This window comes from Pseudoalteromonas sp. H103 (genome assembly GCF_001469205.1).
In the GTDB taxonomy this organism is placed as follows: Bacteria; Pseudomonadota; Gammaproteobacteria; order Enterobacterales; family Alteromonadaceae; genus Pseudoalteromonas; species Pseudoalteromonas carrageenovora.
The window spans coordinates 346,029-403,699 of sequence record NZ_LOFG01000016.1 but is presented as its reverse complement, the minus strand read 5'-3'; the positions used below and the strand labels follow the sequence as shown (position 1 = coordinate 403,699).

Annotated in this window: 51 protein-coding genes (2 of these 51 cut by a window edge); 27 read left to right on the top strand and 24 right to left on the bottom strand. The window is 39.5% G+C overall.

Translation table 11 applies throughout. The features are described from left to right. From recQ to ATS74_RS13975, 4 genes are all read left to right on the top strand, one after another. Window positions 1-1,464 carry the 3' portion of a DNA helicase RecQ gene (gene recQ / locus ATS74_RS13990; protein ID WP_058549491.1) on the top strand. 360 nt of this gene lie to the left of the window's left edge, so only the last 1,464 of its 1,824 coding nucleotides appear in the window; the start codon falls outside the window, past its left edge; its stop codon occupies window positions 1,462-1,464. Window positions 1,465-1,471: 7 nt separating this feature from the next. Further along, complete coding sequence (locus ATS74_RS13985) at window positions 1,472-1,756, top strand: DUF3630 family protein (protein ID WP_058549490.1); 285 nt, start codon at window positions 1,472-1,474, stop codon at window positions 1,754-1,756. A 138-nt stretch (window positions 1,757-1,894) separates the two neighbouring features. Then, window positions 1,895-3,604, top strand: a complete 1,710-nt coding sequence (locus ATS74_RS13980) for a ShlB/FhaC/HecB family hemolysin secretion/activation protein (protein WP_058549489.1) — start codon at window positions 1,895-1,897, stop codon at window positions 3,602-3,604. 64 nt (window positions 3,605-3,668) lie between these two features. After that, on the top strand, window positions 3,669-4,241 hold the full coding sequence (locus ATS74_RS13975) for a mechanosensitive ion channel domain-containing protein (RefSeq protein WP_058549488.1): 573 nt from the start codon (window positions 3,669-3,671) through the stop codon (window positions 4,239-4,241). An 84-nt stretch (window positions 4,242-4,325) separates the two neighbouring features. Here the strand turns inward: ATS74_RS13975 and ATS74_RS13970 are convergent, their stop codons facing one another. The 3 genes from ATS74_RS13970 to ATS74_RS13960 are packed head-to-tail and all read right to left on the bottom strand — an operon-like array spanning window position 4,326 to window position 6,715. Further along, on the bottom strand, window positions 4,326-5,384 hold the full coding sequence (locus tag ATS74_RS13970; RefSeq protein ID WP_058549487.1) for a succinylglutamate desuccinylase/aspartoacylase family protein: 1,059 nt from the start codon (window positions 5,382-5,384) through the stop codon (window positions 4,326-4,328). Continuing rightward, window positions 5,371-6,276 carry a 30S ribosomal protein S6--L-glutamate ligase gene (rimK, locus tag ATS74_RS13965; protein WP_058549486.1) on the bottom strand — a complete coding sequence of 302 codons (906 nt, stop codon included), beginning with the start codon at window positions 6,274-6,276 and terminating at the stop codon, window positions 5,371-5,373. The genes ATS74_RS13970 and rimK overlap by 14 nt, the downstream gene beginning before the upstream one ends. Window positions 6,277-6,286: 10 nt before the next feature. Next, complete coding sequence (locus ATS74_RS13960) at window positions 6,287-6,715, bottom strand: ATP-dependent zinc protease family protein (RefSeq protein ID WP_058549485.1); 429 nt, start codon at window positions 6,713-6,715, stop codon at window positions 6,287-6,289. Window positions 6,716-7,002: 287 nt separating this feature from the next. Here ATS74_RS13960 and ATS74_RS13955 point away from each other — a divergent pair, with 287 nt between their 5' ends. Beyond that, window positions 7,003-7,974, top strand: coding sequence for a zinc transporter ZntB (locus ATS74_RS13955; protein WP_058549484.1), 972 nt, complete (start codon window positions 7,003-7,005; stop codon window positions 7,972-7,974). 55 nt (window positions 7,975-8,029) lie between these two features. Here ATS74_RS13955 and ATS74_RS13950 read toward each other — a convergent pair whose 3' ends face one another. The 10 genes from ATS74_RS13950 to ATS74_RS13905 all read right to left on the bottom strand — a co-directional run bounded on the left by ATS74_RS13950 (window position 8,030) and on the right by ATS74_RS13905 (window position 19,070). Beyond that, on the bottom strand, window positions 8,030-9,211 hold the full coding sequence (locus ATS74_RS13950; protein ID WP_058549483.1) for a polysaccharide lyase family 7 protein: 1,182 nt from the start codon (window positions 9,209-9,211) through the stop codon (window positions 8,030-8,032). 802 nt (window positions 9,212-10,013) lie between these two features. Then, window positions 10,014-10,349 (bottom strand): ribonuclease E inhibitor RraB, encoded by a 336-nt coding sequence (rraB, locus tag ATS74_RS13945; RefSeq protein WP_006793171.1) that lies wholly within the window; start codon window positions 10,347-10,349, stop codon window positions 10,014-10,016. Then, window positions 10,349-11,062, bottom strand: a complete 714-nt coding sequence (locus tag ATS74_RS13940; protein ID WP_058549558.1) for a 1-acylglycerol-3-phosphate O-acyltransferase — start codon at window positions 11,060-11,062, stop codon at window positions 10,349-10,351. Before ATS74_RS13940 ends, rraB begins: the two co-directional genes overlap by 1 nt. A gap of 170 nt (window positions 11,063-11,232) precedes the next feature. Next, the gene (gene parC, locus ATS74_RS13935) at window positions 11,233-13,521 is read right to left on the bottom strand and encodes a DNA topoisomerase IV subunit A (protein ID WP_058549482.1); all 2,289 of its coding nucleotides are present in this window, start codon (window positions 13,519-13,521) and stop codon (window positions 11,233-11,235) included. Window positions 13,522-13,531: 10 nt separating this feature from the next. Further along, window positions 13,532-14,626 (bottom strand): PQQ-dependent sugar dehydrogenase, encoded by a 1,095-nt coding sequence (locus ATS74_RS13930; protein ID WP_058549481.1) that lies wholly within the window; start codon window positions 14,624-14,626, stop codon window positions 13,532-13,534. A gap of 29 nt (window positions 14,627-14,655) precedes the next feature. Then, window positions 14,656-16,545 (bottom strand): DNA topoisomerase IV subunit B, encoded by a 1,890-nt coding sequence (gene parE, locus ATS74_RS13925; protein ID WP_058549480.1) that lies wholly within the window; start codon window positions 16,543-16,545, stop codon window positions 14,656-14,658. 77 nt (window positions 16,546-16,622) lie between these two features. Then, entirely contained in the window at window positions 16,623-17,183 is a 561-nt protein-coding gene (locus ATS74_RS13920) for a YqiA/YcfP family alpha/beta fold hydrolase (RefSeq protein WP_058549479.1), read from the bottom strand. Further along, window positions 17,168-17,953: a metallophosphoesterase gene (locus ATS74_RS13915; protein ID WP_058549478.1), complete on the bottom strand. Its 786-nt coding sequence runs from the start codon at window positions 17,951-17,953 to the stop codon at window positions 17,168-17,170. The genes ATS74_RS13920 and ATS74_RS13915 overlap by 16 nt, the downstream gene beginning before the upstream one ends. Beyond that, window positions 17,940-18,398, bottom strand: a complete 459-nt coding sequence (locus ATS74_RS13910; RefSeq protein ID WP_058549477.1) for a DUF1249 domain-containing protein — start codon at window positions 18,396-18,398, stop codon at window positions 17,940-17,942. The genes ATS74_RS13915 and ATS74_RS13910 overlap by 14 nt, the downstream gene beginning before the upstream one ends. A gap of 45 nt (window positions 18,399-18,443) precedes the next feature. Continuing rightward, window positions 18,444-19,070, bottom strand: a complete 627-nt coding sequence (locus tag ATS74_RS13905) for an NUDIX domain-containing protein (protein WP_058549476.1) — start codon at window positions 19,068-19,070, stop codon at window positions 18,444-18,446. Window positions 19,071-19,221: 151 nt separating this feature from the next. Between ATS74_RS13905 and tolC the strand changes: the two genes are divergently transcribed. The 3 genes from tolC (at window position 19,222) to ATS74_RS13890 (ending at window position 22,276) form a co-directional block, all read left to right on the top strand. Beyond that, window positions 19,222-20,577, top strand: a complete 1,356-nt coding sequence (gene tolC / locus ATS74_RS13900) for an outer membrane channel protein TolC (protein ID WP_058549475.1) — start codon at window positions 19,222-19,224, stop codon at window positions 20,575-20,577. A 108-nt stretch (window positions 20,578-20,685) separates the two neighbouring features. After that, on the top strand, window positions 20,686-21,615 hold the full coding sequence (lpxL, locus tag ATS74_RS13895) for an LpxL/LpxP family Kdo(2)-lipid IV(A) lauroyl/palmitoleoyl acyltransferase (protein WP_058549474.1): 930 nt from the start codon (window positions 20,686-20,688) through the stop codon (window positions 21,613-21,615). An 88-nt stretch (window positions 21,616-21,703) separates the two neighbouring features. Beyond that, window positions 21,704-22,276 (top strand): toxin co-regulated pilus biosynthesis Q family protein, encoded by a 573-nt coding sequence (locus ATS74_RS13890; protein ID WP_058549473.1) that lies wholly within the window; start codon window positions 21,704-21,706, stop codon window positions 22,274-22,276. A 32-nt stretch (window positions 22,277-22,308) separates the two neighbouring features. Here ATS74_RS13890 and glnE read toward each other — a convergent pair whose 3' ends face one another. Further along, a complete protein-coding gene (glnE, locus tag ATS74_RS13885) occupies window positions 22,309-25,104 on the bottom strand; it encodes a bifunctional [glutamate--ammonia ligase]-adenylyl-L-tyrosine phosphorylase/[glutamate--ammonia-ligase] adenylyltransferase (RefSeq protein WP_058549472.1) in 2,796 nt (931 codons plus the stop codon). A gap of 77 nt (window positions 25,105-25,181) precedes the next feature. On the opposite strand from glnE, the gene ATS74_RS13880 reads away from it, so the two are divergent. The 6 genes from ATS74_RS13880 to ruvX all read left to right on the top strand — a co-directional run bounded on the left by ATS74_RS13880 (window position 25,182) and on the right by ruvX (window position 29,811). Next, window positions 25,182-26,075, top strand: a complete 894-nt coding sequence (locus ATS74_RS13880; protein ID WP_058549471.1) for a DUF350 domain-containing protein — start codon at window positions 25,182-25,184, stop codon at window positions 26,073-26,075. Window positions 26,076-26,146: 71 nt separating this feature from the next. Continuing rightward, a complete protein-coding gene (locus ATS74_RS13875; RefSeq protein ID WP_058549470.1) occupies window positions 26,147-26,626 on the top strand; it encodes a hypothetical protein in 480 nt (159 codons plus the stop codon). A gap of 68 nt (window positions 26,627-26,694) precedes the next feature. After that, complete coding sequence (gene rsmE, locus ATS74_RS13870; protein ID WP_058549469.1) at window positions 26,695-27,429, top strand: 16S rRNA (uracil(1498)-N(3))-methyltransferase; 735 nt, start codon at window positions 26,695-26,697, stop codon at window positions 27,427-27,429. A gap of 54 nt (window positions 27,430-27,483) precedes the next feature. Then, the gene (gene gshB, locus ATS74_RS13865; protein ID WP_058549468.1) at window positions 27,484-28,434 is read left to right on the top strand and encodes a glutathione synthase; all 951 of its coding nucleotides are present in this window, start codon (window positions 27,484-27,486) and stop codon (window positions 28,432-28,434) included. Window positions 28,435-28,557: 123 nt separating this feature from the next. Continuing rightward, entirely contained in the window at window positions 28,558-29,115 is a 558-nt protein-coding gene (locus tag ATS74_RS13860) for a YqgE/AlgH family protein (protein ID WP_058549467.1), read from the top strand. A gap of 246 nt (window positions 29,116-29,361) precedes the next feature. Next, window positions 29,362-29,811 carry a Holliday junction resolvase RuvX gene (ruvX, locus tag ATS74_RS13855; RefSeq protein WP_058549466.1) on the top strand — a complete coding sequence of 150 codons (450 nt, stop codon included), beginning with the start codon at window positions 29,362-29,364 and terminating at the stop codon, window positions 29,809-29,811. A gap of 87 nt (window positions 29,812-29,898) precedes the next feature. Here ruvX and ATS74_RS13850 read toward each other — a convergent pair whose 3' ends face one another. Both ATS74_RS13850 and ATS74_RS13845 read right to left on the bottom strand, forming a co-directional pair. Next, the gene (locus ATS74_RS13850) at window positions 29,899-31,032 is read right to left on the bottom strand and encodes a PilT/PilU family type 4a pilus ATPase (protein WP_058549465.1); all 1,134 of its coding nucleotides are present in this window, start codon (window positions 31,030-31,032) and stop codon (window positions 29,899-29,901) included. A gap of 9 nt (window positions 31,033-31,041) precedes the next feature. Continuing rightward, window positions 31,042-32,082, bottom strand: a complete 1,041-nt coding sequence (locus ATS74_RS13845) for a type IV pilus twitching motility protein PilT (protein ID WP_058549464.1) — start codon at window positions 32,080-32,082, stop codon at window positions 31,042-31,044. Between the two features lie 2 nt (window positions 32,083-32,084). Between ATS74_RS13845 and ATS74_RS13840 the strand changes: the two genes are divergently transcribed. The 8 genes from ATS74_RS13840 (at window position 32,085) to ATS74_RS13805 (ending at window position 39,121) form a co-directional block, all read left to right on the top strand. Next, window positions 32,085-32,798, top strand: coding sequence for a YggS family pyridoxal phosphate-dependent enzyme (locus tag ATS74_RS13840; protein ID WP_058549463.1), 714 nt, complete (start codon window positions 32,085-32,087; stop codon window positions 32,796-32,798). Window positions 32,799-32,815: 17 nt separating this feature from the next. Further along, complete coding sequence (gene proC, locus ATS74_RS13835) at window positions 32,816-33,637, top strand: pyrroline-5-carboxylate reductase (protein ID WP_058549462.1); 822 nt, start codon at window positions 32,816-32,818, stop codon at window positions 33,635-33,637. A gap of 26 nt (window positions 33,638-33,663) precedes the next feature. Next, window positions 33,664-34,197: a YggT family protein gene (locus ATS74_RS13830; RefSeq protein WP_058549461.1), complete on the top strand. Its 534-nt coding sequence runs from the start codon at window positions 33,664-33,666 to the stop codon at window positions 34,195-34,197. 57 nt (window positions 34,198-34,254) lie between these two features. Further along, a complete protein-coding gene (locus tag ATS74_RS13825) occupies window positions 34,255-34,698 on the top strand; it encodes a DUF4426 domain-containing protein (protein ID WP_058549460.1) in 444 nt (147 codons plus the stop codon). A 4-nt stretch (window positions 34,699-34,702) separates the two neighbouring features. Then, window positions 34,703-35,302, top strand: coding sequence for an XTP/dITP diphosphatase (locus ATS74_RS13820; RefSeq protein WP_058549459.1), 600 nt, complete (start codon window positions 34,703-34,705; stop codon window positions 35,300-35,302). After that, the gene (gene hemW, locus ATS74_RS13815) at window positions 35,299-36,435 is read left to right on the top strand and encodes a radical SAM family heme chaperone HemW (protein WP_058549458.1); all 1,137 of its coding nucleotides are present in this window, start codon (window positions 35,299-35,301) and stop codon (window positions 36,433-36,435) included. The genes ATS74_RS13820 and hemW overlap by 4 nt, the downstream gene beginning before the upstream one ends. 87 nt (window positions 36,436-36,522) lie before the next feature. Further along, window positions 36,523-38,358 (top strand): DUF885 domain-containing protein, encoded by a 1,836-nt coding sequence (locus ATS74_RS13810; RefSeq protein ID WP_058549457.1) that lies wholly within the window; start codon window positions 36,523-36,525, stop codon window positions 38,356-38,358. 94 nt (window positions 38,359-38,452) lie between these two features. Next, the gene (locus tag ATS74_RS13805) at window positions 38,453-39,121 is read left to right on the top strand and encodes a hypothetical protein (protein WP_058549456.1); all 669 of its coding nucleotides are present in this window, start codon (window positions 38,453-38,455) and stop codon (window positions 39,119-39,121) included. On the opposite strand, the gene ATS74_RS13800 is transcribed toward ATS74_RS13805, so the two are convergent. Further along, window positions 39,118-39,834 carry an SIMPL domain-containing protein gene (locus tag ATS74_RS13800; protein ID WP_058549455.1) on the bottom strand — a complete coding sequence of 239 codons (717 nt, stop codon included), beginning with the start codon at window positions 39,832-39,834 and terminating at the stop codon, window positions 39,118-39,120. The genes ATS74_RS13805 and ATS74_RS13800 overlap by 4 nt on opposite strands. A 114-nt stretch (window positions 39,835-39,948) precedes the next feature. On the opposite strand from ATS74_RS13800, the gene ATS74_RS13795 reads away from it, so the two are divergent. Both ATS74_RS13795 and ATS74_RS13790 read left to right on the top strand, forming a co-directional pair. Continuing rightward, window positions 39,949-42,618 (top strand): bifunctional acetate--CoA ligase family protein/GNAT family N-acetyltransferase, encoded by a 2,670-nt coding sequence (locus tag ATS74_RS13795; protein WP_058549454.1) that lies wholly within the window; start codon window positions 39,949-39,951, stop codon window positions 42,616-42,618. Next, window positions 42,618-43,571: an ion transporter gene (locus ATS74_RS13790; protein WP_058549453.1), complete on the top strand. Its 954-nt coding sequence runs from the start codon at window positions 42,618-42,620 to the stop codon at window positions 43,569-43,571. The genes ATS74_RS13795 and ATS74_RS13790 overlap by 1 nt, the downstream gene beginning before the upstream one ends. A 24-nt stretch (window positions 43,572-43,595) precedes the next feature. On the opposite strand, the gene ATS74_RS13785 is transcribed toward ATS74_RS13790, so the two are convergent. The 3 genes from ATS74_RS13785 to ATS74_RS13775 form a co-directional block, all read right to left on the bottom strand. Next, entirely contained in the window at window positions 43,596-48,104 is a 4,509-nt protein-coding gene (locus ATS74_RS13785; RefSeq protein WP_058549452.1) for an EAL domain-containing protein, read from the bottom strand. A gap of 26 nt (window positions 48,105-48,130) precedes the next feature. Beyond that, a complete protein-coding gene (locus ATS74_RS13780; RefSeq protein ID WP_058549451.1) occupies window positions 48,131-48,532 on the bottom strand; it encodes a GNAT family N-acetyltransferase in 402 nt (133 codons plus the stop codon). 62 nt (window positions 48,533-48,594) lie between these two features. Next, entirely contained in the window at window positions 48,595-48,798 is a 204-nt protein-coding gene (locus ATS74_RS13775; protein ID WP_002962585.1) for a DUF3283 family protein, read from the bottom strand. 118 nt (window positions 48,799-48,916) lie between these two features. Here ATS74_RS13775 and ATS74_RS13770 point away from each other — a divergent pair, with 118 nt between their 5' ends. Then, window positions 48,917-49,615, top strand: a complete 699-nt coding sequence (locus tag ATS74_RS13770) for a transporter substrate-binding domain-containing protein (RefSeq protein WP_058549450.1) — start codon at window positions 48,917-48,919, stop codon at window positions 49,613-49,615. Here ATS74_RS13770 and ATS74_RS13765 read toward each other — a convergent pair. Together ATS74_RS13765 and ATS74_RS13760 are read right to left on the bottom strand one after the other, a co-directional pair. Further along, window positions 49,612-49,857, bottom strand: a complete 246-nt coding sequence (locus ATS74_RS13765) for a DUF1289 domain-containing protein (protein ID WP_058549449.1) — start codon at window positions 49,855-49,857, stop codon at window positions 49,612-49,614. The genes ATS74_RS13770 and ATS74_RS13765 overlap by 4 nt on opposite strands. A 132-nt stretch (window positions 49,858-49,989) precedes the next feature. Then, a complete protein-coding gene (locus tag ATS74_RS13760) occupies window positions 49,990-51,123 on the bottom strand; it encodes a 1-acyl-sn-glycerol-3-phosphate acyltransferase (protein ID WP_058549557.1) in 1,134 nt (377 codons plus the stop codon). Window positions 51,124-51,621: 498 nt separating this feature from the next. Here ATS74_RS13760 and ATS74_RS13755 point away from each other — a divergent pair, with 498 nt between their 5' ends. Beyond that, window positions 51,622-52,566: a D-2-hydroxyacid dehydrogenase gene (locus ATS74_RS13755; RefSeq protein ID WP_058549448.1), complete on the top strand. Its 945-nt coding sequence runs from the start codon at window positions 51,622-51,624 to the stop codon at window positions 52,564-52,566. A gap of 183 nt (window positions 52,567-52,749) precedes the next feature. Beyond that, a complete protein-coding gene (locus tag ATS74_RS13750) occupies window positions 52,750-53,130 on the top strand; it encodes a DUF3192 domain-containing protein (protein WP_058549447.1) in 381 nt (126 codons plus the stop codon). 85 nt (window positions 53,131-53,215) lie between these two features. Here the strand turns inward: ATS74_RS13750 and ATS74_RS13745 are convergent, their stop codons facing one another. Both ATS74_RS13745 and ATS74_RS13740 read right to left on the bottom strand, forming a co-directional pair. Beyond that, complete coding sequence (locus ATS74_RS13745) at window positions 53,216-54,115, bottom strand: diguanylate cyclase (RefSeq protein ID WP_058549446.1); 900 nt, start codon at window positions 54,113-54,115, stop codon at window positions 53,216-53,218. Continuing rightward, a protein-coding gene (locus tag ATS74_RS13740; protein ID WP_058549445.1) for an ATP-binding protein crosses the window boundary here: on the bottom strand, window positions 54,099-57,671 show its 3' portion. It continues 222 nt past the right edge of the window; the window shows 3,573 of its 3,795 coding nt (coding positions 223-3,795); its start codon lies off the right edge, out of view; the stop codon is at window positions 54,099-54,101. Before ATS74_RS13740 ends, ATS74_RS13745 begins: the two co-directional genes overlap by 17 nt.

Sequence of the window (57,671 nt, the reverse complement as noted above, 5' to 3'; positions counted from 1 at the left end):
TTATATGTTGCCCCTGAAAAAGTATTGCAACGTGACTTTTTAGAGCGTTTATCGCACCTAAATGTAAGCCTCTTTGCCATAGACGAAGCGCACTGCGTATCTCATTGGGGGCACGACTTTAGGCCCCATTACTTTAGATTAAACGAGCTAAAACAACGTTTTTCTCACGTGCCTATGATGGCGCTTACTGCCACGGCCGATAAAGCCACTCGCTTTGATATAGTTGAACAATTAAAACTACAACACCCCTATATTCATACCGGCAGCTTCGACAGACCTAATATTCGTTACACAATAGAAGAAAAATTTAAGCCTATGGCGCAACTACTGCGCTATTTAAAAGAACAAAAAAATCAAAGTGGTATTATTTATTGCACTAGCCGTAAACGTGTAGACGACATTGCCGAAAAACTTGCAGATGCAGGCCTTAATGCAGCCGCTTACCATGCGGGTATGAGTAACGAGCAACGCCAATTTGTACAAACGGGATTTGCCCGTGACGACATTCAAATAGTGGTCGCGACTGTGGCATTTGGTATGGGAATAAATAAACCTAACGTGCGCTTTGTATTGCATTACGATATTCCTAAAAGCATAGAAGCTTATTATCAAGAAACCGGGCGTGCTGGTCGTGACGGCTTAGCCGCAGAAGCCATAATGTATTTTGATCCGGCTGATATTGGCCGCGTTAGGCGCTTTTTTGAAGATATAGATGATGAGCAACGCCGCCGCGTAGAAGAACAACGCTTTAACGCCATGGCAAGTTTTGCAGAGGCACAAACCTGCAGACGTCAAATCCTCCTTAATTACTTTAGTGAATACAAACGCGAACAATGCGGTAACTGCGATATTTGCATAAATCCGCCAAAAAGTTTTGATGGTACTTTAGTTGCCCAACAAGCGCTTTCGTGTGTATACAGAGCTGGGCAGCGTTTTGGTTTAGGTTATATTGTTGAGTTATTACGCGGGGCTAATACAAGCCGCATACGCGATAACAACCACCATGAACTAAGTACTTACGGCATAGGTAAAGATAAGAGCAGTGAATTTTGGCTTAGTATTTTGCGCCAACTTATTCATCAGGGCTTACTAAGCCAAGATATAACGCAAGGTGCGTCACTGCGTTTAACCGAGGCAGCACGAGCAATTTTAAAAAGTGAATACGCTTTGCAATTGGCAGAGCCTCGCTTACAAGCTAAACACGTATACCAAGACAAACTTGCCCAATTTAATTACGATAAAAAACTATTTGCCCGCTTACGTGCTCTGCGTAAAGAACTCGCTGATGCCGACGACGTACCGCCTTATGTTGTATTTAACGATAAAACGTTAGCCGAAATGGCGCAGTTAATGCCTACAAACGACAGCGAATTTTTAAAAGTGTCGGGAGTGGGCTTTACCAAACTAAACAAATATGGCGGCGAATTTTTAACTGCAATTCGCAATTACCTAGCGACCAATTAAGAACCCTATGACCCAAATAGAATACGACCACGCCCATAAATGCATTGTAGTTAGCCCTGTAGAGCCACCACACGATGAAGACTTTGAGCTGTGGAGCACTTTATTTTTACATTCAGATGAAATAACAATTAACGAATACTCTGGTGGCGCAGATCGTCATCAGCTGCGTTTTAGCTACCAACAACATACCTTTAATTTAAACTTTGAACACTATAGCGAAAGTATTTGGATTAACGGTGAAGGCCTAGAGGCCGAGCACTTATTAGCAGCCCTTGCCTTTTATTTAAGCTAAAACTGCACTCATTAACAAAGGTGCATAGCGGTAACAATTAATTAGTTTCAAAATCCATACCTTTTACTTACATTGTAATAACAATGATGTAAGCTGATATTATGATCGGCAGTTGCTACTAAGTAGTAAAGAGGTTTAATGGTGAATAAGAAATGGATTGCACAATGTTGTATTGGCTTAAGTGTTTTAAGCTTTTTCGTGCCTAGCGTTATTGCTCAGCAAGCGCCTGATAAAACCGACACTTGCCCACTCACTCAAGCCCATTTAGAAAAAAATAAAAACCTGCGCCGAGAAATAGAGGACAAAACCACACTGGTTAATAGCCGAAGTGATGCGCAAATAGCCTCTATTAAACTTACCCAGCTCAATGTATTTAATACAGAGCTTGAAGAAGAAAATAACGCACTTTTTCGCTTTGCTAACCGCGCCCATATTCAAACCGAGCCAGATGTTATCAGTAATATTTTACTGTTTAAGCAAGGTGATAAATACAACGCTAAAAAGCTGGCTGAGTCAGAGCGATTATTACGCCGTCAAAATTATTTATATGATGCGCAAATAAGCGCCACAGAAAACTGCGACGGCAACGTAGATGTAACCGTAGTAACCCGCGATTTATGGACTTTATTACCTGAAATCAGCTTTAGCCGTAGCGGTGGCGAAAATAAATCGAGTATTGGCTTTCGAGAGTCTAATTTATTTGGTTGGGGGAAACGTTTATCGTTTGCACGTACAACCGACAGCGATCGTAATGGTTACTTGTTTGTGTATGACGATCCTAATATTTTTTCAACTCGCTACCGCGGCCGCTTAGAATATGCCGACAACAGCGATGGTAAACGCCACTTATTAGAGCTTACCTACCCGTTTTATGCCATAGATACACCTTATAGTTATGGTATTAAAAGTTTTTCTGAGCAAAGAGAAGAATCGCTGTATCGCCGTGGTGATGAATACAGTGAGTTTGATCAAACGACAGATCTATTTAGTGCTTTTTTAGGCCATTCAAAAGCACTCAGTGATAGTTGGACGCAGCGTCTAACGCTTGGCTACGTAAACCAAGAAGACAGCTTTGAAGAGATTGACACTACCTTTGCCCCGCTTGCTCAAAACCGAAAGCTGAGTTATCCATATGTTAGCGGGCACTGGTTTGAAGACAGCTACATAAAAGTGCGTAACTTTGACAGTATTTCTCGCACTGAAGATCTTAATTTAGGCTGGAACATAAAAGCACTATTAGGCTATTCAGACGAGTCATTAAGTAACGACGACACCCGTGCCATTTACTCTTTTAAAGCTAAAAAAGCACATTTCACTACCGACAGAACACTATGGCGTTTTAGCACTGAGCTTGATGGCTATTGGAATAAAGAACAAAAACAGCTAGAAAACTTTTTAGCCACCAGCCAAATACAATACTACTTAAACACCAGTGTTGATCAGTCTTGGTATATTAAAGCTCGCGCGCAGTACGCTAAAAATTTAACCGCTGATAAACAGCTTACATTAGGCGGCGAAACAGGTTTGCGCGGCTACCCGATGGATTACCAACATGGCGATCGTAGCTTTTTAGTTAGTTTAGAAAAGCGCTATTACTGGGAGTATGATTTACTGCAACTATTTAAAGTGGGTGCGGCAGGTTTTTTAGATGTTGGCCGCGCTTGGTTTAATAATGAAGATAACGGCGAGAACGACCATGTTTTAAAAAATGTCGGTATTGGGCTGCGCTTAGCGCCAAGCAGAGCAAACTCTGGCACCATGATCCATATTGATATTGCAGCGCCTCTTGATAGCTACGACGATGTTGATTCGGTGCAGTGGTTAGTTAGCGTCAAAAACACCTTTTAAATAGCGAGTTTAAAGCGCTAAACTAGCACTTTAAACTCGCTTAAAAATAGTACGGGATCACACTTTGGAATTGTTCGAGCTTTTAGAGCTAATGGGTACGCAATATAAATTAATTGTCACCCTTATTGCCATTTTACTTTTTCCTCTTTTATTAAAAATAACTAAAAAGCTGCTCGAAAAAGCCATAAAAGGCAAAGTAGATATTCATCGTAAATTTAGAGCTGAGCTGTTATTAAAAATAATACTCGCGTTTGTAGTACTTTGCTTAGTGCTCATATTTTGGGGTATAGAGCTGCGCGGATTATTAGTTTTAGGCTCATCTTTGTTTGCTATGTTAGGGGTCGCTTTATTTGCAGCTTGGTCGTTACTAAGTAACCTTACCGCCTTTTTATTAATGTTTATTCAAAACGACTTCCATGTTGGCTACTGGGTACGTATCGTTGATGGCGCAAACCATATAGAAGGACGTATTGTTGAATTAGGCTTAATGAACGTCGTGCTTGAGCATGTAGATGGGCACAGAGTTGTATACCCAAATAACCTCTTTGTTACTCGCCCTGTAATGGTATTAAAAAAAGAGCCTAAGCCCACTAAAGCGCCGGTAATTAAGCGTATTATAGGCCCTAAAAAGACATAGTTTAAAAAGTCATATTCACAAAAAAGCCGCAGTAGGTAAATTACCTACTGCGGCTTTTTAATACTTAACTAACCACAATTAAGACTAGTTATTTAGCTCAGCTGTTTTTAGTTCATCATCTAAATCATTTATTTCGTCAATAAAGTGCTCTAGTTGCTGCTCTACTAAGCTGTTGTCATTTGCAAAATAAGCAAGGTGGAATACCGCATCCCCTTCGTTTACTAATGGCATAGTTTGCTGACCAATTACAATACCGCCTTTAGGTGCTAAAAGCTCAAGCTCAGAGTCACCTAAAGGGCTACTTATATACGCCAGCACTTGGCCTTTTTCTACATGCTCACCAAGCGATACTTGCGCACGTACAATGCCATCCACTTCAGCACGTATCCAACTTGTAGAGCCTGCAATAATAGGATCTGGAAGTTTTTTAGGACGTTTGCCACGGATCATTTTTAAATGACGCATCACATAATCCACCCCCTGCACACCTGCTGCTATGGCAATAGGATCAAAGCGTAGTGCTTCACCGGCTTCGTAAGTAATAACGGGTATACCTAAGTTAGCGGCTTCACTTCTTAATGAGCCATTACGAAGGGATGCATTTATAACCGCTGGTGTGCCAAATGCTTTAGCCATATCCGCTGTTGCTTCATCTTCTAAATTAGCGCGTATTTGCGGTAAGTTAGTACGATGAATGGCACCCGTATGTAAATCAATAATGTGAGTACAATGTACCGCCACCTGTTTAAAAAACATATGTGCCATACGCCCAGCTAGCGATCCGCGCTCAGAGCCCGGAAAACTGCGGTTCATATCACGTCTATCGGGTAAATAACGCGATTTATGAATAAAGCCAAACACATTAACAATAGGCACAGCAATTATGGTTCCGCGCAGTTGGTTTGCATCTATTTTAGAGAGCAGCTGACGCACAACTTCTACACCATTTAGCTCATCACCATGAATAGCTGCACATACCATAAGCACAGGGCCTTCCATCACACCGTTAACCACCTCAATAGGAATATTGAGCGGTGAATGGGTGTAGAGTTTTGCAGCCTCTAAGGCAAGGGTTTTACGCTCACCTACGCCTACGCTTTCACCTAATAAGGTAAAAGGACGGTTAATTTTAACCTTTGCCACGAGTTGCTGTTCCTTTAATAGCAGCATTTTTCTCGATGAAGTCGATTACCATGCCCGCAATATCTTTACCTGTTGCTACTTCAATACCCTCAAGGCCTGGTGAAGAGTTGACTTCCATTACCAGTGGTCCACGAGATGAGCGAAGTAAGTCAACACCCGCTACATTTAAGCCCATTGCTTTTGCTGCAGCTACAGCCGTTTTACGCTCCTCTGGTGTAATGCGTACAAGTGTAGCGCTACCACCACGGTGAAGGTTTGAACGGAACTCCCCCTCTTGAGCTTGGCGCTTCATGGCTGCTATTACTTTATCACCTAATACAAAACAGCGAATGTCGGCACCGCCGGCTTCTTTAATATATTCTTGAACCATAATATTGGCTTTTAAGCCCATAAACGCTTCAATAACACTTTCAGCCGCTTTACGCGTTTCGGCAAGTACAACACCAATACCTTGTGTGCCTTCAAGTAACTTAATTACTACTGGTGCGCCGCCTACCATTTCAAGTAAGTCTTTAACGTCATCGGGTTTGCTTGCAAAACCGGTTACCGGCATACCTACGCCTTTACGCGAAAGTAACTGTAGCGAACGTAATTTATCGCGAGAACGTGAAATAGCCACCGATTCGTTAACAGGGTAAACACCCATCATTTCAAACTGACGTAATACAGAACAGCCATAAAATGTAACTGATGCACCAATACGCGGGACGATTGCGTCAAATTCTTTTAAGTTTTCACCGCGGTAGTGAATTTCTGGCTGCTCTGAGTTTATATTCATGTAACAACGAAGTGCATCAATCACTTTAACTTCGTGACCACGCGCTTCCGCCGCCTCAATTAAGCGGCGAGTTGAATATAAATTTCTGTTGCGAGATAAAATACCAATTTTCATAGTTAAAACCTTAACTATCTAATAAATGAGATAAAGCCGGATCAACGACTATACGATTTTCCATGGCTGTACGCCCTAGTAACATTCTAAACTTCATTGTTGCTCTACTCGTTAAAGTGACTTCTATTGGCCAGCTGTGCTGCCCTGCATGCAATGTTGTTTCTATAAAGTACCGTAACTCTTTTTGCCCACTAGAGCTGGTTACGGCCTTAATTTTTTTAACCTTTGCTTTGCAAGTAATGCGTGTTTGCTCATCGTCTTGCAAAGGCTGGGCTATAAATTTTACCCACTTTTCACCGTCTTCTTCGTACTCTTCAATGTTAATTGCATGAATACATGAAGTGCGGGCGCCAGTATCAACTTTTGCTTTAATCTTCTCGATGCCAAGCTCGGGTAAACTTAACCACTCACGCCAACCAACTGTGATCTTTGCTGTCATAAATGTGCCCTTAATAAAAAAGTGACTTATACGCTACGGGTGAAAAAACACCAACGAAATAAATTTATCTAGTCGATGAGTAAATTAAATTGATCTTTTTAGGTAACTCATCACACAATGCGCGCCTTGCTGATTAGTGCTATTAGCCGTTTTATTCAGCACAGAGGCTCTGCATATGTTTTTACAAAATAAACTTAACTTATTAAAAATAAAGGTAAGTTTGTAAGCGACTAAGTAGATACACTATAGTTAACAGTATTAAAAATATACTATTTTGAGAATTAATTATGATTAATGGTTTACTACATGCCCTTGTGCTTGATGAACAAGGCGGCGCACGCCCAATAGAAAGCACGAGTGAGTTAAATAACTGGCAACCAGGCCAAGGTAAACTTTGGGTTCATATGGACTATAGCCAAAGCGAAGCTGTACAGTGGCTAAAATCACAATCTCATTTAACCGATTACGAACTCGATTCTTTAATTGCAGATGAAACTCGCCCACGAATTACTGCTACAACAAATGGCCATATGCTATTTTTACGCGGTGTAAATTTAAACCCTGCGCAAAGCCCAGAGGACATGGTTTCAATTCGCTTATTCATTAGCGAAAATATCCTAATTACCACACGCAAACGTCGGTTGCTGTCTGTACAAGATATTATTGCCTCATTAAAAGCAAATAGCGGCCCTTGTAATATTTCAGAACTTGTATGCTCTATAACGCAAAAATTAACATCGCGCATGCAAAGCGTTATTGATTCACTCGATGAAACACTAGACGAGTTTGAAGAAGAAATTGACGAGCCAAGCAAAAAGTTTGATAACCAAGGTTTATCGCAATTACGCCGTCAAACTATTGCTCTAAAGCGTTATTTAAAACCGCAAAAAGAAGCACTTAGCTCAATGGTAAATAACCACTACCCGTGGCTATTAGATGACGATAAAGCAAAGCTAAACGAAACCACTAACTTACTTATTCGCTATTTAGAAGAGCTAGACAGTTCAATAGAACGTGCACAAATCATTCAACAAACCATTACCAACCAAGTGTCTGAACAATTAAATCAGCGCATGTATGTAATGTCGGTTGTGGCTGCATTATTTTTACCACTAGGCTTTTTAACTGGCCTGTTAGGTGTAAATGTAGGCGGTATACCAGGTACCGAAAACCCCTATGCATTTAGTGCATTTGTTATATTTTTGATTGTGCTTACAGGTGGTATTGGCGTTTACTTTAAAAATAAAAATTGGTTATAAATTACAGACACTTAAATATAGCCACTCAATTGAGTGGCCATAATTAAGCGGCTACTTAGTTTGTCTGACGGGTATAACTAACATTCGTCATTGTTACTTTAGACTCTGTAATCCCTAAATCTTCAAAGCACTCTTTGAAAGAATCCGAATTACCAGATTCCCCGCACTCATCTAATGTATTAGGGTCTTGTGATTGCAGGTAATTACCAAATTTAAAGTATGATTCTGAGTCATCTTCTACAGGTATACCAAATGAGCGACCTAGTGCGCTAACATCAACATCGCCATAGTTATTTTCAACACGAAGAGTAAACGAGCCACCACTAGTGATAGTACCAAGGGCAAATTTTTCTTCATTACCGCTGGTGTTACGCAGACGAACATAAACGTCAAAAACGCCATTTCCAGCTACGCTGTCATCAAACCCAGATTCATCGGTATCTGAAACATACACTTTAGAGATTGTTCCAGTATCGCTAGCATGATGCTGCGAAATAATTGTTTTTCCGCCATCAGACATTTCAACTTTGACAGTGGCTTCAAAAACTTCATAGGTCTCAGTCATTGCAACGCGTGCACTTTCTTTAACTTTATATTCATGACGCCAGCCATTTCCATTTGGAGTAATATGGCGAGCCTCCAAAGGAACAAACTCTAGAGTTTCACTATTTACTAATGGGTTAGGGTTATCCCCTTCGAGATCAAAAATACTGCCATCAGTAATATTACTTGCTATACCGGTACCGCTGCCATTATCCGTCCCGCCACCAGTGTCAGTGCCACCACCGTTATCAGTACTACCTTGCACTAAAGAAAATGAATCAAATCGAACATCATCAGAACTATTATTATGCTTAGCAAATACTTGAAGCGCACTTTTACTTGCTGTAGTAAAAGTTTTAGTTACTTTGGTCCAAGAAGACGTATCAAATTTAGTATTTTTAAATAAGCCATCTAAATCATTGATACCAATTTGACCATTACCCAGCACATACGCACTCAATGTGTACTCTGTATTTGGCTCAACATCCACAGTTTGATAAACACGGGCTGGGCTACCTTGAATTTTTAAAGACTTTGAACCTTGGTATGCATCTGAAGATAGCGCAGCAGGCTCTGTTTCATTCCAATTACTCCAGCCATCTTCAAAACCTGAATTTTCAATCGTTGCAGCGTGCGCAAAAGAAGTGCTTGCAGCAACTGCAGAGCAAATAAGTAACTTTTTAAATTTAACCATTATTTTTATTCCTTTAAATCTGAATAATAGACAACCTTACAGCTTAGCTTGGCGATAAATACCAAACTTAGATCGCACGATGTAAACAGACCTTTAAACTCAACAAAAATTGGTAATAACAAAGTGAAGTATAAAAAATAAAAAAACACAAATTGGTATTACCAAAAACCCACCTAATCGGCAAAACAAGGCTATATTTTTTGTTACCAATATGTCAACAAGTTAATTGTTACTTAAAAAACTATAGAACCATTGAAGAAATAGAATTAAAAAACAAAAAATCAATTAAAAAACAATCACATATAATAACAATGATTTCTATTTATACTTTGTAATAATTTTGAAATTTAAGAAAATAGTAGTACCTCAAACAAAAAGCCTTATTACCAATATTAAGCGTGCAACTTAATACTTTATGAATAAACACAATTATTTGCTGATAAAATTGTTATCAAGACAAGCTGGTCATACCAATATAAATTAATGCAAGAGTAGTTATAAAGATAAACTTGAATGACTAAAATTTAAAAATATACACTTATATAATTTAAAAATTCAAAATATTAGATCAAATAAATAATTCAAAAGTAAATTTTATATAAGAGGTTAACTTTTCAAATTAATAGGCTCTATTGAAATTAAAACGCTAAACAGGCACTTTTTTTGACTGCTAAACCCGACTCTAGATTCAACAAGTTTTTATCATATTAGATCAACACTCCCTGATTTAAGACACAAAAAAAGCGAGTATTTTTACAATACTCGCTTTTTAATTAATAAATCTAAACTTTAGTTAGCTGTATCACTCTTGAAAGTAAGTGCCCCAACCGTCGTACTCAACGTCGCACTCAACAGCAAGTGCTGCTAGTTTATCAACGTCTTCCATAATTACGTCTACGTCTAGCTCAGCTTCTACTACTATGTCGAAGCTCCATATTTTGCTGCCGTCTTCAAGCTCAAGCTCTGCAGGCTCTTCAACATCGTAACCTAGTTTAAAAGCAGCCAATGCAGCTTGCTCTAGCTTAGGGAAGTCTTCACACACAAAATGGTGCTCTACTTCATAAAGTATTTCAGGATCTGATCCATCTTCAAGTAATGAACTTACGATGTCTTCACTTATTTCGCGCCAGTTTTCCATTATTTATCTCTCACTTGAGCATCTAATTCAGTTATTTTAGCAGCCATAATGCTATGCACGCTTTTAGCGTGCTCACGCGCGCTAATATTTTTATCAAGCGATACGGGCGCTAACATGTCAATGTAAATTGTACCATTATCCCATCGATTTAGCTTAATGGTTTTGTGTGTTGTGTTCATACATACCGGAATAACGGGTACTTCTGCGCTCATTGCGGTGTGAAATGCCCCCGTTTTAAATGGTAGTAGCCCTCTTCCGTAACTTCTCGTCCCTTCGGGAAACATCCACACAGATAAGCCATTACTTTTAATTTTTTCGGCTGCTTTAGAAATGGTCCCTGCCGCTTTCGAGCGATTCGATCTATCAATTAAAATATTACCCGACAACCAATAAAGCTGACCAAAAAATGGGATCCACTTTAAGCTTTTTTTACCTAGGCTGACGCAATTTTTTGGCACCATGGCAGGAATCGTAAATAAGTCATAGTTGTTTTGGTGATTTGCTAAGTATACAGCGGGGCCTGCTTTTACCGCCTCTGGATGGCGTGTAAGCACAAGTTTTACACCCAACATTTTTGCCATTGAGCCAAACCAAGTCGCTATAACATGTACATTATTAGCGTGAAATGGTCTTACAATCGAAAGTAATAAACCAAAAACACAGCTTAATAATATAAACAGCAGCATAATAAAAATACGTATAACAGCTAACAAACTATCTCTCCAAAATGTGTGTGCAGTGCGCCAAATGCTGCGCACATTTTAGTATTATAACGCTATTTTGTTACACACACGAGACATAGCGTACACTTGTGCGCTGAAATTACGTGCACAAACAAAAACGGCCTGCAAATGCAGGCCGTTTGGTAGATTAATGTTTGTTACTATTCAATGACTGTCTCACCGGCCTCATCAGCAGGAGTAAACTCAACAACGGCTTCATCAACTCGTTGCAAACCACGCGGAAGTTTATTACCTCTACGGCCTCGCTCGCCATGATAATGCTCTAAATCAGTTGGCTTAAGTGTTAGCTTACGCTTACCAGCATGAAGCGTTACACTGCTCCCTTGTGGCACAACAGCCAGTACTTTTACAAACTCTTCTCGTGCTTGTACCTTTGCTCCAGGTATAGAAATAATCTTATTCCCTTTACCCTTACCAAGTTTTGGTAAATCACGTAGTGGGAATAAAAGCATGCGTCCTTCGTTAGAAATAGCCATACAATAATCACTAGCTACATCGTTAACCCTAATTGGCGAAAGCAATATGCCACCTTTAGGAACACTGACCAGCGCTTTACCGTTTTTGTTTTTACTCACTAAATCTTTAAAGTCGGTTATAAAGCCATAACCCGCATCCGATGCCATGAGTAATACTTGATTGTCATCAGCCATTACCACGTGCTCAAAATTAGCCCCTGTGGTTAGGTTAAATCGGCCTGTCATCGGTTCGCCTTGGCTTCGGGCTGAAGGCAGACTATGTGCATCCGTTGCAAAGGCACGCCCTGCTGAATCTAAAAATACAGCGGGTTGATTACTCTTACCCCGAGCAGAGGCTCTGTAATTATCACCTGAGCGATAATTGAGCCCTTCTACATCTAGGTCATGACCTTTACCAACGCGTGCCCACCCTTTATCAGAGAGCACAACCGTCACTGACTCTGATGGGATTAAATCTTTTTCGTTAAGCGCTTTAGCTTCTGAGCGCTCAATAACCGGCGATCGGCGATCATCACCATACATTTCGGCAGCTTCTTGAATCTCTTTTTTAAGAAGCGTTGACATACGACGGTCTGAACCCAGTGTTAGCTCTAGTTTGTCACGTTCTTTAGCTAACTCGTCTTGCTCACCACGAATTTTAAACTCTTCTAGTTTTGCTAAGTGACGAAGTTTTAATTCTAAAATTGCTTCCGCTTGAATATCAGTTAAATCAAAGCGCTCCATAAGCACAGGTTTTGGTTTGTCTTCGGTGCGGATGATTTCGATTACTTCATCAATATTTAAAAATGCGGCGAGTAAACCTTCTAAAATATGTAATCGAGCCAATACTTTATCTAAACGATACTGTAAACGCCTGCGAACTGTTTCACGTCTAAACGTAAGCCACTCAGATAAAATGCTGCGTAAGTCTTTTACTTGCGGGCGACCATCTAGGCCTAGCATATTTAAATTTACGCGGTAATTTTTTTCAAGATCGGTAGTAGCAAACAAGTGCGCCATCAATGGCTCAGCTTTAATGCGGTTAGAGCGCGGAATAATTACAATACGCGTTGGATTTTCATGATCTGACTCATCACGTAAATCGGCAATCATAGGCAGCTTTTTAGCGTTCATTTGCGCTGCTATTTGCTCAAGTACTTTACCACCAGAACATTGATGCGGAAGTGCTGTAATTACAATGTCGCCATGCTCTTCGGTATAAACCGCACGCATTTTGATAGAGCCTCGACCCGTTTTATATATTTTATGAATATCGGCTTTTGGGGTAATTATTTCAGCATCAGTTGGGTAATCTGGCGCATGTACTAACTCAAGAATTTCCTCAAGTTCAGTTTTTGGCTTATCAAGTAATAAGCAACACGCACTGGCTAACTCACGCACGTTATGTGGCGGAATATCAGTTGCCATACCTACGGCAATACCCGTTACGCCGTTTAGTAAAATATGCGGTAAACGCGATGGCAATACTAAAGGCTCGTTCATGGTGCCATCAAAGTTTGGCGTCCAATCAACGGTGCCTTGCCCAAGCTCTTTTAGTAATACTTCAGAAAACTTAGATAAACGAGCTTCGGTATAACGCATTGCCGCAAACGATTTAGGATCATCTGCCGCACCCCAGTTACCTTGACCGTCAACCAGCGGATAACGATAAGAAAACGGCTGTGCCATGAGTACCATCGCTTCGTAACACGCACTATCGCCGTGTGGATGGTATTTACCTAGTACGTCACCCACGGTACGAGCCGATTTTTTATATTTAGCAGCAGCCGATAATCCCAGCTCGCTCATAGCATAAATAATACGACGCTGAACCGGTTTTAAACCATCACCAACATGTGGCAATGCTCGGTCCATAATTACGTACATGGAGTAGTTTAAATAGGCGTCTTCGGTAAAGCGCCCCATTGTTTGTTGCTCAATTCCTTGCATTAGCAAGGTATCTGTATCACTCATTAAAGCTTACCTAGTTTTTCTTATAGCTTACACGGTAGATCACATTGGCGTAATCATCGCTTACCAACAGACTGCCGTCACCTAATTCTGCAAATGCAACAGGGCGTCCAAATGTGGCTTCGTCTTTCATAAAGCCTGTAATAAACGGCGTATATTTTGTGACTCGACCTTGCTCAATGGTAGCTAACGCTACTTTATAACCTGATTTTTTAGAACGGTTCCACGAACCATGCTCTGCAACAAATAACTGCTGCTTATAATTCGCGGGAAATTGTTTACCGTTATAAAAATGAATGCCTAAAGGTGCAACATGTGCAGCAAGCGCAAGTGCCGGAGAGGTATAATCTGCAATGTTTTTACCTTTACCAAACTCAGGGTCAATAATTGCGCCGGCGTGAACATAAGGAAAACCAAAGTGCTCACCTTCTTTACTTACACGGTTTATTTCATCTGGTGGGATGTCATCGCCCATCATGTCACGACCATTATCACTAAACCACAAAGCCTGTGTGCTTGGGTGAAAATCAAAACCAACGGTATTTCGCACGCCCTGCGCAATTGTTTTAATTTGCTTGGTTTCTACATTAAGTGAAAAAATACGACCGTAGCGCTCGTCTTCGGCGCAAATATTACACGGCACACCTACAGGAATAAGTAATTCGCCTGTTGGTGTAAAACGTAAAAACTTCCAGCCGTGGTGGCGCTCTGATGGTAATGCGTTGTAGATCACATCAAATTTAGGATCTTTTAATTGAGTGTCTATATTTTTAAAGCGAATAATACGATGCACTTCGCCTACGTATAAATCGCCATCTTTAATAGCCAGCCCTGAGGGCATATTTAAACCCTCAGCAATAACAATTTTTTTATCCGCTACGCCATCACTATTATGATCGATAAGCGCATATACTTTACCTGCTTTACGCGAGCCTGCGTAAACAATGCCTTTTTTTGATACCGCAATTTGGCGAGCATTTTCAACATCATCTGCAAATAAGCTTACTTCAAACCCTGGTGCAACGGTGAGTTTATCAAGTATGTTTTTCGCCATTGCAGGGGCGCTTGTTATCCCCAATAACAGCAAACTTCCTAGTAATTTATTCATTTGCTTCTCCTAGTGTTATACAAAGCACTTTATACCTGTGCTTTGTTACCATGATCTTCTAACCATTGACGACGATCTGGCGATCGTTTTTTAGCAAGTAGCATATCCATCATTTCCATGGTTTGCTCTTCTTCATCTAAAGTTAGCTGTACTAAACGGCGCGTATTTGGATCCATCGTCGTTTCACGAAGTTGCAGTGGGTTCATTTCACCCAATCCTTTAAATCGCTGTACATTTACTTTGCCGCGTTTTTTCTCGGCTTCTATGCGTGCCAAAATACCGGTTTTTTCATCTTCATCGAGGGCATAATATACTTCTTTGCCAATATCGATTCTAAATAGCGGCGGCATAGCAACATACACATGCCCTGTTTTAACCAGCTGTGGAAAATGGCGAACAAATAAAGCGCATAGCAATGTCGCAATGTGTAATCCATCCGAGTCAGCATCGGCTAGTATACAAATTTTGTTGTAGCGAAGCCCTGATAAGTCGCTTGAATCTGGGTCTATGCCTAGTGCTACTGAAATATCGTGCACTTCTTGAGACGCAAGAATTTGCCCAGACTCAACTTCCCACGTATTTAAAATTTTACCACGCAGCGGCATAATGGCCTGAAACTCACGATCGCGAGCTTGCTTTGCAGAACCACCTGCAGAGTCACCCTCTACTAAAAACAGCTCTGTTCTGTCGTTATCTGCAGCGCTACAATCGGTTAATTTGCCAGGTAAAGCGGGGCCTGCAGTAACACGCTTACGAACAACTTTTTTAGCCGCACGTAATCTGCGCTGTGCATTAGAAATACATAATTCAGATAATAGCTCTGCGGTGTCAGTATGCTCGTTTAACCACAAGCTAAACGAATCTTTTACTACACCCGACACAAACGCTGCACATGAGCGCGATGAAAGCTTTTCTTTAGTTTGGCCTGCAAATTGTGGATCTTGCATTTTTACCGATAAAACATAACTACAGCGCTCCCAAATATCATCTGGGGTAAGTTTTACGCCTCGCGGTAATAAGTTTCTAAATTCACAAAACTCACGCATGGCTTCCAGCAAGCCTTGGCGTAAACCATTTACATGTGTACCACCTTGCGCGGTAGGAATTAAGTTTACGTAACTCTCGGCAATCGACTCGCCACCTTCAGGAAGCCAAACAACAGCCCAATCCGCGCCTTCAATAGAACTTGAAAACTCACCGACAAATGGGTCTTGTGGTAATATTTCGTAGCCTTTAACAGCTTCTATTAAGTAATCTTTTAAACCGGTTTCGTAGTACCACTCTTGGCTTTCTTTGGTTTGTTTGTTTGTAAACTTAATACGCAGGCCTGGGCACAAAACCGCTTTGGCTTTTAATAAGTGATTAAGCTTTGAAATAGAAAAGTTTGCTGAGTCAAAATAGCTGGCATCGGGCCAAAAACGAACGGTAGTACCTGTATTGCGTTTACCAACAGTACCAATTACGTTGAGGTTTTCTACTTTGTCGCCATTTTCAAACGCCATTTTATATTGCTGGGCGTCACGCCTTACAATGACTTCGACACGGGTAGAAAGCGCATTTACAACAGAAATACCTACCCCGTGTAAACCACCTGAAAATTGATAGTTTTTATTTGAAAACTTACCACCAGCGTGCAGTTTAGTAAAAATAAGCTCAACCCCAGGAATACCTTCTTCTGGGTGAATATCAATAGGCATACCACGGCCATCATCACTTACTTCAAGTGAGTTATCTTCATGTAAAATCACGTCAATTTTAGTGGCATGGCCAGCCATGGCTTCATCGACACTGTTATCGATGACCTCTTGGCCTAAATGATTTGGGCGTACGGTGTCGGTGTACATCCCTGGGCGTCTTTTTACCGGGTCTAATCCATTGAGGACTTCAATGGCTTCGGCGTTATAGTTTTGCTCGCTCATAGTTTTTATCTTTATATCCGCTAAGGCTTTAATTTGTTTTACTAGTTTTATTTTTATGTGCGCTAAGTTAACTAGTTTTACGTGATTTTTAGAAAATCTACAATACTTGCAAAGGTGCGTTCAAACTCAACGTAGCTATGATCGCCACCAAATTCTATCCATTGCTTGCATTGCGAATAATATTTTACTGCGTGTTGATAGTTCAACACTTCATCGCCTGTTTGCTGTAACAAATACAGTAGTTCAGGGTGCGTTAGCTTATCTACAGTCAGTAGTTTTAGCGCCTCTATATGGCTGTTATTTAGCTCATAATGATAATCTTGATACGGATTATAGTTAGGCCCAAGTAACGACTGCAATAAATTATAGGGTGCGACCGCGGGATTAATAACCACTGCAGGAATTTGATAACGCTGCGATAAATACGTGGCAAAAAAACCACCTAACGAGCTACCTAATAAAACGGTATTAGGCGTTAGTAATTGCTCAAGCTCAATGATGGCTCGTAAGGGCTCGTGGTTTAAGCACGGCACACAATAATCAACGTCATAGTTTGCCATAAGCTCGCCAAACCTCACAGCTTTATATGATTTTTGTGAGCTATTAAAACCGTGAATATAGATTACTCGCTTAGCCATACCACGTCCGTTTTAACATTTAACTCACCTTGAACGCTGCTAATGTTTAACATTCTGTATGCGGGCCCTGTATTTTTTTGCTGCCAATTTGCTGTGTTTTTTACAAACTGCACAGAGCTTGCTGGCGTTGCATATACCGCTAATTCCCTAAAACTTTGCGTATACTCGTTGTGTACATGGCCATGAAAAAGAGCAGCGACGTTATTACTATTAACTAAAATATTTAATAGCTGGGGGCCATTTTCTAACATGTGTTTATCAAGGTAGCCATTAATAGGTAACGGATTATGATGGCAAAACATGACATTGCTTTTACTAGAGCTCACTAAACATTGTGTTATTTCATCTAAATGATTACTTGTAACCCAACCAGCAGGCGTTGGACCTTTAGAGTTTATAAGTAATAAATCAAACCCATTGGCTGTAATGCGTTTAGCTGCACTTATTTGAGCGCCACTAATACGATTTAGCATTGCCAACTCGTCATGATTACCCGGTACCCAAAATACTGGGCAAGTAAGCACGCTTTGATTTATAAGATTGCTAAATAATAAGTACGATTCAAAGCTATGATCTTGTGTTAAATCCCCCCCAAAAATAACACAGTCGGGCTTATGCTTTGCTATGTGCGCTAGTGACTTTTCAAAGTGTTTTGCTGTATTTACATTAAAATACTCACCACTTTTATCTGCAAATAGGTGACTGTCGGTAATATGAGCTATGTTTAAAGATGATTTATCAAAACTATATGCCTCATCAAACCAAGCCATTATTTACATCCCAGTTTAAAGTTGCTTGCCCGCGTTCAACACAGGCTACTAACCAGTCATATAAAAAAGCATTAAGCTGATATTTTTCATCTTTTTGATGCATTTTAGGGTTAGGGTAACCGTAAGAAGGTTTTATACGCTGATGGTAATCGTGATGAATAATTTCAGCCACTTTAGCATCCTGATACAACCTTAGCGTTAAATAAAGTGGAGCAATGCCTTTAACCATCCCTGTTAGCTGTTTGATTGAAATATCCGTAGTGTACTTTGCGCTATCGTCTACTTTAATAACAAACTCGCTGTTACCTAATTTAATTTCGCGGGTGCTTCCAATATCCCGCTCGCTTGGTAACAACTTTAATAGTCGCAGGTAGTTATGCTCGCAAAGTGTTAAATACTTTGGGAGGCTTTGAATATATCGCTTTGTTGCTAATAGTGCTGTCAAAGTACCGCCATTATGTTGTTAACCCTATATCAGGTTAAATTAAAGTTATGCCCACTTTTTGGCCATTTTATCGCGATTAAGCGCAAGCCACTGCATACATATAACTGTTGCAGCATTGTCCATCTCACCATTATTGAGGCGCGTAAGCGCATCATCAACACTTAAAACGTGAGTTTTGATATCTTCGCCTTCGCTTTCAAGGCCATAGACACCTGTTTGCACTTGGCTTAAATCGGCACGTGCTAAATACAAATGTAAGCGCTCTGTAGTACCACCTGGGCTAGATAAGTACGACAACATAAACTCAAGTTCGTTTAACTCAAGCCCCGCTTCTTCAAATGCTTCTTTTTTTACTACCGACTCGTAATCCGTGCTGCCATCGGTCATGCCAGCTATACATTCTAGCAGCCACGGTGAGTGTTTGCTCTTAATTGCACCTATACGTATTTGCTCAATTAAAAGCACAGTATCTGATACCGGATCGTACGGAAGTACTGCAATGGCATCGCCACGTTCTAATATTTCGCGGCTAATAACGTTAGATGTTCCACCTGCAAATAGCGCATGCTCAAATTGGTATAAATCGACCTGAAAAAAACCCTTATAAAGGCTTTTAACTGGCTTAACACTAACGTCTTTATGAGTGAATTTTACCAAGTTTTTACTCGTCATGCTTTTACTTCCTGCTTATCTAAACGGTTAAAATGCGTTAATATATTCTGTTACACTTGAACATACTGTTTTACTAATTTTTTTTTTAGTTATGAAGTAAAACAGGTTAACATGCTTTTAGTACAAAAATTGTCTAAGGACTGAACCTAACATGAAAAAGAACATCCTTGCGGCGCTGGTTAGTTTATCATGCGCATTAGGCGCTACAGCAGCCAACGCGGAAGATTTACTACAAGTTTTTGAGATTGCTACAGCAAACGATCCTACTGTTTTAAAAGCAAAAGCCCAAGCCGATGCACAATCTTATCAAAGCGACTTGGCAATGAGTGCATTGCTACCTCAAATTGGTTTAACTGCGAGCTATACAAAAAGTGACTCAACGTCTTTTCAAAGTATTGGCGACTTATCTAATCAAGTTAAAGTTGAGTCTGAAACAGATGATTTCAGCCGAGGCGTTAGCTTAAGCCAAACTCTGTTTGATTTAGGTGCATGGAACACGTTAGACATTGCAGAAAAACAAGCACTTCAAGCAAATGGTCAGTACGATGCAGCTAAGCAAAACTTAATTGTACGCGTTGCTGAAGGCTATTTTAACGTATTAAGCGCAATTGATAACCTTGAATTTGTTCAAGCAGAAAAACGCGCCATTGAACGTCAGCTTGAACAGACCAAGCAACGTTACGCGGTAGGTTTAACAGCAATTACCGATGTACATGAAGCGCAAGCACAGTTTGATAACTCAGTAGCGCAAGAGATCATTGCAAGTAATGCTGTAGAGACCGCACGTGAAGAGCTTCGTGAAATCACTGGTAAATACCATGCTAAGTTAGATTTTTTAAACACTGAAACGTTTTCAACGACTAAGCCAGCTAAACAATCTAGTGATTTTGTAAAAATAGCTGAAGAAAATAATATTAACTTACAAGTGGCTAAAGTCACAGTTGATATAGCAAAAGATCAAATTGTACTTGCTAAAGCGGGTCATTATCCAAAGTTAACACTTAGTGCAAGCTACGGTGATTCACTCACTGATACTGAAGTAAATGGGGCTAACTTTGACGAGCAACCTCGATCAGATTCAAGCTCTGTAGCACTTAACTTTAGCGTGCCTTTATATTCAGGTGGCGCAACGGTTGCAGCAACTAAACAAGCCCGTGCTTTTTATGTAGGTGCAAGCCAAGATTACGAAACAAACTACCGTGCAGTTACACGTACTGTCATTACTTCTTACAACCAAGTTGTTTCAGATATTGCAACATACAAAGCACTTGAACAAGCTGTTGTATCGGCACAAAGTGCACTTAAAGCAACTGAAGCTGGTTTTGAAGTAGGTACTCGTACTATTGTTGACGTACTTGTTAGCACACAAAACTTATACGATGCTAAACGTAACCTAGCTGATGTGCGTTACCGCTACGTACTTTCTACTCTGCGTTTAAAACAAGCAGCAGGTACGCTTACAAGTGAAGATTTAGTCGCCATAAACCAAGGTTTAAAATCGGTTTAATTTAGTACTTAATCTTACTTAATTCGTTACAAAGCCAGCACCTGCTGGCTTTTTGTATTTTATTACGCTTAGCGTTAAACTAGCGTTTTTATTTTTAGAGATTTTTTTGTGGTCACCTCATCTCCTTTTAAAATATCATTTTTAGGCCCTCGCTATTGGCTAACATGGATAGGCGTTTTATTTTTATACGTGATCTCTTGGTTACCACAAAAACTTCAACTCGGATTAGGTAAATTACTAGGGCGCTTAGTCCATAAATTTATGAAGCGTCGCCGCCATATAGCGGAGGTAAACATTAAGCTTTGCTTTCCTGATATGAGTGAAGCCGAACAAAAAAAATTAGTGTTAAAAAATATGGAAAACACCGGTATCGCCATGGTAGAAACAGGCATGGCATGGTGGTGGCCGCAGTGGCGTGTAAAAAATGTCTATGGCTCAATTAAAGGGCTTGAACATTTTGAGCGCGTACAAGCTTCTGGCAAAGGTGTTTTATTGCTTGTTCCTCACTTTTTACACCTTGAAATGACCAGTCGCGTGATGGGGTTAAAGTGCCAAGGGCTTGGCTTTTATCGCCCGCATAACAACCCTCTAATGGAATATTTTACAACTAATGGCCGTCTTCGCTCTAACGAATACCTGATTGGCCGAAAAGACGTTAAAGGCTTGTTGAAATCTTTAAAAAACAAAAAAGTATGTTATTACTTACCAGATCAAGACTACGGCCGTAACCGCTGCGAGTTTGTGCCTTTTTACGCCGTACCCGACACAGCAACCACCACCGGGACGCTGATGTTTGCTGGTAGCAAAAATTGCGAAACAATGAGCTTAATAAGCCACAGAGATGATAATGGAAAATACCATTTAGAGATTATTCCTGAGCTTGAAAACTTCCCAAGCGGTGATGATAAAGCTGATGTAACACGCGTTAACCAGCGCGTAGAGCAAGCTATTAATACTGCACCAGCTCAGTACATGTGGCTTCATCGACGTTTTAAAACAAGGCCTGATAAAAATACCCCTTCATTTTATAAAAAGTAGTGGTATAACAATATAGGTAACCTGAACTTTGAAAAGTAAGCCTCTACATTAGAGCGTGATAAAGTCATAAATAAAGTGAGTAGTTATAATGTGGTTTTGGATTAAACATTTATCATTTGCTGTGGTACTAGTTGCACTTGCGGGGTATTTTTTACTCGGCGATGGCCCGGTACTTGATATAAAACAATCTAAAAATGCTGCTGCCGAAGGGTTATCTCGCTTTTATTCATCTATTCGCAATCAAGTAAAAAGTAATAAAGAGCGTGATCAGTTTGTTTTACAGCTTAAAACCCCTCAACAAAGCCTTGATAGAGTACTTGCTGAGCGTGCACGTATTGTTGATCCTATGCCGGCTAGTTGGTCTGGAAAGGTTGAACCAAGGCGTTTTGAAAATGGCTCAACACTTAAAGATGTACTTAAAGAATATGCAAAAACTGAAGGGGTTGAACTGTATTGGTACTTAAGTAAAGATTACGTGGTAAAGGATCACTTTAGGGTAGATAGTAACTTCACATCGGCGCTGTACCAAGTAGGCAGAGCAATTAATGATGATTTTGAATACGAGGTTTATACTTACTTTTGCTACAAGCAAAGAGCTGCGGTTATTACCGAGCTCCCTTCTGAATTTGTCCGAAGTAACTGCTTAAAACTAAAAGTTTAACTGCCTGTATTATAAAACTTTAGCAATTTACTTTAACCTAGCTCAAATACGCTATTCCAAATTTGCGTAATATTAATAATATCTTGCTCAAACTGCTCCCTCAAAACTAAACGCCCCTGCTGATCTAAACTCAACACATGGTAGCGTGAGCGATAATCAATATAGGCTTGAATTAGCTGCTGCTTTTGCTCTTTGCTAATACAGCCAAGCTTAGCGGCATCACTTAAAATTCTAACGTTGTCTGAGTAAACTGTTAGATTCTCAAATTCATTAGCGTGTTTAAGTACTAAATATTGGGTTATAAACTCAATATCTGCCATACCACCAACATCTTGTTTTAAATCAAACTGCTGTGTGTTTCCTTTCGCTAAGTGTTCACGCATTTTTTCGCGCATTTTAATTACATCAGCTTTAAGTGTGTCGGCATCTCGTGGTTGGCATAATATTTCTTTACGTATTTGTGCAAAACGTTCAACTAACTCATCTTGACCTAATATTAGCCGAGCGCGGACGAGTGCTTGATGCTCCCACGTCCATGCTTGCGTTTGCTGATAATGATTAAAGCTTTCTAAATTAATAGCTAATAAACCAGATGCGCCCTCTGGGCGTAGACGCGTATCTAGCTCATATAAAATACCCGATGCAGTACGAGTATTAAATAAATGCATTAGGCGCTGTGCGAGCTTTAAATAAAATTGGCGAGAGGCTATTGGCTTATCGCCATTCGTTTGGCTTGAGCCGTCATGGTTGTGTACAAACACCAAATCAAGGTCTGAGTCATATCCAACTTCAAAACCGCCTGTTTTTCCGTAGGCTATAACAGCAAAGCCTTTATGCTCGTCATCAGTACCGGGGGGCATACCAAAGCGCCTAACAGTATTGTGCCACGCAATATTTACTGATTGATCGACGATCGCCTCAGCAAGTGCTGTAAGGTGATCGCTAACCTTCATCACATCAATAACGCCGGTTGCATCGGCAGCTGCAATACGTAGCTGATGAGTTTGCTTAAACTGCCTAAGCGATTCCATTTGTAGCTCTAGGTCGTCATGCTCAATACGTAAAAAATATTGTCTTATCTCGTCTTTATATGCACTCAGAGGCGTTGGTTTATAAAGTACTGCGGGATCGATTAATTCATCTAGCAAAATAGGATATCGAGAAATATGCTCACCTATCCATTTACTATGGCAGCACAATAATACCAGTTGCTTTAACGCGCCTTGGTTTTCGTAAAGCAGTTCTAGGTAGGCTGTACGCGATATTATTTTATTTAATATTTGGCAAACCATTGTAAATGCAGCTGCGCTGGCATTAAAATCATTGAGTTGATTTAGCAGTACAGGCATCAACTTATCAAGAATTTCGCGACCTCGATTACCAATATTTACTTTTGAAAGTCTTAATTTAAAGTCATTCAGGGGCGTTTGCCACTCTTCTCTTTCGTCTTTTAAAAAGCTCACATCACCATGATCCCACGCACTAATAAAAGCGCCTTCACAGGTATCTAGTGGTACGGTTTCCTCGCCAATTACTAGCGAAAATTCGCTATTAACTTGCTTCATAACTTTTTCAATCGTGCTTAATGTAGCGCTGAAGTTTTCTTGTTCTAATAATAAATTTAAGCGCTGCTGATTTAGCTCATCATCTGGTAAGGTTTGTGTTTGTTGGTCGTCAAATATTTGCAGGTACTGCTCAACTTTACGTAAATAAAGGTAATTGCTTTTAAGCTCTAAAGCTTCTTGCTCGTCAATAACTTGGCTAAGTGATAGCTCATTTAATGCTTTGAGTAGAGATTGCGTTTGTAAATTAGCTTCTCGCCCACCTCTAACCATTTGCAGTGCTTGCACAATAAATTCAACTTCTCGAATACCGCCGGCACCTAGTTTAATATTATTAGTAAGGCCTTTACGGCGTACCTCTTGAGCAATCATTAACTTCATTTTACGCAGTGATTCGATCACCGAAAAATCAATATAGCGACGATAAACAAACGGCTTTAACAGCTTAATAAACTCATCCCAGTATTTATTAGGTGTGCCAATTAAGCGCCCTTTTAACATGGCGTAGCGTTCCCAATCGCGCCCTTGCTCTTGGTAGTAATCCTCAATAGCGTTAAAGCTCATAACTAAAGGGCCGCTTTCACCAAATGGACGTAATCGCATATCAACTCTAAATACTTGCCCATCACCTGTTACTTGGTTAAGCGCTGCAATAAGCTTTTGCGCCACTTTTGTATAAAACACTTGAGCTTCTAGGCTTCGTCGTCCCCCTTGTGTTTTTGTACTGCGAGGGTAAGCAAAAATTAAATCTATATCTGATGAGTAATTTAGCTCTTTACCACCAAGCTTTCCCATTCCTAATACCATTAATGGCATTGAATAGTTTTGCTCATCAAGGGGTTCGCCATTTACTTTTGCAACCTGTGCATGCGCCCATTGGTTAGCACTATTTATTAGCATATCGGCCAATTGGCTAATGTAGTTTATGCTATCTGCAATTGGGTTAGCGCAACAAAGATCGAGGTATGCAACTTTAAGCCAGTACTTTTCGCGGTACTTTCGTAAAATTTGATTGCACTTTGCTTCATCTATATTAGTAAGCTCTAGGCCATCAAAGGGAGATGTGACATGTCTATTTTGTATTTCGTCTTTGCACAAAAGCCAATCTTTTAAATCGGGCTGAGACTCTAAAGAGCGCCAAGCAAAGTCGCTCAATGCGAGTAATCGTACAACTTCACTTTCATCGCTTTGCTGCGGATATAGCTGTTCGAAGCGCTCTAAGCCAAGTTTTTGTAATTGAATAGGAAGTTGCTTAAGATTACTCATCGATCCTCTCTTTTATATCATCAATAACCGTACTAGAATGACTAAAACCTAGAAAGGTTAACTTAATTAGGATCACCATGTCATATTTGTCTTTATCTAACACTAGTTTTATTGCGATTGCCATTAGTTTTGCGGTTATTTGCATAACTATTTTTGGTTTACGAACGGTAACTCAACTTAAGGCAAAACAAGCGCTTAAAGAAGAGTTAGCACAGCACGATAACTTTGCCATGGGAATTAGTTTTGCATCAGAAATATCAGTAGTTATAGCAACTATGGCCTTTTTATTTGACGAAATAAGCGTAAGTACCGCACAGTCAAACCCATTAAAAGTAGTTATTTTAATTGTTTTATTATTTACATTTATTAAGGTTGGTCATTTAATCCACAGAAAATGGATATTGCACAGATTTAATGAAGAAGCAGCTATATTAAAACAAAATGTATGCGCCGCTTTAGTTGATTCAGGCATGTTAATAGCTAACTGTATCATTGCGCTTGGCTTATATACATGGACTCACACTCAAGGGTTTAGTAACTTACTCATTGCTTTTGTTAGCTTTTTCACTCTACAAGGGATGTTTGCCCTTGATAGCAAAATACGTGAGCGTCGCTTTGCTAAAGCTAACCAAGGTGCCTCATTACAAAGTAACTTTAATCTAGAAAACACCTCAATAGGTATAAGATACGCTGGTAAATCAATTGGTTTAGCACTTGCAGTTTATGCTGGTTTATCAAGCGCAGCATTCCAAAATGGCAAAATGGTAGAAAATATATTTACACTGGTAATGCATTGCGGTGTAATGTGGTTGTTACTTTATTGTTTAACTTATGTAATAAAAGTTATATCTTTACCAAATATTGATACCGCTCTTGAAGTTGATCACCAAGATAACATTGGGATTGCATGTATAGAGTTTGCTGTTTTTTGTGCTATAGGCTATTTACTTATAAGCATGTTTTCTATTTAACGCCCTCCTTTACTAGCACTTATGCATTTAAGTAAAGGTGGTAATCACTTTGCTTAAATGCAACGAGGCCCCTGCCAGTGCAAGTAACAAACTATTTGCTAATCGACATAGATAACGAATTTAGTCGTGCGTTTGCACAGTACAACAAAAACAATAATAAAAGCACCACACCTTGTGAACTTATAGCTGTGGGCAGTAATACACGCCAGCTAGTAAAAATGATGTTTGATGAGCAAATTAAAGATTATTGTTATTGCGACCTTGAAAACGAGATAAGCGTTGCTGAACTTAGCCATTATTTAGCGGATCATCACAGTATTCATGGCGTTCTTTTTAATAGCGCCGATTACTTACTGGCAAGTGATCAACAGCGCTCAATTTATAATTCATTAAACGAAAACCGATTTTTAATAAATCTCGATGATACAGAATACACATTGAGCCGAATTACCGATGACACGCTAACCGAGCCTTTAATTGCAGATCACGATATAGCTCACAGTACACAAGAGCTTATCTGCCAAGCTGAACTACATAATAAAAATAAATAATTGCACCTAGCTTCGTGCTTACTTACCATAGCGGTATATATTTTTCGCTAATAAGTAAGTAACACACCATGCGAGTTCCTCATATTTATCAGGCATCGGATATTGCCTTAAACACCCCTGTAACTTTAGATGATGACGCTGCTGGGCACATTGGCCGTGTACTGCGTATGAAAGTAGGCGAGCATGTGTCTATTTTTAATGGCGAAGGTGGCGAGTACCTTAGTGAAATAATTGAGGTAACTAAAAAAACAGTGATTGTAATGCCACTTGAGCTAAATCCTCATGACGTAGAATCACCTCTTAAAATTCATTTAGGGCAATGTGTATCCCGTGGCGATAAGATGGATTTTACCATTCAAAAATCTGTAGAGCTTGGCATAACTGAAATCACCCCCCTTTTTAGCCAACGCTGCGGCGTTAAACTCAGTGGCGATCGCTTAGAGAAAAAACATCAGCAATGGCAAAAAATTGCAATTGCTGCAGCCGAACAATCTGGGCGTAACTTTGTACCGGTTGTTCACCCTCCCGTTGATTTAAAACAGTGGCTAGATCAGCAAACGCAGGCAATAAAACTGACTTTGCACCCTCGTGCTGAGCACAGTATTAAAACCATTACAGTACCTAAAGATGGTGTGCGCTTTTTAGTAGGCCCAGAAGGCGGTTTTACCGATGAAGAAATGGCGCAAACTAAACAACAGGATTTTGTAGATATTCGCTTAGGCCCGCGTGTTTTACGAACGGAAACCGCCGCTTTAACGGTCTTAAGTGCATTACAGTTACAATTTGGCGATTTAGCTAATTGAAATAACTAAAAGTACCCTCATATAAACATTAATATTTATAGTAAGGCACAGCGCATGGCAATTAAGTTAGGTATTATTTCAGATCCTATTAGCGGATTTAACATTAAAAAAGACACCGGTTTTGCAATGATGATGCAAGCGCAAGAGCGCGGCTACGAAATTTACTACATGGAGATGGATGACCTATCTCTTCGTAAAGGTAAATCGTATGCAACGGCGTCTAAAGCTCAAGTATTTAACAACACCGAAAAATGGTATGAGCTAGAAGAAAAAGCCACTATTGCTCTTGCTGACCTAGACGTTATTTTAATGCGTAAAGATCCACCATTCGATACTGAATACATTTACGCAACCTATATACTTGAACGTGCAGAGCAAGAAGGCACGCTTATCATTAATAAGCCACAAAGTCTTCGTGATGCTAACGAAAAGCTATTTACAGCTTGGTTTAGCGAACATACGCCAGACACGCTAGTAACACGTAGTCAAAAGCAAATTCGTGAGTTTTTAGCCGAGCATAAAGACATTATTTTAAAGCCGCTTGATGGTATGGGTGGCGCATCAATTTTTCGTATCAAAGAAGACGATGCAAACATTGGTGTAATTTGCGAAACGCTAACCGAACACGGCAGCCGCTTTGCGATGGTGCAAAATTATGTGCCAGAGATCAAACAAGGCGACAAGCGCGTATTGGTTGTTGATGGCGAGGTCATTCCGTATTGTTTAGCGCGTATTCCTCAAAATGGCGAAACACGCGGTAACTTAGCAGCTGGCGGTAGAGGTGAAGCTCGCCCTCTTAGCGAGTCCGATTTAAAAATAGCACAAGCTATAGCGCCAACGCTTAAAGAAAAAGGCTTAGTATTTGTAGGCTTAGATATTATTGGCGATAAATTAACTGAAATAAATGTAACAGCACCAACATGTGTACGTGAAATTGAAGCCGCGTATGATATTTCTATCACCGGTATTTTGTTTGATGCCATTGAGCGTAAACTTACAAAATAAATACCATTTAAAAGCGTATTAATTTAATAATTTCATACAATTAATGCGCTTTTTATGTTCAATTTATAGAACTATGCCATACTAAAAGCTCAACTAATATCCATTAACTAAAGGGCGAAATCTATGCAATCATTAGAAAATCATTTTTTAATCGCTATGCCGTCGATGCAAGACCCTTTTTTTAAACGTGCCGTTACGTATATTTGCGAGCACAATGAAGATGGGGCTATGGGCTTGGTAATAAACCAACCTATTAATGTTACTGTTGGTGAGCTTTTAGATAAAATAGAAATTGATAACGACAAAACGCAAAATGCAGCTCAAGTAAGTGTGTTTGCGGGTGGGCCGGTTAAAACCGACCGAGGTTTTGTTTTGCACTCTCCAAAACCTGGATATTCTGCGAGTCAAAAGCTTAGCAGCGATATCATGATCACCACATCTAAAGATGTTCTGGCAAGTTTAACCACCGTTCACGCACCTGATCAATTCATTATTACGCTGGGTTATTCGGGCTGGGAGCAAGGACAACTTGAGCAAGAGCTTTTAGATAACAGTTGGTTGATCATTAAAGCAGATCCAAAGATCATTTTTGATACACCTGTTGAAAAGCGCTGGGAAAAAGCAGTGTCTATGTTGGGCTTTGATATTAGCCAACTTAGCCCAGAAGCAGGCCACGCATAAAACCACCTTATTTCCATGAGTTAATTATTAATAACTTAGCTCATGGAATTAGGGTTTTTTGAGCTTTTAGATTTAAATATTTTTAAGCTTCGAGAAGCACATATTTGGCATTTACTCTACGTTATTACCCATTTATGATGAGCAACCTCACTACATAGGCTGTACCTTAACTAAATACCAAATATTTACTAAAAATTTAACCTTGTAAGACACACAGGCCAAAATAAAACCTAAAACAGGAAACACATGACAAAAAAAACGCTTAAACCGCAAGGTGAACGCACTGTAATGGGCTTTGACTTTGGCACTAAAAGTATTGGGATAGCTATTGGTCAAGAGCTTACAGGCAGCGCATCAAGCCTTAAAGCTGTAAAAGCACAAGACGGTATCCCTAATTGGGACCATATCGCTGTACAAGTTAAAGAGTGGCAACCAGATTTAATGGTGGTAGGTTTACCTCTTAATATGGATGGCACCTCTCAAGAGGTAACATTTAAAGCTAAGAAGTTTGCTAATAGACTGCATAACCATTATGGCATTCCTGTGCAAACACAAGATGAGCGCTTAACAACAGCCGATGCAAAGGCGCGCTTGTTTGAACACGGCGGCTATAAAAACTTAGGCAAAGGTAATGTAGATAATATGTCTGCGGTTATTATTTTAGAAAGCTTTTTTGAAGCCAGCTACGGCGAATAAGAACGATTTTATACCAATTCACTTAATTAAGGGATTAATAAGCAAATAAAAAGCGCCAATTGGCGCTTTTTTTGTAACTATTAGTCATTAGCTTTTATCTTTATCATCAAGGCCATCAATAGTAACGCCTTGCAAAAAGCCTGCGCCTTGCTGCTCGTTATTACGTAGCTTAATCATTAAGCGTAGATCATTTGGCGAATCAGCATGATGTAGTGCATCGGCGTAATTAATACGCTGCTGTCTATAAAGCTCAAATAAAGCTTGGTCGAAGGTTTGCATCCCCATTTCTTTAGATTTAGCCATTGCCTCTTTAATGCCGCCAATGTCGCCGCTTTTGATTAACTCGGCCACCATAGGTGAATTAAGTAAAATTTCTATCGCAGCTACACGGCTCTCACCATCTGAGGTAGGTACAAGCTGCTGAGCAACTATAGCGCGTAAATTAAGTGCTAAGTCGTACTTAAGCTTGTCGTGTTTTTCTTTTGGTACTAAATGCATAATACGGTCAATCGCTTGGTTTGCATTGTTAGCGTGCAATGTAGCAACACATAAATGACCGGTTTCAGCAAAACTAAGCGCATACTCCATGGTTTCTTGCGAACGTATTTCACCAATTAATATTACATCGGGAGCTTGTCGCAACGAGCTTTTAAGCGCCGATTCAAAACTTTCGGTATCAAGCCCTACTTCACGTTGTGTTATTATGCTCTTACGATGCTCATGCACAAATTCAATCGGATCTTCAATCGTAAGTATATGACCGCGTTGATTACGGTTTCTGTAGCCAATTAGTGCAGCTAATGACGTTGATTTACCAGTACCTGTACCACCTACAAACAGCACTAAGCCACGCTTCGACATAATTACATCAGTTAGTGTAGAAGGTAGTCCAAGCTCACTAACGTCAGGTATTTGCGTCACAATACGACGAATAACCATACCCGCTCTATCACGCTGCCAAAAAGCAGATATACGAAAACGCCCTTCGTCTGTTGCTATCGCAAAGTTACACTCTTTGGTGGTATGAAACTCATTTTTTTGCTTTTCGCTCATTGCTGACTCAACAAGCTCTAAAGCTTGTTCGTCGGTAAGTTTATCGTCACTTAGTGCGATTAACTCACCATTAATTTTGGCGCTAACGGGCAATTGACTCGATACAAATAAATCAGAGCCTTTTTTCTCAATCATAATGAGTAAAAAGTGGTTTAAAGATAAATTCATGATGATTCCTTAACCGCCAAACTGTGTTTTATCTTGCGCTTTTTCTTGCGCGGCTTTATTTGTAACCAGCCCGTGGTTTACTAAATTTGTTAAACATTGATCCATTGTTTGCATACCGTGCGATGCACCTGTTTGAATTGATGAATACATTTGCGCAATTTTATCTTCACGGATTAAGTTACGAATTGCGGGTACACCAATCATAATTTCGTGAGCGGCTATTCGCCCGCCACCAATTTTTTTAAGTAACGTTTGCGAAATTACCGCACGTAATGACTCAGAGAGCATTGAGCGTACCATCGCCTTTTCTTCACCTGGGAACACATCAATAATACGGTCAATAGTTTTTGGCGCAGAGGTTGTATGAAGCGTGCCAAACACTAAGTGGCCAGTTTCGGCAGCAGTCATTGCTAAGCGAATTGTTTCTAAATCACGAAGCTCACCAACCAAAATTACATCAGGGTCTTCACGCAGTGCACTTCTAAGGGCATTTGAAAAGCTATGAGTATCGCGGTGCACTTCACGTTGATTAATAAGGCTGAGTTTATTGTCGTGAACAAATTCGATAGGGTCTTCTATAGTCAGAATATGGTGATGTTTGTTTTGATTTATGTAATCGACCATAGCTGCAAGCGTTGTTGATTTACCTGAACCCGTAGGCCCTGTAACCAGTACAAGCCCTCGAGGAGTATCTGAAATTGTTTTAAAGATATCAGGAGCGCCTAAATCATCAAGTGTTAGCACCTCACTTGGGATGGTACGAAACACTGCTGCAGGCCCGCGATTAGAGTTAAATGCGTTCACACGAAAGCGTGCAAGGTTAGGTACTTCAAACGAAAAATCCACTTCAAGATTTTGTTCGTAGTCCTTACGCTGATTATCGTTCATAATGTCGTAAACCAGACTGTTTACGTCTTTGTCTTCAAGTGCTGGTATATTAATACGGCGAACATCACCATCTACGCGTATCATAGGTGAAACACCCGACGATAAATGTAAATCGGATGCTTTGTGTTGCACACTAAACGCCAATAATTCGGTAATATCCATTTATGACTCCACAACTAACTGATAAATATATGGTTACAATAGCAGAACGACTCACATCCGCCTACGCTAGAATTGCAAATGCGGCAAAAAATGCACAACGAAATAGCAGCGAAATAACTTTACTCGCTGTTTCAAAAACAAAACCTAGTACAGATATAGCTGCAGCTTACGAGCATGGCCAACGCCAATTTGGCGAGTCTTATGTTCAAGAGGCTGTAGATAAAATAGCTCAATTAAGTGCATTAAGCGACATCACGTGGCATTTTATTGGCCCTATTCAATCAAATAAAAGCGCGCTTGTTGCACAGCATTTTGACTGGGTGCAAAGTGTTGATCGCATAAAAATAGCTAAACGGTTAAACACCCAGCGCCCCGCTGCTCTGCCCCCTTTAAATGTGCTTATTCAAGTAAACATAAGTACAGAAGAGGCTAAGTCGGGCTGTAGCGTTGATCAAATACCTGAACTTGCAGAATTTATTAGTCAATGTGAGCAGTTAACTTTGCGTGGTTTAATGGCAATTCCGGCTAAAAGTGACGATCCTGCTGAGCAAATTCAATCTTTTGAGCAATTACAAACTTGCTTTGATAAACTAAAGGCCCAATATCCTCATATAGATACGTTGTCGATGGGTATGAGTGGAGATGTTGAAGCTGCCATAAGTGCAGGTTCGACCATGGTGAGGATCGGCACAGATATTTTTGGAACTCGAACTTAAAAGGTGATAACAGACATATGTCAGATAAAACAATCGCATTTATAGGCACAGGTAACATGAGCTATGCCATTATTGGTGGCATGGTAAAAAACGGTTTTAACGCAAACAACATCATTGCTACAAACCGCAACCAAGAAAAGCTTGCAAAGGTAGCAGACGATTTCAAGGTGAAAACCACCAGTGACAATAACGAAGCCCTACGCGATGCTGACGTCATTGTATTATCTGTTAAGCCTCAAATGATGGGCGATTTATGTAAATCGTTTCAAGAGTCAGGCGTAGACTTTAGTGATAAATTATTTATATCGGTTGCCGCAGGTCTAACCGTTAAGCGTTTACGTGAAATGCTAGGCCAAGACGTTAAAATGGTACGTTGTATGCCAAATACCCCATCGCTGCTTAGCCGTGGTGTATCGGGTTTATTTGGCGCAAACGAAACAGCCGATGAACACGCGTTTGTACAACAAGTATTTGAATGTACCGGTATTGCAGTATGGGTTGAGCAAGAGTCGCAAATTAACGATATTATTGCTGTGACTGGCTCATCTCCTGCTTACTTTTTCTTATTTATGGAAGCCATTGAAGAAAAAGCTAAAGCACTTGGTTTTAACGATGAAGATGCCCGTCGCTTAGTACAACAGACAGCGCTTGGCGCGGCAGAAATGGCACTTAGCCAACCAGATATTACTATTTCGCAATTGCGCTCGAATGTAACATCTAAAGGCGGTACTACACATGCCGCAGTTGAGCATTTAAAAGGCGAAGGCTTAACACAAACTGTTAGCGACGCGATGGATGCATGTATTGCCCGCGCAGAGCAAATGGAAAAAGAACTTTAAAATTACTTTTTATTGAAGGTTACATTATGAATGCCATGCAATTTTTGATCAGTACCCTGTTTGATTTATTTTTAATGGTGGTGCTACTGCGTTTTTGGCTACAGTGGGCAAAAGCCGACTTTTACAACCCAATGAGCCAATTTGTAGTTAAAGCAACGTCGTTTGCCGTTAAACCGCTACGTAAAATTATACCAGGGCTAGGCGGGCTCGATTTAGCGTCATTGTTGCTGGCATACCTTGTAGCCGTAGCTAAAATTAGTACCCTAATGCTTGTTATTTATGGAGCATGGGCACCGCAGCCGGTGTTTTTCCAAGCATTAATAACTGTATTAAAAGAAGGTTTAAACTTAGTATTTTGGGTGTTAATTATCCGTGCTATTTTGAGCTGGGTAAGCCAGGGCTATAACCCTATTGAAGCGGTTTTCCATCAGCTTACTGAGCCAATGCTTAAACCTATTCGTAAAATTCTTCCGCCAATGGGTGGTTTAGATTTATCAGTATTAGTACTTATTATTGGTATTCAGTTTTTACAAATGCTGTTTATGGACTTTTTAGCCTAAGCACTCAATTTTAAGTAAAAGAGGCCTTATGGCCTCTTTTTTATATAGGACACCATAATGAATCGTTTAATTAAGTTTTGTTTTATTGCTTGTTTAGCCTTTGCATTTAATGCACAAAGTGAAGAAATGCAAGGCGCTCAGTACAAAGAGCTTGGCCCTTGGCAAGTACATTACATTGCCTTTCCTTCTACGTTTATTCAGCCCAAAATAGCTAAAGCGTACAACCTTGAGCGCAGTGGCTACAAAGGGGTTGTAAACATTTCGATATTAAAAAATGATGCCGATAAAACAGCACAAACAGCCACGTTAACTGGCACAGCCAAAAACTTACTGGGTAATAAACAAACCTTAACTTTTAAAGAAGTTAAAGAAGGTGACTCAATTTATTATCTTGCTCAAGTAAATTACACCAACGAAGAAATTTTACGTTTTGAAATTGAAATACAACAAAGTAACCAGTTTCAAAAATTACAGTTTCAGCAAAAATTTTACGTAGATTAATATTATGACTAAAACCTTAGTACTTGCTACAGGTAACCCTGGCAAAGTAAATGAGCTGGCAAATATGCTAATCCCACTTAACATTAACGTAGTGCCACAAAGTGACTTTAACGTAAGCGAAGTAGCCGAAACCGGCACCACCTTTGTGGAAAACGCTATCATAAAAGCCCGCCATGCGGCTAAAATTACAGGTATGCCAGCCATAGCTGATGATTCAGGCCTAGAAGTAGATGGCTTAAATGGCGCGCCGGGAGTTTACTCTGCTCGCTTTGCTGGTGAGAGCGCAAGCGATCAAGACAACATAGATAAACTACTTAATGATCTAGGTAGCAATCCAAACCGTAAAGCCCGCTTTTGGTGTGTACTGGTATTAATGCGCCACGCAGATGACCCTACCCCACTTATTTGTAGCGCAAGTTGGGAAGGCGAAATTACACAAACCCAAAATGGCGAAGGTGGTTTTGGTTACGACCCAGTATTTTTTGTTGCTGAGCAAAACTGTACCAGTGCAGAACTTACTAAAGAGCAAAAAAATGCAGTGAGCCATCGTGGCCAAGCACTTAAAAAATTACTACTAGAGCTTCAAAACAAAGGCGGCCTGTGAACCTTCCACCACTTAGCTTATATGTGCACGTACCTTGGTGCGTGCAAAAATGCCCTTACTGCGACTTTAATAGCCATGGGCAAAAAGGCGACATACCTGAAGCTGAATATATTCAACATTTAATAGACGATTTAAAAGCTGATTTACATTTAGTGCAAGGGCGTAAAATACACAGTATTTTTATTGGTGGTGGCACGCCAAGCTTATTAACCGGCGATGCTTACACTCGTTTACTTAAAGAAGTTGATAGCCTGATTGGCCTTAGTGATAACTGTGAAATAACCCTTGAAGCAAATCCTGGCACCGTAGAAACCGGACGCTTTAAAGAGTACGTTAAAGCCGGCATTAACCGTATTTCTATTGGTGTGCAAAGTATGCAAAACGACAAGTTAAAAGCGCTTGGCCGTATTCATGGTGCCGATGAAGCAAACTACGCCGCTGAGCAAGCTAAACACGCTGGGCTAAATACTTTTAATCTTGATTTAATGCATGGTTTACCGGGGCAAAGCCTTGAAGATGCACTGAGCGATTTAAAACACATTATTGCTTTGAATCCGCCGCACATATCGTGGTACCAACTCACTATTGAGCCAAATACACAGTTTGCTTCAAAACCACCTACTCTGCCGCAAGATGAAACCCTATGGGATATTCAAGAGCAAGGCCAAGCGTTACTTGCTCAAGCTGGTTACATTCAATACGAAATATCAGGATATGCAAAGCCCGGTTATCAATGCCAACATAACTTGAATTATTGGCGTTTTGGCGATTATCTCGGTATTGGTTGTGGTGCTCATGGTAAAGTGACTGATGCAAAAACGGGTGTAATAACACGCACTGAAAAGGTTAAACACCCTCGCGGTTATATGGATTTAATTAAGCCATATATGTACAAGAGTTGGGAAGTGGAGCAAGACGATTTAGCCTTTGAATTTTTTATGAATCGTTTTCGCCTTGTTGAGCCTTGCCCAATTGAAGACTTCAGTTCGCTGACTAGTCAGCCGCTACAAAGCCAGCAAGCGGCTTTAACAAAAGCTATAAACGCAGGATTGTTAATACAAGAAAACGGCCACTGGCAAGTAAGCGTTAAAGGTCATCGTTTTTTAAATGACCTGCTAGAATTGTTCGTGTAGTGGTTTTAACCACGCGCGATAAATATAAAAATACAAGTAAATAAATATAATACGCCCTAATGGGTTTCTAACAACAAAGGGAAAACAATGCGTAAACTTACCTTTATTGCAGCAGCCGTAAGCGTTGCACTTATTGCTGGTTGCCAGCAAACAACTCAACAGGCCGCACCGGTTGCAAAAGCACAAAATGTTCAATCACAACAAAGTGAAATAGACAAAGCCAATGCGTTTTTTGAAGATACCTTTAACCGCGACGTAATGAGCAGCCCTGTGTACCAAACTTACATGGGCATTAAAAAAGATTACGACAAATGGGATGACGGCAGCGAAGAGCAAAAATTAAAAGATTTAGCACAAACTAAAGCTGATTTAGTTGAGCTAAAAGCAATTAACCGCGACCTACTTGATGATGCAACAAAAGTAAGTTACGACTTAAAAAAACAAGACTTAGAAAGCTCAATTGCTGATTTTAAATGGCGTTACCATAACTACCCAGTTAACCAAATGTTTGGTACTCACTCTATGGTGCCTGCATTTTTAATTAACCAACATTCAATTAGTAACGTTAAAGAAGCAAAAGACTACATTGCACGTTTAAACGGTGTACCTACAGTATTTGATCAACTAATTACTGATTTAGAAACGCGTGCTGATAAAGGTATTATTGCCCCTAAATTTGTGTTCCCACATGTTATTGATTCAAGCAAAAACATCATCCATGGTGCGCCGTTTGAAAAAGGTGAAGACTCTACGCTTTTAGCCGACTTTAAACGTAAAGTAAGCGCGCTTGAAGTTAGCCAAGATGAAAAAGATGCTTTAATTAGCGATGCAACTGATGCACTAAAATCAGCAGTTAAGCCTTCTTACTCTAAGCTAATTAACTACCTTGCACAGCTAGAGAAACGCGCTGATAATCGTGATGGCGCGTGGAAATTGCCAGATGGTGAAGCGTTTTATAACAACGCCCTTAAACGCACTACAACAACTGATTTAACGGCTAAAGAGATTCATGCCATTGGTCTTGCTGAAGTTGAGCGTATTCATGACGAAATGCGTGAAATTAAAGATAAAGTGGGCTTTAAAGGTGATTTAAAAGCGTTTATGCAGTTTATGAAAACTGATAAACAATTTTATTATGCCAATGACGCACAAGGTAAACAGCGTTATTTAGATGAGGCAACTGGCCTAATTGATACCATGAAAACCCGTTTAGACGAGCTGTTTATTGTTAAGCCAAAAGCAGACCTTAAAGTTAAAGCCGTTGAAGCATTTCGTGAAAAAGCAGCAGGTAAAGCATTTTACCAACAACCTGCGCCAGATGGGTCACGCCCTGGTATTTACTACGCAAACCTTTACGACATGGAAGCGATGCCAACGTATCAAATGGAAGCATTAGCGTACCATGAGGGTATTCCGGGTCATCACATGCAAATTGCTATCTCGCAAGAGCTTGAAGGTGTACCTAAGTTCCGTAAGTTTGGCGGCTATACGGCATACATTGAAGGTTGGGGCTTATACTCAGAGTTCATCCCTAAAGAAATGGGTATGTACTCAGACCCTTACTCAGATTTTGGTCGCCTTTCAATGGAATTATGGCGCGCATGTCGTCTAGTGGTTGATACCGGTATTCACGCAATGAAGTGGACTCGCCAAGAGGGTATTGATTACTACGTAAATAACACGCCTAATGCAACATCAGACGGTGTTAAAATGGTTGAGCGTCACATTGTAATGCCATCGCAAGCAACAGCTTACAAAGTAGGTATGCTTAAGATTTTAGAACTGCGTGAAGATGCTAAAAAGCAACTTGGTGATAAGTTTGATATTCGCCAGTTCCACGATGTAGTACTTAAAAATGGACCTGTACCACTTAACGTACTAGAGAACTTTGTGAACGAATGGGTAGCAAGCAAAAAAGCTTAAAACCAATTGAAAGCAACTGTTTAAATATGAAAGGTCGCTTATGCGACCTTTTTTGTCTTATAGTAATAAAAACGTTGAGAGGTAGAGTGATAGAATGGATTTAAGCATACAGTTACTTAATGCGCGAATTGCTAAGCATCAGCTAGATGAACTTGATAGCGACTTTAAACAGTTAAGTCCTGCCCAGCAAACATTACAGCTTAATCACCTTTGTGAAACCGCTTTGCGTATGGATATTAAATACGACTTTATGCAAAACATGGCAACACGTATTTTAACCACCAACACACCACCAGCGCCTTTTATAAACCAATTAACGACCACTGATGCATTAACGTTTTTTACACCGGCATTAAAAGAGAACAAAGGCTTTTTAGCACAAGATACCCAAGGTAATAATGTTCTACATAATGTATTTAAGCACGCCCATGCTCAAAAGCTGGCTTTTAACTACGTGCGCTCTTTAATGTTATTTGAATCTAACGATGATTTAGTCAAAGCCCTTGCACAAACCAATGCACGCGGCCTCACGCCCGTTGCTTGTTATATTGCATATGCAAATAAACCTAACACCCCAGTTAAGCATGAATTTTCAGCGCTGCTAGCCCTTATGGAAATAGAACAAAAACAAAACCCATTGGCTAAGCAACAACTGGCAAGCATATTAAAAGGGGCAAACATCAACGAAACCAGCATTTTACTCAGTGCAGCTTACCTGCAGCGTTCAACCGCGCAAATTGCACATTTAATCAAAGCAATTTAGTCACTTAAGTAATATTCTACGCTTGTTACTACTCTCACCTTTTTAATATGAGGTGTGTTTGAGTCACGGTTAGTAATACTAAATTGGCCTTGTCGCGCCGTTTTAATTTTACCAAGTTTTGAATTTGAGTCTTTAGCAAACTTATTCGCCACTTCTCGGGCTTTCTCTGTGGCCTCTTGCACCATGGCAGGTTTTATATCGTTAAGAGTAGTAAATATATACTCCACCTTGGTTTCGTAACTGTCTTGTACGACTGCAATATTTTGCTTTGCTAATTGACTTACTTTACTCAGTGCATTTTGTACTTTATCGGGAGCGCTTGAATACACAATAATATTAGAGCGTACTAGATACCTAAATTTTTGATTTTCGTTAGCGTATTCGCGGGCTTGCTTATCAATAATTGACTGACTACCTGTGCTTATTTCGTCATCATCAAAGCCATGTAGCTTTAAAAAAGCGATAACCGCATCATTTTTTTGCTCAACCCTACTAACTAACTTTTCGAGGTTGTTGTCGGCATCACTAAACTGCAAAGGCCAAATTACGGTATCTGCGCTTACTTCTCGCTCAGCTAATCCTTTAACTTGTACGCTGCGTTCCATCGCTTTTACGTCAAGTGCTGTTCCTTTTAAAATAAAACCAAAGCTAACTAAGCCTATACTTAAACAAATTGCTGCTATAACAATATAAAAACCGGGTGTTTTGTTCACGTTCACCTCCTTGATTGATATCAATAATAAGCACCTAGACGCTCGAAATAACACACTAAACAGGGTACATTGTGAGTATAAATAACGCAAAATATAATCAGCCAAGGATCCGCTATGAGCCTAAAACGTATTAGCCAGTTTTTTAACCCCTCGTCGGTGGCGGTTATTGGCGCCTCAAACGTGTCAACTCGTGCAGGCTTTGTAGTAATGCGCAATTTGTTACGGGGTGGCTTTAATGGGCCAATAATGCCAGTTACGCCAAGCCATACAGCGGTACATGGTGTACTTGCCTACCCAAGCATAGCCGAATTGCCTAAAGTACCTGATCTTGCTGTTATTTGTACCAACAAAAACACTCTACTAAGTATCATTGAACAGTTAGGTAAGCTTGGTTGTAAAAGCGCCATAGTCATTGCCGATGGCCTTTCAAATGAGCTAAAAGCAGCATTAAAAGAATCAGCCCAAGCACACAACGTTACGCTGCTTGGACCAAACTGTTTAGGCTTACTTATCCCCCATATTGGCTTAAACGCAAGTTTTTCTCACACTGTTGCAAGCCCGGGTAAACTTGCTTTTGTATCGCAATCGGCTGCAGTGTGTTCGACCATTTTAGACTGGGCTCAAAACAAAGAGATTGGTTTTTCGTATTTTGTCTCGGTTGGCGATTGCCTAGATATAGACTTTGATGAACTGCTCGACTTTTTAGGCCGCGACGCTAAAACCAAAGCCATTTTATTGTACATAGATAATATTGAAGATATTCGCGGGTTTATATCTGCAGCGCGAGCTGCTGCTTTTAGTAAACCCGTTATTGCTATAAAAACCGGAAAAACCAGTGCCGGAGCACTCGCCGCTGAAATTCACACCGGTGGTAAGCAAAGTTCAGATGCTGTTTACGATGCACTATTTCAGCGTGCGGGTATGCTTCGCGTAAAAGATTTACGTGAGCTATTTGCCGCTACACAAACGCTTGCTATGCACCCAAAATTATTAAAAGTAGAGCAACTTACAATTTTAACCAATGGTGGCGGCCCAGGCGTTATGGCAGTTGATGAGCTTATATTAAACTCTGGCAAGTTAACTCAATTAAGCGATGAAACCCGCGCAGCACTCAATAAAGTGATCCCACAATCAGACACCACATCAAACCCTGTTGATATATTTGGTGACTCAGCTCCGGCTCGTTACAAGCAAGCTCTTGATATTTTATTGCGCGCAAAAGAAGTTAAAAATCTATTGATAATTCACACTCCATCAGCACTAGCACCGAGTGAAGATTACGCCGATATAATAGTGCAAACTCTACAAACGATTCCTAAAATGGCGCGCCCTTATGTGATCACTAATTTTATGGGAGAAGATGCCTCCTACGCCGCTAGAAAGGTATGCTCTAATAGCGCTATACCAACTTACCGCACACCTGAAGGTGCTGTAGGTGCATTTATGCATTTAGTTAGCTATCGCCGAAATCAAAAACACTTAACGCAAACGCCAGAGTCGAACACAGATGATGCAAAAATAAATAAAGTAGCAGCTAAAACACTCATTACTGAGTTTTTAACAGATGAACAAAGCTATTTACCGACCCATCAAGCCAGCCAAGTATTGAGCCACTATGGTGTTGAATGTATTCAAACAGAGGTCGCTTACACCCCTACAGAAGCAAGAGAGCAAGCCATTGAACTTGGCTTTCCTGTGGCACTAAAACTAATTAGCCCAAGTATTGCTTCAAAATCGGAAGTGGGTGGTGTAGTCCTTAACCTTAACGATGCAAATGAAGTGGAGCAAACCGCGTTTGCAATGCTAATCCGTATTAAAAATACGTACCCAGATGCGGTGATTGAAGGGTTTTCGCTGCAAAAAATGGCGCCACGCGCAGGCGCAAATGAGCTTAGAATAGCCATTAAAACAGAGCCTAATTTTGGGCCCGTTATTTTACTTGGCGAAGCCGGGAACGGCCTGGAGTACGCACAAGCTGCTGTTGCACTTCCACCACTTAACATGAACCTAGCTAAATATTTAATTGCAGCAGCACATGATAAAGGGGTACTAAAAGAACGTATATTGCCCGAAAAAGTCGATAAATATCGACTTTGCGCCCTACTCACTCGTATTTCGCAATTAGTGATAGATCAGCCTGATATTAGCTCTATGGAGTTAAATCCAATACTTGCCAGTAACGGTCAGTTTTTAGTACTTGATGCCACTATGACGCTTAATAAATACCAAGCGCAAAGCAATCGTAAGCGCTTATCTATTCGCCCTTACCCTATTGAGCTTGTCGAAGTGGTGACTCTTAAAAACAACACCCAAGCAACTCTCAGACCTATAAAACCAGAAGATGAAAAAGCCCACCAAGAGTTTGATCAATCTTTAAATAAGGAAGATCGTTACAAACGATTTTTTGGTGAACTTCCTCAGTTTAATCACGATCAGCTCGCTAAAATGACCCAAATTGATTACGACCGTGAAATGGCATTTATTGTTTGCCAGCGCTTTGAAGGCAAAACCCGTACGCTTGGTGTAGCAAGAGTTATTATGGACCCTGATAATTTACATGCTGAATTTGCAACTGTAGTGCGCTCTGATTATCAAGGTTTAGGCCTTGGCACCATTCTTATGACAGCGGCAATTAATCACTGTAAGCGCCAAGGCGTTGAGACAGTAGAGGGGATCACATTGCCTGAAAACACAGGCATGATTGAACTAGCGCGCAAGCTCGGCTTTAAAATAAGCCGCGACTTTGAAGAAGGCAGTATTAACATGGTGCTTAAACTTAACTAATGAATAGTCCGCAAACCTTAAGAAAAAAAATGGCCTGCCTATTTGAGGGGACGGGGCAATATCACCGTGCAGGGCACTTATTAGACATTACCCTCATTAGCTTAATAATGATTAATGTTATAGCCATCGTTATTGAATCAATTCCGAGCGTAGCGCTTAAATATTATGATGAATTTTTAATTTTAGAAATTGTCTCAGTGGCTATTTTTGCTATTGAATATATAGCAAGGCTATGGGCATGTGTAGATAAAACAAAGTATGCTGCCATTAATTGCACTAATACAAAACGCAGGCTAAGTTATTTTTTATCTCCCCTGGCGCTAATTGATCTGATTGCTATTTTGCCTAGCTTACTGATGTTTTTATTTCCGCTCGATTTGCGTTTTTTACGCGTACTTAGGCTACTAAGAGTGTTTAAGCTTACTCGCTACTCTCGTGCTATGCAGCTGCTGTTACAAGCGTTTATAGATGAAGGCAGTTCATTACTTGCAGCATTTTTTATTATGGCGGTCGTGCTTATCTTAGCCTCTTGCGGTATTTATTTAATTGAGCATGATATTCAACCCGATAAATTTGGATCTATTCCCGCGGCTATGTGGTGGGCAATGGCTACACTTACCACTGTAGGCTATGGCGATGTAGTCCCTATAACCTCATTGGGTAAATTTTTTGGCGGGGTGATCACATTACTTAGCATGGGAATGGTAGCTATCCCAACAGGTTTACTCGCATCTAGTTTTTCAGAGCAAATACGTAAACGACGCCAGTTTTTTGAAGACGCAGTCCATGAACAAATTCATGATGGCACGCTCAACAAAGCGCAACACGCTCATTTAGAAGAGCTACGCTATAAGTTGGGATTAAGTAAGCTTGAGGCAAATAAGGCCATAAAAACACAACTAAACGAGCGCAATAGCCATATTTATTGTCGTCACTGCGGCAAGCGCCCTTAAATTAAGGGCACTTTGTTTAAGATACTATTGTTGATTAAATATATCGCTCCAGTCGCGATTAATAAGCCCTAACACTTCTTTGTTAGGCACAGGCTTCGAAAATAAATAACCTTGAAAATGCTTACATCCTCTGGCCTTTAAAAAGCGAAGTTGATGTAAGCTTTCTACACCCTCTGCTACACACTCTTTTCCTAAGCTATGCGCCAGCGCAAGGGTTGACTGAATAATTGCCTCATCATCAGAATCAACTCCTATATCTTCTACAAAGCTTCTATCAATTTTTAATACATCAATAGGAAAACGTTTTAAATAAGTGAGTGAGGCATACCCTGTTCCAAAGTCATCCATGTAAAGCCTGCAACCTAGCTTTTTGAGTTGTTCCATGCTTTGTAGAGCTTGATGCGAGTCGCGCATAAGTACAGACTCGGTTATTTCAAAAACAATGGCTTCTGATGATACCTGAGCATGATTAAGTGCATTTCTGATCTCAGGAACTAAATCTTCAAATTCAAAATCGAGCGCCGATAAATTAATAGAAAGGTACAAATGAGGAGAGGCCTTTCGCCATTCTTTTAACTCTTGCAATGCACGAGTAAAAGTTTGCAGCATAATTTTTGTAATTAAACCGATCCCTTCTGCCGCAACCGAAAACTCTTGAGTTTGTACTAGTTTGTTTTCAGGCCAACGCAACAGCACTTCAAAGCCTTCTGTTTTTTGGCTTTTAGCATTAATAATAGGTTGATAATAGTTACAAAATTCTTCTTCTTGATATGCTTTAGTTAACTGTGACTCAAGATGCAGCGCTTTTTGAACATGCTGATTCATCTCCTGCTTATAAAACTGATAGCGCCCTTCTAAAGAGTCTTTAGCATGATACAGCGCTATACTTGCAGCTTTTAAAAGCGCCGGCCCTTGCTGGGCATCATCAGGAGATATAGCAACGCCAATACTTAAGTTAACATTAACTACCTGGTCGTTAATTGAAATATTTTGTTTTACGCAGTCCATCAATTTAGTGCACATAATAAGCACTTCTTCGATTTGATGAATATCCTCTACCAGCACTACAAATTCATCGCCACCAAAGCGGGCAACACTGTCTGATGGGCGTAGAGCACTCTTTAAGCGCTCAGCCACTTCTTTTATAAGCCCATCGGCTGCTTCATGCCCTAATGAGTCATTAAAGTATTTAAAACGTTTTATATTAATATGTAATAAAGCCGCTTTACACTTATGCAGCTCAGCTTGCTCTAATGCATGCTCAACCCTATCGTTAAATAGGGTTCTATTAGGTAAGCCCGTAAGTCCATCGTAGTTAGCGAGTAAATGCAGTTCATTTTCGGCTGATTTTTGCGCATTAATATCAGTTAAAATAATTACATAACTATTAAGGCGCTGTTCGCTATCGGCTACAGCACTTATTTTTACTAGTACATGGCGTGATTCGCCACTTGCTAAAACAACACTGTCTTCACACGAAAAGTGCTCACCTACCGATAGTTTTTGCATTATGCGTAAATAGTCAAAGCGGTTGCTACGTGATATTCCTAAATTTAGTGCTCGGCTTGATAAAGACTCAGCAGAAAAATTAAAGGCCGTTTGCAGTGACTTATTTGAAGCACGAATATTTAAATTTTTATCCAGAATAAACACCCAATCTCGTGTTTGCTCAAACGCTGCGGTAAACAACAAAGCGTGTTCTTCAAACACCATTTCACGGGTCATATTGGTATACGTGCCCGCCACTTTTAACGGCGTTTTATCATCCCATTCAACTACTTTGCCAAAGTCTTTGTACCAGCGCCAATAGCCTTTAGCATGGCGTAAACGGTAAGTGCAGTTAAAGTAACCTTTTTCGGTTGATAAAAACTCAAGCCATTCTAAGCGAAATAGCTGCTTATCTTGCGGGTGTATTTTAGATAAATACTCATCTAAGCTAACGGTTTCATTTTCGTAACCCAGCTCGCTTACTAAGCGCGGCTGATAAATACTTGGACTACTTGACTCCCAATCCCAAACACCGGATTCACTGCCTTCAAGCGCAAGCTTTAAGCGGGCTTCGCTTTCTTTACTTTCTTTGTTTGCAGCTAATAAAATTCGCTGCACTTTATTACGACGCATAACCCACACGGCAACTATGCCAATAAATAACATGGCATAAAGCACCATAAAATAGGGTGCTCGCCAAAGTGGATACTTTACTTTTATTTTTAAAATAGCGGGTGATGTATATTCACCGGTAAATGGATCTTTTGCCCATACTTTTAATTGATAATTCCCCGGATTTAATTTTGGAAACAACACTCGATTATTATTACGCGTATATGTTTTTTGACCGTTATCGAGTTGGTATTCATAAATAATTCGTTCTTGGTTACTAAATGCCATTGCCGAGAACGCAACTTCAAGCCCTATATCATCATGATTGAGAACAATTTCATTAAGTGGTTGTTTTAAATCAAGCGATAAGTCTCGCGACATTAAATCAACCCGGGTAATGTTTACATGATCAATAAGCGACTGATAACTTTGATTTTCCATTGGGTGAAAGTAGGTAAACCCTTTTAAGCTGCCATATGCAATACGGCCATCTTTAAGCTCAGCCATAGCATTACTGTTAAATTCAGCTGAGAGCAACCCTTCAGATGTACTAAACTGTTGAAAATGAAGTGTTTCAGGATTTAGACGCCAAATGCCTTTATGGCTACTCATCCAAATCATGCCATCGTCATCAAGCACCATATCGTAAAGCAGTGTACCTAATTTATTTTTTTCTAAATCAATGGTATGCACTAGCTGATAAGTTGATGCATCAAGCCCAATTAAGCCAAAGTTAGACAATGATATCCATAAAATATTGTTATTATCAATTAAGTAAGAAAGCACACTAATAGCAACATTTTCATGCTGTTTTGGTACTTTATAAATCATTTTAAGTGTTAAATTGTTTGGGTTTACTTGGTATAAAATGCCTGCATTAAAAAACAGTGGCGAGTCAGGTTTATTGCTTAAGGCAGGTAAAAAGCCATGTGCTAAAAAAGGCTCAAACTGCGCAAGCTGCCCACCTAAGCGAGTAACAATTTGCGTATCTATATTGTATATAAATACCCCATGATCTGAATGTACAAAGTATAAGTCGCCATTTGGCATTAAAGTAACACCATGTACCCGGCCAGTAATAAACGCTTGGTTAGCAGAGTTGTGGGTTTTAGGCTGCGTAACTTGATGTGTTACTGGGTCAAAAATAAATAACCCACGGTTTGTATAAAGCCATAAATTATCTTTATACGGTGTTATTTCATATACAGTAAACTCGGTGGTGAGTAAGTCTACTTTGTAATCTTTTAAATAGGCTTTACCAATATTGGTTTTTAAATCAACCTCGGTTATGCCGTTATGAGTAGCAAGCCAAAGCTTGCCTTTATATTCTGTAATTCCCCAAATAGAGTGATGCGATAATCCATCGCCACCAAGCAAACTGCCATCAACATTATTAAAGTGATAACTATCGTGTGATAAATAAAAGGCACCATCTGTTTTAGTAGCAACCCATGTACCGCCCGATTTATCTTTTGCCATATCAATAATACTGGTATCTGCAAGGGTGTATTTGCTTTGCGTAATACGGGTATTTTTAACCATTTCGCCGGAGGTTAAATCAAACTTAAACAAACCTTTATCGGTAGCTAAATCTAATTTTCCGTGCTCGTTAGTAATCGCCCAAACATTTAAATCAGTAAGTAGTACTTTATTTTTAAACGGTAAGTCAGGGCGTTCAAACATTTTTGATAAGTTACTAATATCAACTTCATATAAGCCTTGTACAGCACCCACTAATAGCTGATTGTTTTCACCTAGTGCAAACGACTTTACGTTATTTTGATATATGTGCTCAGCCTCACCTCTAAGATGCTGTAGAGGCCTAACTTGCTCTGTAGCAATATCAAATACATAAGCACCATGGCTTGTGCCTATAAATATGTAGCCATTATAGGCAAATAGTTTTCTTACTAAGGTGTTTTTAAATTTTTCAGGAAGCTCAAAAATAGTGGTAATTTTACCCGTAGCTATATCAAGCTTTGCAAAATCTCGCCCCCGGCCAATCCAAAGCGTTTTTTTATCAACTGCAATCATGCTAAAAACAGACTGATTGATTATCTCTTCTTCACTGGTGGGTTTTTCTAAAAATTGTTGGTAAGAGTCGGTAACGGGATCGTATCTAAATAAGCCCGCTAGTAAGGAGGCTATCCAGATGTGGCCTTGGGGGTCTTGGTAAATACGGTCAATTATGGCTTCTTCTAATTCGCCATTAGGGCCATTAATTGGAATAACTTGATAGCCATCGTAACGATTAAGCCCAGCCTCTGTAGAAAGCCAAAGATAACCGTTATTATCAATGAGCATCGTATTTACGTAGCTTTGTGATAAACCTTCGCTAGGAGATAAACGTTTTACTTGTGCGCCAACTTGGCAACTTAAAATAGTTATTAAAACTATAAAGCAACTAATGATCCCATTAACGCATTTGCTCATGCTTATTCCATATTATTATTTTATTACTATGGGTACTCTAGGGCGATAATATTTCGGTGCTTGTAAGTATCAAAAAGTACTTGTAAAGCAAGAGTATATGTTAACACCTGGTTAAATCCAATAGCACAATATAAATCGGCTACGTTTTTATATGCGAAGGTATAAATTACTTTATTCTGCTGTTTTATAAGAGCAGATATTAATTGCTTAGCCACACCTTTACCGCGGTGCTTTGGAGCGACATAAACGGTAGATAAAAACAAAAAATCAGCCTTGTTTTGTAACCTACATGCCGCGACTATTTCATTATTATAGTAAGTAACCCAGAGCTTATCTTGTTTGTTTGCTCGCCCTCTTACGTTATATTTTTTATAAAACTTATTAACGAGTGGGGTTTTTAACTCATCGAGCACATAAACGCTATACATTGCTTAACCTAAACTCTCATTAAGAGATTAACTAAAATAAAATCATTTAAATCTATTATTCTCTAGCTAAGCATTAATGCTAAGTACTGCTCAAACTTTTGCTTTAGTACCATTTGCTCTGCCATCGGGCGGCTATGAATAGTATTGTATACTTGCTCACGTGTTTTTTTATTTCGCTTAATTTGATAAGCCCAAAAAGACGCTTCGTAATCGAGCTGAATTTGGTACTTTTCTTCACGTGGTAATAGGCATAAATTAAAACTCACAATACTTCCTTATTCATATATTAAATTGATAGCTCACCCACTAAACTGGGCAAGCGGTAATCAGCTTGCTATTATACGCGTCTTATTTTATTTATTTCTGTAGTTATTGGAACTGATAATGAACAGATGTTTTAGTACCTTGTTATTATTGGTAAATTTATTTTTTAGCGCTTCTTGCTTTAGCCATCAATATAGTCTGACCTTCAACCGCCCACAAAGTACTCCTCAAGCCGATTATGCATTAGAACTATTAAAATTAGCGTACGCCGATATTGGCTTTAAAATACATATAATCGATTTTAGCCGTAAGAATGCTTTGTTAGCGGCAAATAATGGCGTATTAGATGGCCAATTAGGAAGAGATATAAGCGTTGAACAAGATTACAAAAATTTAGTTAGGGTTAACTACGAGCTATTTAAATTCGACTTAATTCTTTATAAAACATGCCTACCCAATAAATTAGAACAACTTGAGAGCATTGCTATTGTTGATGCTTACCCTGTTCAAGAGCGCTATTTAGCGAGCACTAAATTTGCAGGCTCTATCATTAAAGTAAAAAGTATAAGCACACAACTAAACTTACTTGCTCAGCAAAAGGTTCAAGGTGCTTTGATGGTTGACTTTGTGCCTGAAAATAACTCTGCGGTTAAACCAAAAAGCTGCTTCGAAAAAGAAGTACTAACCACTTACCCGCTTTATCATTACTTAAATAAAAATAATAAAAACTTGGTAGATAAGCTCGAAAAATCGCTAATTAATTTAACTAATAACGGCACTGTTTACGCACTTAAAGCCAAATACGGATTAAACTTTTAAAAGTCGAACCCTTGCTGCTCAGCCTGTGTGTTTTGAGCTGCAGCTTGCTGCTTTTTCTGCAAATAGCGTTTATAACGCTGCTGACACAAACTAAGCACCTTCTTTTTTTGGGCATTAGTAAGTGTGTTCCATGCAAAGCGCTCATCACGACTTCGGTAACACCCCTTACAATATCCCCTGTTATTTACTAAGCAAATGCTTTTGCAAGGGCTTGGAATATCAAATATTTCAATTTGTTGCATGGCATTCGCACCGTTAAATAAGAGGTACTTAGTATAGCGTTATTTTTGCACAAAAAAAAAGCAGCAATTAAATTGCTGCTTTTATCTATTTGATCTGAAGTTAGCTTAAAAAACTTTCCAAAATAACAACTATTAATGCTCGCAGCTATTCGTATTTATTTCTGTTTTACGGTGAAATGGCTTAGCGTACATAGCCAGTACTAACGGCTTTAACTCCTCAGGTACCAGTGCTAAACGCTGCTCAAACTTAGCCGTATCTGGGGAGTCAATAACTGCCTTTTTACAGCCACCAGCAATATAGTTACCTGGATGCAGGTAAAATGAATCCACTATTTGCTGATCAATTGTTTTAGCAAGCTCTTCTGCGCTATCGCATTGCTCTTCTATTGGTTGCCCAAAGGCTAAATGTACATGCCCTTTCGCGGTGCTAAAACCTTCAACAATACTTGCAATGTCTTCACCGGCCGATTTTATATACTCACCATGGTGCTGCTTATGATAAAGCTCTTTGGCTTTAGCAATAGCACATGGTTCATACTGATACGAAATAGACACAGGAACAATTTTAAGCTCTTTAATATATTCGCCAAACTCTTTCTTTTGCTTACGACCATTTAATTGCAGCATTTTTAAAAGTGCCGGATCAGTTTGATCAAAGCCATCTTTTGCACGCCCTTCTTTTTGCGCAATCCAAATAGAATTACCGCCAACTAAAGAGTCGTAAATATAAGATGAAAGCTGGGTGAGCGCTTTAAGCATTTCTTTTGGCGCTTTTGCTGAGCGTTTAACAATAAAGCTTTTGTTTAGGCGCATTAGCTCAGTGATGTAAGGTATTTGCAATAAATTATCGCCAATAGCAATACGCACTGTTTTCATTTTATGCTGATATAAACCCCAGTTTACTAAAGCAGGGTCGAGCACTATGTCGCGATGATTTGAAATAAATAAATAAGCTTGGTTTGGATCTAATTGATCTAACCCAGAAAAAGTGACTTTAGAAGTCGTACGTTTTACTAATTTATCTAAGTATTGCGCCACTTCGTTTTGTACGTCTTCAACAGTGCTTACTTTGCCCCACTTTTTACGTAACTGACTTTTTACCAGCGGGCGGGTAATAAAAGGCATTGATGATAAAAATCGCGGTAAATTATACTTTGCTATTACATCAATAAACGCATTATCATTAATTAAACGTGTTAACGAAGCCGCAACTTCGCTGTCATTGTATGGGCGTATATCTGCGTATTTATCTTCTAATTCACTCATTACTACATCTATAATGTTAAAAAACGGCACGCCAAGGCGCACCGTTTATGTCTAAGTTCGATTATAACTCAGGCGATCTAAAATGCGAAATAACCAAAAAACGATTTTGATCTAATTTATTCTGAGCCTAAATAATAAATCTCTTAACCAAATTTAGCTAAGTAACTACTCTTATGACCATGAGGAGGCTCATAAGTGCAAAAAATCTGATCAGTTAACCAAAATACCATGTTATCAATGTGCTAGTGGGCAGACCACTATAAATAACGCATTAAGGCCTTATAGGCTTTCAGGGCCAGAACTGCTTTAAACAAGAGTGGTTTTATAAAGCAAAGAGCAGCGTATATTTAGCCTCAAAAGATAGCCTAGTCATTTGGTAGTAATACCATTTTCAAAGGCTTCCTTTCGTAGTACCTTAACTTCACATTTTCAGTTTCTATAAATCGCTAACACTTTCACGATTGAAACTATTCTAGATCTACTAATTAAAGGCTCATAATGAACATTACTATTCTTGATAACGCCACATTAGCTAACACATCTCTTGCTTGTATTGAGCAACTTGGTAATTTAACAACGTATGAACTTACCAGCCCAGAACAAGTTATTGAGCATTGCCAAGGTGCAGATGTACTTATTACCAATAAAGCAGTATTAAATCGCGATACGATTAGCCAGTTAAAACAACTTAAGCTAATTTGCGTTAGTGCCACTGGCACTAATAATGTTGATTTAGACGCTGCAAAAGAGTTTGGTATTGCAGTTACTAATGTTGCTGGTTACTCAACGCCTTCTGTTGTTCAGCATACATTTTCGTTAGTGACTAACTTACTAGGTAATACTCATCGCTATCAAGCCGATTGCCAACAAGGCGCTTGGCAAAAAAGTGAAATGTTTTGCCGACTAGATTACAGTTTTAATGACCTTCAAGGTAAAACATTTGCCATTATAGGTGGTGGAACACTGGGTAAAGGCGTAGCAAAAGTAGCTGAGGCGTTTGGTGCAAAAGTAATTATTGCTGAGCGCAAGGGCGTAAAATGCAGAGACGGACGCACCCCATTTGAAGAAGTACTAAAAACGGCTGACATAATCAGCGTTCACTGCCCTCTTACTGACGAAACTCGTGATTTAATAGCACTACAAGAGCTTAAAATGATGAAGCCAAGTAGTATTATTATTAATACTGCACGTGGTGGGATTATTAACGAAGCTGACTTAGCCAAAGCACTTGGACAAAACTTAATTGCTGGCGCTGGCGTAGATGTACTAACAAAAGAGCCTGCGGAGCTAACTAATCCCCTCGCTAATTACACTGGTAATAACTTATTACTTACACCACACATTGCATGGGCAAGCACTGAGTCAATCGTACGACTAATCAATGAGGTCAGCCTAAATATTACTGCATTTAATAACGGCGAATCTCGTAACCGCTTGGTATAACTGCATTGCTGACAAATAGTTAAAAAAACTAAAATGTGGCTGTTTTTACTAATTATTTTTGTAAATTATTAGTTAAATACAGCCCTGAAAATCTAACCGACTGAATTTAAATAACTTTTAAACTTGGCCTACTACTTGCCTTATATGATCAAAATATTAAAAACTCATTTAAGGAATATCATAATGAAAAAATCTCTATTAGCAGCGGCTCTTATTGCACCATTTTTAACCGGCTGTGTTATCGCCGTATCTGATGGTGAAGCTGAGACTCATTGGGCAGGGAAAAACTCATCAAGCTGGCAAGCACACCATAAGAATAACCGTGAGGCTATTTCAGAACTGACGATGGATAGCAGCTATCAATCTGTTTTAACGCAATTAAAAACGCCTAATTTCACAGAGCTATTAAAAAAAGATGACGATGTATACCAAGTACTTTTTTATGTCACTCATAGTAAGCATTCTGATTCTAAAACAACGAAAGATGAATGTACGCCGCTTGTATTTAAAAATGATAAGTTGGTAGGTATTGGTGACACTGCTTTGAGTATGATCGCGAACTAAACAGCAAAAAGTCTAACCTCAAAAGTCATTAGATACTAAAAACGCCAATATAAATATTGGCGTTTTGCATTTAAAAATATTCTTTTTAACGCGCTATTATTCTATCTCTACCTTCATCTTTGGCGGCATATAAGCCTAAATCAGCTTCTTCTAATAGGGCTTGCTCAGCGTATATTTGCCCGCTTTCGGTTGTTGCTATACCAATACTAATTGTTATGTGATCCGCATTTAACGATGCTCTATGCTCTATATCCAAAGCATTAACCGCACTACGTATTTTATTGGCAAATTCAATTGCGTCAGCTTTACCCACCCCAGGCAGTACTGCGGCAAATTCTTCACCGCCATAACGCGCTATAAAATCACTTCCTCGCTCGCATTGAGCTGCAAGAACTTGAGCAACTTCTTTCAAACACTCGTCGCCAGCTCGGTGTCCATAGCAGTCGTTGTAACGTTTAAAATGGTCTATATCCATAAGTAATACCGACAATGGCGTTCCACTGCGTTTACTTCTGCGCCATTCGCGAGATAAGTTTTCATCAAGGTAGCGTCTGTTAGGTATTTCAGTTAACCCATCAATAGAGGCCAACATTTCAAGCAAGTCATTTTTTTGCTTTATAAGTAGCTGATTGCGAACTCTTACTCTTACAATAGAGGGACTAAATGGCTTAGTAATATAATCCATTGCGCCTAATTCAAGGCCTTTAGCCTCGTCGTCATGACTACGGTTTGCTGATATAAATATGATAGGCACGGATTGAGTTATAGGGTTTTCTTTAAGCTGCACTAAAACTTCATAGCCATCAATACCAGGCATAATTACATCGAGGATAATTAAATCAACTTGTGTTGTTTTTACAAATGTCAGCGCTTTTTCACCACTATCAACTAAGAACACGTCGTGCTCGTCTTTAAGCGTTTTTTCAAGTACTAATCTGTTTAGCGGATCATCATCCACTATTAATACTTTAGCTCTTTTCGACATCCTTCTCCCCTAAACCATTTATAAAAACAATTACTTGCTCTAATTGCATAATAAGCTCTTTAAGTGTTGTTGCAACTGGCTCGTTAGTCGCTTTAAGGTTTCGCTCGCATACTAATGCACAATGCGATAATCGCCTAAAACCCAAATTACCAGCCACACCTTTTATGCTATGCACTAAGCGTACCAAATCATCTTTACTGGTGGTTTCTGCTATTTGCGCTAATTGAGTTTCGCACAAGTTAGCAAACTTACCAATCATGGTATTAAGCAATGTCTCGTCTAAGCTAAATTGACTAAGTGCAAACGAGCGTTCAAAAAAGCTTGGTTTTACTAAGTTTAAATCAGCTATTGCATCAATAAGTACCTTAGCAACTACAGGCTTTGTTAAATGCTTATTCATGCCGCACTTTAAAGAGCGCTCAATATCAGCGGGTTCACAATGCGCGGTTAACGCAAAAATAGGTAACTGTTTTGCGTCAAACTGTTGACGAATCAAAGTCGTTGCTTGGCAGCCATCTATGTGTGGCATTTGCACATCCATCAATATTAGATCCGGTTTTAATACTTGTAATAGCTCCATACCAATAGATGCGCTTAAAGCTGTTACTACGTTTATGTTAGCTTGACGAAGGACACTACTAATAATCTCTAAATTAAGCTGATTATCATCAATTGCTAATACAAGTAGACCTGATATATCTGCTTTTAGTTCTGGTACATTTTGCAATACCGTATTTATATCTGTTTTAGGCTCAATCAATGAGCTTAAGCTAAATAACCTTTGCCCAAGTGCAGAGGCCTTTACATGCTTAGCAGCTAAATGCTCACTGGTAGGAAGGTTAAGCGTGTGCTGATGATTAACTATAATCACTGATACTTCTTTCGCTGATAGTGAATCGTTAATCACTTCAACTTTTAATAGCTCAGGTAAATCATTTGCATCCACTATTATTTGTTGAGTGTTAGATAGCTTAATTGGGTATTTTAATACCTCATCTAAACTAATATTAGCCAGCTCACTATAAGCATTAGTAACGTGCTCAAGCTCTTTGCTTTGCTCTGATAAAATAGCGAGAGCATAACTTGGCAGCATTTTATTTTTACTGGAATCAACTAATAAGCTAATACTGAAGCTAAATTCACAACCATGACCTTTTTTGCTTTTAAGTGCTATTTCACCGCCCATTAACGACACTGCATGTTTAACAATAGCTAAACCAAGGCCAACTCCTTGGTGTATTCGTGTAGATGACTCATCACCTTGCGTGAAGGCATCGAACAAGCGCCTCTGATCGGCCTCATCTATACCCATACCTGTATCAATGACTTTAAAGCAAATATATTGCTGATCTAGGCTATCGCTCTCTATGAGCTCCATTTTAAGTGTAATCGACCCTGTATGAGTAAATTTAACCGCATTGGTTAATAAGTTACCTAATATTTGCTGAAGGCGGATACTGTCGCAAATTAAATCTGGGGCTATTAGCGGGTCAATATCAATTATAAACTCAATACCTTTGCCTTCACATAATGGTCCCGTTAGGCTTTCGCAAATATCAACGAGTTCAATAACACTAAATGGGGCTAGCTTTAAATCAGTTTGAGCGCTTTCAATACGTGCAAAATCAAGCATTCTGTTTAGCATTAATAATAAGCTTTGTGCTGCGTTTTTAGCCTGGTCAGTATGTTGCAATTGCTTTTGATTTAGCCCTTGCTCAATAAGCATATCGAGTAAACCTAATACAGCGTTAAGAGGGGTGCGAATTTCGTGGCTTAAGTTTGCAATAAAGCGGCTCTTAGCTAATGTTGCACGCTCTGCATCGTGCTTTGCCTTAGTTAAAGCACTAACATCCTGAATGTGAATAACATAATAAGCAGGGTCTCGATTTTCATCCCACACAAGCGACATACTCAACTGCAGCCAGCTAGCCAGCTTTCCTTGAGATAACGTTAAGTGATACACCCTTTTTTTATCATCAAGCAACTGCGCTAAAGCGTCTTTAATTTGCTGCCATTGTGACTCATCAAATAATGTTTTTAATGGCTCGCCCACTAAGGTGTTTTGCTCAGAAAACTGCTTTCTAGTCGCTTTATTTACTTGCACTATTGTATGTTCAAGTGAAAGTAGCACTACACAGTTGGCCGCAAATTCAATAGCGCTTCTAAATTTAGATTCTGAAGCTTTTAATGCATGAAGCGTTTGCTGCTGCTCGGTAATATCTCGTCCAATGCCCATTGTGCCTAACAAATGCTGATGTTCGTTATAAAAAGGTGCAATTGTTAACTGATATGATTTTGTATCAGTGTCTATTCGTTGCTCTACGCTATTTCTATTTTGCAGCACTTGTTTTTCTAATGTATTTATTTGCTGATCGTTTTCACCAAAGTCATCTACACGCATTCCAATAAGTGTTGTTTGATCTTTACCTATATACGCTTCAAATGCTCTATTGCACCCTAAAAATGTGCCATCAATATTTTTAAAGTAAATAAGGTCAGGCACACTATTTAGCATGGTGTTTAATAAGGCAAGGTGGCGCTCTTTTGCCTCATAGCTACGGCTGAGTTTTTCAGACTGACGCTGTACTTGTTCATCAAGCGCTTTGTTGGCATTTTTTAACGAATTTACTAGCTGCTCATTTTTGCTAAATACAGTTTTGACTTTAGAAAACCAAGGTTGCCAACTTAGCGGCACGTTATAATTTAATTTATTATTAAGCTGGGCATTATTACTTTCCAAAAAGTGCATTAAATGCGTCATGGGTTTTACAAAAATACGCTGGCTTAACCAAAAAAATACGGCAAACATCATGCTTAAAAACAGAGTTAAAAATATAAATTCTAATAATATTTCGTATTTAATTGAGCTTACAAATTGAGGTTTTGGTTCGTAATATGCTGCATGAATAGGTAAGTCAGCCATTGGTTGCATAAAAAAATTACTATTGCTGGCTAATACTGTCGCTTCTTTTGTATGCTCTACTAAATTAGGCCAATAAGACTCAAGCTGCACCGCTTTTTCTATTACGTTTTTTGAACTGGCAATAATTTGATGCGACTGATTCATAAATACATATTCACCACTACTTGGTGAAACTTTACTTAACCATGCAGAAATAGCCTGAACGTCATAAATTAAAATAATATAATCACTTGAGCCTATATCTCGTTGCCTACCAATAGCAAAATAGGACTTATCGTTTATTTTAATTATAGGGCTTGAGGTTAGCCTATTTGGAGAAAATTTGGGTTTAAACTTACCGTTTAATATTTCACTAAGCATTAAGCTTTGGCTTTTATTACGTCTACTCACATAAGCAAAATCGTTTTCATCTACATACGCTACAGCCGATAGCGACTGCATAAGTGCAAGCGTTGTATTAAAGGAAGGTCCAAGTGAAAAAACTTGCTGCCACTGTAAAAGTGCCTCAGTAGATAGCGAAAATTCCCCTTTACCTATAATTTCTGTTCCTTGCCCATTAAAGTGTCGATAGTAATAACCACTGTACTGATTAATACCTTCTAGTAAAGTTTGATTTATTTGAGCAGATATAGG

Coding starts and splice junctions, on each gene's coding strand:
- ATS74_RS13985 (WP_058549490.1), top strand. CDS start 1,472: ATGACCCAAATAGAATACGACCACGCCCATAAATGCATTGTAGTTAGC.
- ATS74_RS13980 (WP_058549489.1), top strand. CDS start 1,895: ATGGTGAATAAGAAATGGATTGCACAATGTTGTATTGGCTTAAGTGTT.
- rimK (WP_058549486.1), bottom strand. CDS start 6,276: ATGAAAATTGGTATTTTATCTCGCAACAGAAATTTATATTCAACTCGC.
- ATS74_RS13960 (WP_058549485.1), bottom strand. CDS start 6,715: ATGACAGCAAAGATCACAGTTGGTTGGCGTGAGTGGTTAAGTTTACCC.
- ATS74_RS13955 (WP_058549484.1), top strand. CDS start 7,003: ATGATTAATGGTTTACTACATGCCCTTGTGCTTGATGAACAAGGCGGC.
- ATS74_RS13950 (WP_058549483.1), bottom strand. CDS start 9,211: ATGGTTAAATTTAAAAAGTTACTTATTTGCTCTGCAGTTGCTGCAAGC.
- rraB (WP_006793171.1), bottom strand. CDS start 10,349: ATGGAAAACTGGCGCGAAATAAGTGAAGACATCGTAAGTTCATTACTT.
- parC (WP_058549482.1), bottom strand. CDS start 13,521: ATGAGTGATACAGATACCTTGCTAATGCAAGGAATTGAGCAACAAACA.
- ATS74_RS13930 (WP_058549481.1), bottom strand. CDS start 14,626: ATGAATAAATTACTAGGAAGTTTGCTGTTATTGGGGATAACAAGCGCC.
- parE (WP_058549480.1), bottom strand. CDS start 16,545: ATGAGCGAGCAAAACTATAACGCCGAAGCCATTGAAGTCCTCAATGGA.
- ATS74_RS13920 (WP_058549479.1), bottom strand. CDS start 17,183: ATGGCTAAGCGAGTAATCTATATTCACGGTTTTAATAGCTCACAAAAA.
- ATS74_RS13915 (WP_058549478.1), bottom strand. CDS start 17,953: ATGGCTTGGTTTGATGAGGCATATAGTTTTGATAAATCATCTTTAAAC.
- ATS74_RS13905 (WP_058549476.1), bottom strand. CDS start 19,070: ATGACGAGTAAAAACTTGGTAAAATTCACTCATAAAGACGTTAGTGTT.
- tolC (WP_058549475.1), top strand. CDS start 19,222: ATGAAAAAGAACATCCTTGCGGCGCTGGTTAGTTTATCATGCGCATTA.
- ATS74_RS13890 (WP_058549473.1), top strand. CDS start 21,704: ATGTGGTTTTGGATTAAACATTTATCATTTGCTGTGGTACTAGTTGCA.
- glnE (WP_058549472.1), bottom strand. CDS start 25,104: ATGAGTAATCTTAAGCAACTTCCTATTCAATTACAAAAACTTGGCTTA.
- ATS74_RS13880 (WP_058549471.1), top strand. CDS start 25,182: ATGTCATATTTGTCTTTATCTAACACTAGTTTTATTGCGATTGCCATT.
- rsmE (WP_058549469.1), top strand. CDS start 26,695: ATGCGAGTTCCTCATATTTATCAGGCATCGGATATTGCCTTAAACACC.
- gshB (WP_058549468.1), top strand. CDS start 27,484: ATGGCAATTAAGTTAGGTATTATTTCAGATCCTATTAGCGGATTTAAC.
- ATS74_RS13860 (WP_058549467.1), top strand. CDS start 28,558: ATGCAATCATTAGAAAATCATTTTTTAATCGCTATGCCGTCGATGCAA.
- ruvX (WP_058549466.1), top strand. CDS start 29,362: ATGACAAAAAAAACGCTTAAACCGCAAGGTGAACGCACTGTAATGGGC.
- ATS74_RS13850 (WP_058549465.1), bottom strand. CDS start 31,032: ATGAATTTATCTTTAAACCACTTTTTACTCATTATGATTGAGAAAAAA.
- ATS74_RS13845 (WP_058549464.1), bottom strand. CDS start 32,082: ATGGATATTACCGAATTATTGGCGTTTAGTGTGCAACACAAAGCATCC.
- ATS74_RS13840 (WP_058549463.1), top strand. CDS start 32,085: ATGACTCCACAACTAACTGATAAATATATGGTTACAATAGCAGAACGA.
- proC (WP_058549462.1), top strand. CDS start 32,816: ATGTCAGATAAAACAATCGCATTTATAGGCACAGGTAACATGAGCTAT.
- ATS74_RS13830 (WP_058549461.1), top strand. CDS start 33,664: ATGAATGCCATGCAATTTTTGATCAGTACCCTGTTTGATTTATTTTTA.
- ATS74_RS13825 (WP_058549460.1), top strand. CDS start 34,255: ATGAATCGTTTAATTAAGTTTTGTTTTATTGCTTGTTTAGCCTTTGCA.
- ATS74_RS13820 (WP_058549459.1), top strand. CDS start 34,703: ATGACTAAAACCTTAGTACTTGCTACAGGTAACCCTGGCAAAGTAAAT.
- ATS74_RS13810 (WP_058549457.1), top strand. CDS start 36,523: ATGCGTAAACTTACCTTTATTGCAGCAGCCGTAAGCGTTGCACTTATT.
- ATS74_RS13805 (WP_058549456.1), top strand. CDS start 38,453: ATGGATTTAAGCATACAGTTACTTAATGCGCGAATTGCTAAGCATCAG.
- ATS74_RS13795 (WP_058549454.1), top strand. CDS start 39,949: ATGAGCCTAAAACGTATTAGCCAGTTTTTTAACCCCTCGTCGGTGGCG.
- ATS74_RS13790 (WP_058549453.1), top strand. CDS start 42,618: ATGAATAGTCCGCAAACCTTAAGAAAAAAAATGGCCTGCCTATTTGAG.
- ATS74_RS13785 (WP_058549452.1), bottom strand. CDS start 48,104: ATGAGCAAATGCGTTAATGGGATCATTAGTTGCTTTATAGTTTTAATA.
- ATS74_RS13780 (WP_058549451.1), bottom strand. CDS start 48,532: ATGTATAGCGTTTATGTGCTCGATGAGTTAAAAACCCCACTCGTTAAT.
- ATS74_RS13770 (WP_058549450.1), top strand. CDS start 48,917: ATGAACAGATGTTTTAGTACCTTGTTATTATTGGTAAATTTATTTTTT.
- ATS74_RS13765 (WP_058549449.1), bottom strand. CDS start 49,857: ATGCAACAAATTGAAATATTTGATATTCCAAGCCCTTGCAAAAGCATT.
- ATS74_RS13760 (WP_058549557.1), bottom strand. CDS start 51,123: ATGAGTGAATTAGAAGATAAATACGCAGATATACGCCCATACAATGAC.
- ATS74_RS13755 (WP_058549448.1), top strand. CDS start 51,622: ATGAACATTACTATTCTTGATAACGCCACATTAGCTAACACATCTCTT.
- ATS74_RS13750 (WP_058549447.1), top strand. CDS start 52,750: ATGAAAAAATCTCTATTAGCAGCGGCTCTTATTGCACCATTTTTAACC.
- ATS74_RS13745 (WP_058549446.1), bottom strand. CDS start 54,115: ATGTCGAAAAGAGCTAAAGTATTAATAGTGGATGATGATCCGCTAAAC.